General features: G+C 64.3%; 46 protein-coding genes and 1 pseudogene (1 of these 47 cut by a window edge). 34 read left to right on the plus strand and 13 right to left on the minus strand.

All coding sequences use genetic code 11. The features are described from left to right. From H7A19_18135 to H7A19_18190, 12 genes are all read left to right on the plus strand, one after another. Positions 1–88: the final stretch of a penicillin-binding protein 2 gene (locus H7A19_18135; GenBank protein ID MCP5476752.1), read on the plus strand. 1,661 nt of this gene lie to the left of the window's left edge; the window shows 88 of its 1,749 coding nt (coding positions 1,662–1,749); its start codon lies off the left edge, out of view; its stop codon occupies positions 86–88. After that, a complete protein-coding gene (locus H7A19_18140) occupies positions 85–1,572 on the plus strand; it encodes a UDP-N-acetylmuramoyl-L-alanyl-D-glutamate--2,6-diaminopimelate ligase (GenBank protein ID MCP5476753.1) in 1,488 nt (495 codons plus the stop codon). The genes H7A19_18135 and H7A19_18140 overlap by 4 nt, the downstream gene beginning before the upstream one ends. Next, entirely contained in the window at positions 1,569–2,915 is a 1,347-nt protein-coding gene (murF, locus tag H7A19_18145; protein MCP5476754.1) for a UDP-N-acetylmuramoyl-tripeptide--D-alanyl-D-alanine ligase, read from the plus strand. The genes H7A19_18140 and murF overlap by 4 nt, the downstream gene beginning before the upstream one ends. Continuing rightward, positions 2,915–3,997 (plus strand): phospho-N-acetylmuramoyl-pentapeptide-transferase, encoded by a 1,083-nt coding sequence (locus tag H7A19_18150; GenBank protein ID MCP5476755.1) that lies wholly within the window; start codon positions 2,915–2,917, stop codon positions 3,995–3,997. The genes murF and H7A19_18150 overlap by 1 nt, the downstream gene beginning before the upstream one ends. A 162-nt stretch (positions 3,998–4,159) precedes the next feature. Further along, positions 4,160–5,347, plus strand: coding sequence for a putative lipid II flippase FtsW (gene ftsW, locus H7A19_18155; protein MCP5476756.1), 1,188 nt, complete (start codon positions 4,160–4,162; stop codon positions 5,345–5,347). Further along, positions 5,344–6,414 carry an undecaprenyldiphospho-muramoylpentapeptide beta-N-acetylglucosaminyltransferase gene (murG, locus tag H7A19_18160; protein ID MCP5476757.1) on the plus strand — a complete coding sequence of 357 codons (1,071 nt, stop codon included), beginning with the start codon at positions 5,344–5,346 and terminating at the stop codon, positions 6,412–6,414. The genes ftsW and murG overlap by 4 nt, the downstream gene beginning before the upstream one ends. 35 nt (positions 6,415–6,449) lie before the next feature. After that, positions 6,450–7,853, plus strand: coding sequence for a UDP-N-acetylmuramate--L-alanine ligase (gene murC / locus H7A19_18165; GenBank protein MCP5476758.1), 1,404 nt, complete (start codon positions 6,450–6,452; stop codon positions 7,851–7,853). Beyond that, positions 7,850–8,785 (plus strand): D-alanine--D-alanine ligase, encoded by a 936-nt coding sequence (locus H7A19_18170; GenBank protein MCP5476759.1) that lies wholly within the window; start codon positions 7,850–7,852, stop codon positions 8,783–8,785. The genes murC and H7A19_18170 overlap by 4 nt, the downstream gene beginning before the upstream one ends. Continuing rightward, positions 8,782–9,516: an FtsQ-type POTRA domain-containing protein gene (locus H7A19_18175; protein MCP5476760.1), complete on the plus strand. Its 735-nt coding sequence runs from the start codon at positions 8,782–8,784 to the stop codon at positions 9,514–9,516. Before H7A19_18170 ends, H7A19_18175 begins: the two co-directional genes overlap by 4 nt. 22 nt (positions 9,517–9,538) lie before the next feature. Beyond that, positions 9,539–10,768, plus strand: coding sequence for a cell division protein FtsA (ftsA, locus tag H7A19_18180; GenBank protein ID MCP5476761.1), 1,230 nt, complete (start codon positions 9,539–9,541; stop codon positions 10,766–10,768). 149 nt (positions 10,769–10,917) lie between these two features. Beyond that, positions 10,918–12,132, plus strand: coding sequence for a cell division protein FtsZ (gene ftsZ / locus H7A19_18185; GenBank protein MCP5476762.1), 1,215 nt, complete (start codon positions 10,918–10,920; stop codon positions 12,130–12,132). A 296-nt stretch (positions 12,133–12,428) separates the two neighbouring features. Beyond that, a complete protein-coding gene (locus tag H7A19_18190) occupies positions 12,429–13,340 on the plus strand; it encodes a UDP-3-O-acyl-N-acetylglucosamine deacetylase (GenBank protein MCP5476763.1) in 912 nt (303 codons plus the stop codon). A 178-nt stretch (positions 13,341–13,518) separates the two neighbouring features. On the opposite strand, the gene H7A19_18195 is transcribed toward H7A19_18190, so the two are convergent. Next, complete coding sequence (locus H7A19_18195) at positions 13,519–13,836, minus strand: DUF721 domain-containing protein (GenBank protein ID MCP5476764.1); 318 nt, start codon at positions 13,834–13,836, stop codon at positions 13,519–13,521. A gap of 144 nt (positions 13,837–13,980) precedes the next feature. Between H7A19_18195 and H7A19_18200 the strand changes: the two genes are divergently transcribed. The 4 genes from H7A19_18200 to H7A19_18215 all read left to right on the plus strand — a co-directional run bounded on the left by H7A19_18200 (position 13,981) and on the right by H7A19_18215 (position 19,317). After that, positions 13,981–14,823 carry a peptidoglycan DD-metalloendopeptidase family protein gene (locus H7A19_18200; GenBank protein ID MCP5476765.1) on the plus strand — a complete coding sequence of 281 codons (843 nt, stop codon included), beginning with the start codon at positions 13,981–13,983 and terminating at the stop codon, positions 14,821–14,823. A 40-nt stretch (positions 14,824–14,863) separates the two neighbouring features. Beyond that, on the plus strand, positions 14,864–15,325 hold the full coding sequence (locus tag H7A19_18205; protein ID MCP5476766.1) for an isoprenylcysteine carboxylmethyltransferase family protein: 462 nt from the start codon (positions 14,864–14,866) through the stop codon (positions 15,323–15,325). 149 nt (positions 15,326–15,474) lie between these two features. Continuing rightward, positions 15,475–18,222 (plus strand): preprotein translocase subunit SecA, encoded by a 2,748-nt coding sequence (gene secA / locus H7A19_18210; protein MCP5476767.1) that lies wholly within the window; start codon positions 15,475–15,477, stop codon positions 18,220–18,222. A gap of 123 nt (positions 18,223–18,345) precedes the next feature. Next, positions 18,346–19,317, plus strand: a complete 972-nt coding sequence (locus H7A19_18215; protein MCP5476768.1) for a Nudix family hydrolase — start codon at positions 18,346–18,348, stop codon at positions 19,315–19,317. A gap of 21 nt (positions 19,318–19,338) precedes the next feature. On the opposite strand, the gene H7A19_18220 is transcribed toward H7A19_18215, so the two are convergent. Genes H7A19_18220 through pilB form a run of 4 tightly spaced genes read right to left on the minus strand, consistent with a single transcriptional unit; the run spans position 19,339 to position 23,807 of the window. Further along, on the minus strand, positions 19,339–19,947 hold the full coding sequence (locus H7A19_18220; protein ID MCP5476769.1) for a dephospho-CoA kinase: 609 nt from the start codon (positions 19,945–19,947) through the stop codon (positions 19,339–19,341). Beyond that, positions 19,944–20,810: a prepilin peptidase gene (locus H7A19_18225; GenBank protein MCP5476770.1), complete on the minus strand. Its 867-nt coding sequence runs from the start codon at positions 20,808–20,810 to the stop codon at positions 19,944–19,946. Before H7A19_18225 ends, H7A19_18220 begins: the two co-directional genes overlap by 4 nt. Positions 20,811–20,815: 5 nt before the next feature. Further along, positions 20,816–22,069, minus strand: a complete 1,254-nt coding sequence (locus H7A19_18230) for a type II secretion system F family protein (protein MCP5476771.1) — start codon at positions 22,067–22,069, stop codon at positions 20,816–20,818. 4 nt (positions 22,070–22,073) lie between these two features. Continuing rightward, a complete protein-coding gene (gene pilB / locus H7A19_18235) occupies positions 22,074–23,807 on the minus strand; it encodes a type IV-A pilus assembly ATPase PilB (GenBank protein ID MCP5476772.1) in 1,734 nt (577 codons plus the stop codon). Positions 23,808–24,553: 746 nt separating this feature from the next. On the opposite strand from pilB, the gene H7A19_18240 reads away from it, so the two are divergent. The 3 genes from H7A19_18240 to H7A19_18250 all read left to right on the plus strand — a co-directional run bounded on the left by H7A19_18240 (position 24,554) and on the right by H7A19_18250 (position 29,389). Beyond that, positions 24,554–26,239: a hypothetical protein gene (locus tag H7A19_18240; GenBank protein MCP5476773.1), complete on the plus strand. Its 1,686-nt coding sequence runs from the start codon at positions 24,554–24,556 to the stop codon at positions 26,237–26,239. A gap of 251 nt (positions 26,240–26,490) precedes the next feature. After that, positions 26,491–28,203, plus strand: coding sequence for an AMP-binding protein (locus tag H7A19_18245; GenBank protein MCP5476774.1), 1,713 nt, complete (start codon positions 26,491–26,493; stop codon positions 28,201–28,203). Between the two features lie 184 nt (positions 28,204–28,387). Continuing rightward, positions 28,388–29,389, plus strand: a complete 1,002-nt coding sequence (locus H7A19_18250; GenBank protein ID MCP5476775.1) for an NAD-dependent epimerase/dehydratase family protein — start codon at positions 28,388–28,390, stop codon at positions 29,387–29,389. Between the two features lie 342 nt (positions 29,390–29,731). Here H7A19_18250 and H7A19_18255 read toward each other — a convergent pair whose 3' ends face one another. Beyond that, the gene (locus tag H7A19_18255) at positions 29,732–30,301 is read right to left on the minus strand and encodes a sigma-70 family RNA polymerase sigma factor (protein MCP5476776.1); all 570 of its coding nucleotides are present in this window, start codon (positions 30,299–30,301) and stop codon (positions 29,732–29,734) included. A gap of 272 nt (positions 30,302–30,573) precedes the next feature. On the opposite strand from H7A19_18255, the gene H7A19_18260 reads away from it, so the two are divergent. The 5 genes from H7A19_18260 (at position 30,574) to H7A19_18280 (ending at position 36,549) form a co-directional block, all read left to right on the plus strand. Next, entirely contained in the window at positions 30,574–32,412 is a 1,839-nt protein-coding gene (locus tag H7A19_18260) for a serine/threonine protein kinase (protein MCP5476777.1), read from the plus strand. Further along, positions 32,409–33,125 (plus strand): tetratricopeptide repeat protein, encoded by a 717-nt coding sequence (locus H7A19_18265; GenBank protein ID MCP5476778.1) that lies wholly within the window; start codon positions 32,409–32,411, stop codon positions 33,123–33,125. Before H7A19_18260 ends, H7A19_18265 begins: the two co-directional genes overlap by 4 nt. A gap of 73 nt (positions 33,126–33,198) precedes the next feature. Further along, positions 33,199–34,446, plus strand: coding sequence for a serine/threonine protein kinase (locus tag H7A19_18270; protein MCP5476779.1), 1,248 nt, complete (start codon positions 33,199–33,201; stop codon positions 34,444–34,446). After that, positions 34,415–35,794, plus strand: a complete 1,380-nt coding sequence (locus H7A19_18275; protein ID MCP5476780.1) for a tetratricopeptide repeat protein — start codon at positions 34,415–34,417, stop codon at positions 35,792–35,794. The genes H7A19_18270 and H7A19_18275 overlap by 32 nt, the downstream gene beginning before the upstream one ends. Next, positions 35,791–36,549, plus strand: a complete 759-nt coding sequence (locus tag H7A19_18280) for a hypothetical protein (GenBank protein MCP5476781.1) — start codon at positions 35,791–35,793, stop codon at positions 36,547–36,549. Before H7A19_18275 ends, H7A19_18280 begins: the two co-directional genes overlap by 4 nt. Before the next feature lie 77 nt (positions 36,550–36,626). Here the strand turns inward: H7A19_18280 and H7A19_18285 are convergent, their stop codons facing one another. From H7A19_18285 to H7A19_18300, 4 genes and pseudogenes are all read right to left on the minus strand, one after another. Next, entirely contained in the window at positions 36,627–37,682 is a 1,056-nt protein-coding gene (locus H7A19_18285; GenBank protein MCP5476782.1) for a 2-oxoacid:ferredoxin oxidoreductase subunit beta, read from the minus strand. A 457-nt stretch (positions 37,683–38,139) separates the two neighbouring features. Continuing rightward, positions 38,140–39,976: pseudogene (locus H7A19_18290) on the minus strand (2-oxoacid:acceptor oxidoreductase subunit alpha). A gap of 247 nt (positions 39,977–40,223) precedes the next feature. Next, positions 40,224–42,044 (minus strand): FAD-dependent oxidoreductase, encoded by a 1,821-nt coding sequence (locus H7A19_18295; protein ID MCP5476783.1) that lies wholly within the window; start codon positions 42,042–42,044, stop codon positions 40,224–40,226. 104 nt (positions 42,045–42,148) lie between these two features. Beyond that, positions 42,149–42,565: a DUF350 domain-containing protein gene (locus H7A19_18300; GenBank protein MCP5476784.1), complete on the minus strand. Its 417-nt coding sequence runs from the start codon at positions 42,563–42,565 to the stop codon at positions 42,149–42,151. 352 nt (positions 42,566–42,917) lie between these two features. On the opposite strand from H7A19_18300, the gene H7A19_18305 reads away from it, so the two are divergent. The 7 genes from H7A19_18305 to H7A19_18335 all read left to right on the plus strand — a co-directional run bounded on the left by H7A19_18305 (position 42,918) and on the right by H7A19_18335 (position 48,884). Beyond that, positions 42,918–43,841: a hypothetical protein gene (locus H7A19_18305; GenBank protein ID MCP5476785.1), complete on the plus strand. Its 924-nt coding sequence runs from the start codon at positions 42,918–42,920 to the stop codon at positions 43,839–43,841. A gap of 262 nt (positions 43,842–44,103) precedes the next feature. Beyond that, positions 44,104–44,616 (plus strand): hypothetical protein, encoded by a 513-nt coding sequence (locus H7A19_18310; GenBank protein ID MCP5476786.1) that lies wholly within the window; start codon positions 44,104–44,106, stop codon positions 44,614–44,616. An 84-nt stretch (positions 44,617–44,700) separates the two neighbouring features. Further along, positions 44,701–45,981 carry a phosphoribosylamine--glycine ligase gene (purD, locus tag H7A19_18315; protein ID MCP5476787.1) on the plus strand — a complete coding sequence of 427 codons (1,281 nt, stop codon included), beginning with the start codon at positions 44,701–44,703 and terminating at the stop codon, positions 45,979–45,981. Further along, a complete protein-coding gene (locus H7A19_18320; protein ID MCP5476788.1) occupies positions 45,978–46,400 on the plus strand; it encodes an HIT domain-containing protein in 423 nt (140 codons plus the stop codon). The genes purD and H7A19_18320 overlap by 4 nt, the downstream gene beginning before the upstream one ends. Positions 46,401–46,693: 293 nt before the next feature. Then, on the plus strand, positions 46,694–47,791 hold the full coding sequence (gene ribB / locus H7A19_18325; protein ID MCP5476789.1) for a 3,4-dihydroxy-2-butanone-4-phosphate synthase: 1,098 nt from the start codon (positions 46,694–46,696) through the stop codon (positions 47,789–47,791). A gap of 323 nt (positions 47,792–48,114) precedes the next feature. Continuing rightward, entirely contained in the window at positions 48,115–48,531 is a 417-nt protein-coding gene (locus H7A19_18330) for a hypothetical protein (GenBank protein MCP5476790.1), read from the plus strand. Continuing rightward, on the plus strand, positions 48,531–48,884 hold the full coding sequence (locus tag H7A19_18335; GenBank protein MCP5476791.1) for an MmcQ/YjbR family DNA-binding protein: 354 nt from the start codon (positions 48,531–48,533) through the stop codon (positions 48,882–48,884). Before H7A19_18330 ends, H7A19_18335 begins: the two co-directional genes overlap by 1 nt. Positions 48,885–49,183: 299 nt before the next feature. Here the strand turns inward: H7A19_18335 and H7A19_18340 are convergent, their stop codons facing one another. Both H7A19_18340 and H7A19_18345 read right to left on the minus strand, forming a co-directional pair. Beyond that, a complete protein-coding gene (locus H7A19_18340) occupies positions 49,184–50,617 on the minus strand; it encodes a hypothetical protein (protein ID MCP5476792.1) in 1,434 nt (477 codons plus the stop codon). Further along, the gene (locus H7A19_18345) at positions 50,617–51,516 is read right to left on the minus strand and encodes an ABC transporter ATP-binding protein (GenBank protein ID MCP5476793.1); all 900 of its coding nucleotides are present in this window, start codon (positions 51,514–51,516) and stop codon (positions 50,617–50,619) included. Before H7A19_18345 ends, H7A19_18340 begins: the two co-directional genes overlap by 1 nt. Between H7A19_18345 and H7A19_18350 the strand changes: the two genes are divergently transcribed. The 3 genes from H7A19_18350 to H7A19_18360 all read left to right on the plus strand — a co-directional run bounded on the left by H7A19_18350 (position 51,503) and on the right by H7A19_18360 (position 53,834). Then, a complete protein-coding gene (locus H7A19_18350; GenBank protein MCP5476794.1) occupies positions 51,503–51,640 on the plus strand; it encodes a hypothetical protein in 138 nt (45 codons plus the stop codon). The two genes, H7A19_18345 and H7A19_18350, sit on opposite strands and share 14 nt — an antisense overlap. 40 nt (positions 51,641–51,680) lie before the next feature. Then, positions 51,681–52,079 carry a hypothetical protein gene (locus tag H7A19_18355; GenBank protein MCP5476795.1) on the plus strand — a complete coding sequence of 133 codons (399 nt, stop codon included), beginning with the start codon at positions 51,681–51,683 and terminating at the stop codon, positions 52,077–52,079. A gap of 84 nt (positions 52,080–52,163) precedes the next feature. Further along, entirely contained in the window at positions 52,164–53,834 is a 1,671-nt protein-coding gene (locus H7A19_18360; protein MCP5476796.1) for a urocanate hydratase, read from the plus strand. A gap of 281 nt (positions 53,835–54,115) precedes the next feature. Here the strand turns inward: H7A19_18360 and H7A19_18365 are convergent, their stop codons facing one another. Beyond that, positions 54,116–55,294, minus strand: a complete 1,179-nt coding sequence (locus H7A19_18365) for a phosphoglycerate kinase (GenBank protein MCP5476797.1) — start codon at positions 55,292–55,294, stop codon at positions 54,116–54,118. Positions 55,295–55,695 lie beyond the last annotated feature (401 nt).

The following is a 55,695-nucleotide window of genomic DNA, read 5'->3' on the forward strand; positions in this document are numbered from 1 at the left end:
CAATGAGCTGTTGCTGGCGGATGCCCGTTCCCGCGCGGAAGAAGAGGAAGCGGCTGCCGAGGCCGTCGGAGAGCCGACGCCGCCATGAGCACGCTGACACTCGATCGCTGGCTGGCGGATCAGGGACTGGTAACGGAGCAGACGCTGCCGCCGGTGCCGGTGACCGGCGTGGCGCTGGACACCCGGGAGCTGCGCGCCGGCGATATATTCCTGGCTCTGCGCGGCGGCAGCGATCATGGCTTGCGCCATGCTCAGGCCGCCATCGACAAGGGCGCCGTGGCGATCGTGGCCGAGACCCCGTTGCCCGAGCCGATGACGACGACCTTCAGCGTGCCGGTGGCGGCGGTTGCCTCACTGCGAGGCCGCGTCGGCGCCCTGGCGGCTGCGGTCTATGGCACCACGAGCGCCGAACTGAGAATCGCTGGCGTCACCGGCACCAACGGCAAGACCTCGACCGTGCAGTTCATCGCCCAGGCCGCCCAGGCGCTGGGCCACCGACCGGCGACCATGGGCACGCTCGGTGCCGGCCCGCTTGGCCGCTTGCGTCCGCAGGCGCGGACCACGCCGGATGTCTGCAGCACCCATCGTTTTCTGGCGGAGTGCCGCGACCTGGGCTGCGACTGGCTGGCGATGGAAGTGTCCTCGCACGCGCTCGATCAGGGCCGCGTCGATGGCGTCCACTTCGAGGTGGCGGTGTACACGCAGTTGAGTCGCGATCATCTCGACTATCACGGCAGCATGCAGGCCTATTTCGAGGCCAAGGCCAAGCTGTTCCAGTGGCCCGGTCTGCGCGCCGCGGTGATCAATCTGGACTGCCCCTGGGGCCTGAAACTGTTGCCGCAACTGGCCGCGGATGTGGCTGTTCATACCTACAGCGCAGCTGGCGCCGAATCCGCATCGATCACCGCCGAGGACCTGAGTCTCGATCATCAGGGCATGCATTTCAGCCTCCGTCTTGGTGGTCAGCAGTACCCGGTCCGTGTCGGCCTGATGGGGCGTTTCAACGTCGACAATGTGCTGGCTGCCAGCGGTGCCCTGCTGGCTGCAGGTGTCGAGCCGGCCCTGATCGCGGCTGCGCTGGCGCAATTGCAGCCGGTGCCTGGACGCATGAATCGTCTGGGCGGCGACGAGCAGCCGCTGGTTGTGGTCGATTACGCCCACACGCCCGATGCCATTGCCAAGGCCCTGTCGGCGCTGCGCGAGCATCAGCCGCGGCGGCTCGGTATCGTGTTTGGCTGTGGTGGCGAGCGCGACCGTGGCAAGCGCCCGCAGATGGCCGCCGCCGCCGAAGCCGGTGCCGATCGTGTCTACGTGACCGACGACAACCCGCGCGGCGAGGATGGCGACCGCATCCTCGACGATATCCGCGCCGGTTTCGCCCGCCCGCAGGCGGTGCTGGAACAGCGTAATCGCCGTCTGGCCATCGAAAGCGCCATCGCCGATGCCGGCGCCGGCGATATCGTGCTGATCGCCGGCAAGGGTCACGAGACCTACCAGGAAATCGGCGGACAAGTGCTGGCCTTCGATGACCGCGCGGTCGCCGCCGAATTGTTGCGGCGGAGGGCGGCATGAAGGCCCTCGCCAGCGTCATTGCCAGCTGGTGCGGCGGCCGCCTGATCGGACCCGATGTCATGGTCGAGGGCGTCAGCCAGGATTCGCGCACGCTGCCGCAGGCTGGCTTGTTCGTCGCGCTGCGCGGTGAACGCCAGGATGGCCATGACTATGTGGCAGCGGTGATCGGACTCGCCGCCGCGGCACTGGTCGAGCGCGAACAGGCCGTGGACCTGCCGCAGATCGTCGTCGACAACACCGAAACCGCGCTGCAGCGCATCGCCAGTGCCTGGTTGACCCGAATCGGGCCAACCGTCGTGGCCCTGACCGGCAGCAATGGCAAGACCACCACCAAGACCCTGACGGCAGCCATTCTCGCGCGCGCCGGCACTACCCATGCGACTCCCGGCAACTACAACAACGAAATCGGTGTGCCGCTGACGCTGCTCGGTCTGCGTGCTGAACATCGTTACGCCGTGGTCGAGATGGGCTGCGGCAAACCCGGCGACATCGATCTGCTGGCATCAATCGCGCCACCGCATGCGGCGGTGGTGACCAATGTCGGCGCCGCCCATCTGGAGCGGCTGGGATCGCTGAGCGGCGTCGCCGAGGCCAAGGCTGGCATCTACCGCGGCCTGCGTCCCGAGGGCATTGCCATCATCAATGCCGACGACGCTTATGCCGACTATTTCCGCGCGCAGGCTGGTGACCATCAGCGGGTCGAATTCGCCATCGATGCAGCAGCCGCCGTCCGTGCAGAGGATCTGATGATCGGCCAGGCGACGCGCTTCCGGCTGTGCACGCCAGCCGGCAGCTGCGCCATCGAGTTGCCGCTGCCGGGTCGTCACAATGTGATGAACGCGCTCGCCGCCGCGGCACTGGCGCAGGCGGTGGGTGCCAGCCTGAGCGATATTGCCGAGGCGCTGGCCACGGTCGAAGCCGTCTCCGGGCGTCTGCGCCGGCTGCAGCTGCAGGGTGGGATGCTCTACGACGACAGCTACAACGCCAATCCCGGCTCGCTGGCGGCGGCGATCGGCACACTGGCACTGGAGCCGCCCCCGCGCTGGCTGATTCTGGGTGACATGGCCGAACTTGGTCCGGAAGCGCCACGCTGGCACGCCGAATGCGGCTTGCTGGCCCGCGACCAGGGCATCGAGCGGCTGTACACCTGCGGTCCGCTGGCCCAGGCCGCGGCGCAGGCCTACGGCCCCCAGGCAAGCCACCACAGCAGCATCGAATCCCTGATCGACACCCTGCGCGCCGACTGGCGTCCAGGCACTACTGCCCTGGTCAAGGGCTCGCGATCGGCGCGCATGGAGCGCGTGGTCGCCGGCCTGTCCGGCAACAACGGAGGGCATCACTGATGCTGCTGGCCCTGGCCGAATGGCTGCAGAACTATTTCCGTGCCTTCAACGTGTTCAGCTACATCACGTTGCGCACCATCCTCTCGGCACTGACGGCGCTGACGCTGTCGCTGTGGCTGGGCCCACGCCTGATCCGTTCGCTGACCGCCAAGCAGATCGGCCAGACCATCCGCAAGGATGGACCGCAGTCGCATCTGTCCAAGGCCGGCACGCCGACCATGGGCGGGCTGTTGATCCTGATGGCGGTGGCGTCGTCGAGCCTGCTCTGGGCCGACTGGCACAACCGCTATGTGTGGGTGGTGCTGGGCGTGCTGCTGGCCTTCGGCTTCATTGGCTGGATCGACGATTACCGCAAGCTGGTGCTGAAGGACAGTCGCGGCCTGCCGGCGCGCTGGAAGTACCTGCTGCAATCGCTGTTCGGTACGGTTGCCGCGATCGTGCTCTATGTCACGGCCGATACTCCGGCGGCCACGGCGCTCTACGTGCCCTTCTTCAAGACCGTGGCCATCCCCATGGGCGCGGCCTTCATGATCGTGGCCTATTTCTGGATTGTCGGCTTCTCCAATGCCGTCAATCTGACGGACGGTCTGGACGGTCTGGCGATCATGCCGACGGTGCTGGTGGCCGGCGCCCTCGGCATCTTCGCCTATGCCTCCGGGCATGCCGAATTCGCCAAGTATCTCGGCATGCCGCGCATTCCCGGTGCCGGTGAGCTGGCAATCGTCTGTGCCGCCCTGGCCGGCGCCGGCCTCGGCTTCCTCTGGTTCAACACCTATCCGGCCCAGGTGTTCATGGGCGATATCGGCGCACTGGCCGTCGGCGCCGCGCTCGGCACCATTGCCGTGATCGTCCGCCAGGAACTGGTGCTGGTGATCATGGGCGGCATCTTCGTGCTGGAGACGCTGTCGGTGATCCTGCAGGTGGCTTCCTTCAAGCTCACCGGCAAGCGCATCTTCCGGATGGCGCCGCTGCACCATCATTTCGAGCTCAAGGGCTGGCCCGAGCCACGGGTGATCGTGCGCTTCTGGATCATCAGCGTGGTGCTGGTGCTGGTGGGTCTGGCGACCCTGAAGGTGCGATAGTGACCACCGGCATGACTTCGTCGAAGCGATTTCAGATGCGTTTCGTCACGAGACGAGGCGAGAGGAGGAGTCATGGCACCGCCATGGCGACGACGAACAACGACGTATTCGTGTCGAAAGGCGCGGAAATCGTTCGACGAAGCCTTGGTGGGGGTCACTGACATGGCTGCCGTCCTCCAGGCCCGCAAGCTGCCGCCCGCGCCGACCGTGGCCATCGACCCGTGGATCGCCATCAGCGCCATCGCGCTGGCATCGCTGGGTGTGGTCATGGTGGCCTCCAGCTCGATTGCCGTGGGCGAGGAGCTGCATGTCGGGCCGTTCTACTTCCTGACCCGCCACGCCCTGTTCCTGGCATTGGGCACGGCTCTGGGGGCACTGGTCTATCGCACCGATCTGGAGTGGCTGAAGCGCTACTCGCAGATCATGATTCTTGGCGCCTTCGTGTTGCTGGTGATGGTGTTCGTGCCCGGTCTCGGCGTCACGGTCAAGGGCGCGCGGCGCTGGATCTGGTTGGGGGTCTCGAATTTCCAGGCCGTGGAAGCGGTCAAGCTGTTCCTGATCATCTATCTGGCCGGCTATTTCGTGCGCCATCAGGAGACCCTGCAACACAGCCTGATGGGCGTGATCAAGCCGCTGGTGGTGGCAGGGGCCCTGATCGGCCTGCTGCTGGTGCAACCCGACTTCGGTGGCGCCTTGCTGTTGATGGCTCTGGCCGGGAGCATGGTCTGGCTGGCCGGCGGCTCGGCGCGGCATCTGCTCGGCATCGCCGCGGTCGCCGTGCCGGTGATGGTCTTCGCCGCCATGGCAGAACCCTATCGTTTGCGGCGGCTGTTCTCGTTCATGGATCCCTGGGCTGATCCCTTCGACGGCGGCTTCCAGCTGACCCAGGCCCTGATCGCCGTCGGCCGCGGTGAATGGTTTGGCGTGGGCCTGGGCGAAAGCGTGCAGAAGCTCTTCTATCTGCCCGAGGCCCACACCGATTTCATTCTGGCCGTCATCGCCGAGGAATTGGGATTCGTCGGCGTGCTCACCATCATCGGCCTGTTCGCGACCTTCACCGGGCGAGCCTTCCGCCTGGGTATTGAAGGCCTGCGTCAAGGTCGGGCCTTCGAGGCCTATCTGGCCTACGGCATCGCCCTGTGGTTCTCGATGCAGGCCGCCATCAGCATCGGCGTGAATATCGGCGCGCTGCCGACCAAGGGCCTGACCTTGCCGCTGATCAGCTCGGGTGGTTCCAGCGTGATCATGAGCTGCGTCGCCGTCGGCCTGCTGCTCAAGGTCAGCGCCTCCCTGCGCGAGCCGCGCAGCGTAGGGCCCTTCGAGGGCGTGGGCACTGGAGGCAAGCGATGAGCGCGCCGGTGATGGTGATGGCAGGGGGCACCGGTGGCCACGTCTTTCCGGGATTGGCCGTGGCTGCACAACTGCGCCAGCGTGATGTGCCGGTGGTCTGGCTGGGCGCCGAAGGTGGCATGGAAAGTCGATTGGTGCCCGGCCATGGCATCGAATTCCATGGCATCCGCGTGCAGGGCGTGCGCGGCAAGGGCTGGCGTCGCAAGTTGCGTCTGCCCATCGATCTGATGGCGGCTTTCCTGCAGGCGCGCAGTGCCCTGCGCCGGGAACGCCCGCGCAGCGTGCTCAGCATGGGTGGCTATGCCGCCGGCCCCGGTGGACTTGCTGCCGCCTGGCTGCGGGTTCCCTTGCTGGTGCACGAACAGAACCGGATCCCGGGCCTGACCAACAAGGTGCTGGCCAGGTTCGCGCAAGGTGTCTACACCGGCTTTCCGGATGCTTTTGCCGGTCGCGGCCATTTCGTCGGCAACCCGGTACGCGCCGAGATCGCCGCTATCGCCCCGCCCGAACAGCGCCTCGCCGGTCGCGAAGGACCGCTGCGCCTGTTGGTGCTCGGCGGCAGTCAGGGGGCGCGCGCGCTCAACCAGATCCTGCCGCAGGCCTTGGCACTGCTGCCGGTCGAGCAGCGCCCGCACATCTGGCACCAGTGTGGCGCCCGTCTCCTTGAAGAAGCCGAGCAGAGCTATCGCGCCGCCGGCGTGGACGCGCGTGTGAATGCCTTCATCGACGACATGGCCGCGGCCTACGCCTGGGCCGACCTGGTGGTGTGCCGCTCCGGTGCACTGACACTGGCCGAGGTCGCCGCCGCCGGTGTTGCTGCACTGCTGGTGCCGTATCCGCATGCCGTCGATGACCACCAGACCGCCAATGCGCGCTGGCTGGTTGATCCGGGGGCAGCCGAACTGTGGCCCGAATCCGAACTGGATGCCGCCCGCCTGGCCGCGCGCCTGCGGGAACTGGCGGCCGATCGCCCGCGTTTGCTGCAGATGTCCTGCAGCGCGCGCGGACTGGCACGAACCGATGCCGCGGCGGTGGTCGCCGATGCCTGCCTGGAGTGCGCCCGATGAGCATTGCCGCACGATTCCGGCCCGGACAGGATCTGATGCGCGCCTTCAAGCGCGTGCACTTCATCGGCATTGGTGGCTCCGGCATGAGCGGCATCGCCGAAGTGATGCACAACCTCGGCTACGCCGTCAGCGGCTCCGATCAATCCAGCACCGCGGTCACCCGTCGCCTGGCCGAACTCGGCATCCGGGTGCAGCGCGGTCATGACGCCGAGCATGTGGCCGAGGTCGACGTGGTTGTGGTCTCGAGCGCCATTGCTGCCAGCAACCCGGAACTGATCGCTGCCCGCCAACGGCGTCTGCCGGTGGTGCCCCGGGCCGAAATGCTCGGCGAGCTGATGCGCTTCCGCCGCGGCATTGCCGTCGCCGGTACCCACGGCAAGACCACCACCACCAGTCTGATTGCCAGCGTGCTGGCCGAAGGCGGGCTGGACCCGACCTTCGTCATCGGCGGCCGCCTGAACAGCGCCGGCACCCATGCACGGCTGGGTGCTGGCGAGTATCTGGTGGCCGAAGCCGACGAGAGTGATGGCTCCTTCCTGATGCTGCAGCCGGTCATGGCGGTGGTCACCAATATCGACGCCGATCATCTGGAGAACTTCGATCACAGCTTCGAGCGCCTGAAGCAGGCTTTCGACAGCTTTTTGCACCGCATGCCCTTCTATGGCCTGGCCGTGCTCTGTGCCGATGATGTCGAGACCCACGCACTCAGCCTGCGCAGCCCTCGCGCGGTGCGCACCTACGGCTTCGCCGAGGGTGCCGACGTGCGGGCCACCGACGTGCGCCAGAACGGCAGCGAAATGCACTTCCTGTTGCATCTGCCAGACGAGCCGCCGCTGCCGGCGCTGCTGCATCTGCCGGGTCGCCACAATGTCCAGAACGCCTGTGCAGCGGCCGCGATTGCGCTGGAGATCGGGATTGCCCCGGCCACCATCATCGACGGTCTGGCTCGGTTTGGCGGTGTCGGCCGACGTTTCCACATCCATGACGATCTGCCGCTGGACCAGGGCAGCGTGATGTTCGTCGACGACTACGGCCATCACCCACGCGAGTTGCGTGCCGTGATCGAGGCCGCGCGGGGCGGCTGGCCCGACAAGCGTCTGGTGCTGGCCTTCCAACCGCACCGCTACACCCGCACCCGCGATCTGATCGACGACTTTGCCGAGGTGCTGAGCCTGGCCGATGTGGTGGTGCTGAGCGAGGTCTATTCGGCCGGCGAGGCGCCGATTGCTGGCGCCGACGGCCGCGCCCTGGCGCGGGCCGTGCGCGCCCGTGGTCGGGTCGATCCGGTCTTTGTGTCGCATCCGCATGAACTGTCCTCGGTGCTGCCCGATCTGCTGGAGGACGGCGACCTGCTGCTGTTGCAGGGTGCCGGTGACATCGGCGCGGTGGCCCAGGAACTGGAGACACGCGGTCATCTGCGCAGCGGAGGTGAGCCATGATGCGCATCACCGATCCCGCCGCTTTCGGGCGTGTCGCCGTGGTCATGGGCGGCGACAGCTCCGAGCGTGAGGTCTCGCTCAACAGCGGCGCCAACGTGCTCGCCGCCTTGCTGGCGCGTGGCGTGGACGCACATGCCATCGATGGCATTCCGGCTCTGCTGCGGGATGTCCGCGAGGGACAGTGCGATCGCGTGTTCAACATCCTGCATGGACGCGGTGGCGAGGACGGTGTGCTGCAGGGCGCGCTGGAGGCGCTGGGCGTGCCCTACACCGGCTCGGGCGTGCTCGGTTCGGCGCTGACCATGGACAAGGTCCGTACCAAGCGCGTGTGGCAGGCACTGGACATTCCGACCCCCGCCTTTGCGGTGTTGCCGGCAGGTGCTGATGTCGCCAGCGCGATTGCTGACGTGGGTCTGCCGGCCATCGTCAAGCCCTCCCGTGAAGGCTCCAGCGTGGGCGTCACCCGGGTGTTCGCCGACAGCGATGTCGCAGCGGCTGTGGAGCTCGCGCGCCGCTACGACGGCGAGTTGCTGGTGGAGCGCATGATCCAGGGGCCCGAGCTCACCGTGGCAGTGCTCGACGGGCGCGCACTGCCCAGCATCCGCATCGTGCCGGCCGCCGAGTTCTACGACTACCACGCCAAGTACGTGGCCGACGACACCCAATACCTGTGCCCGGGCCTGGAGCAGCCTTCCGAGGATCAGCTGGCCCGGCTTTGCGAGCGGGCCTTCGCCGCCGTCGGGGCGAGTGGCTGGGGACGCATCGACGTCATGCTTGACACCGTGACCGGATTCCAGCTGCTGGAGGTCAATACCAGTCCCGGCATGACCAGTCACAGCCTGGTGCCCAAGGCTGCCGCCCAGGCCGGTATCGATTTCGAGAGCCTGTGCTGGCAGATCCTGGAAACCAGCTTTCGCGAGGTACTGCGATGAGCGCGCAGCGACGAAACTGGGTGACCAGTGCATCGGCCCTGCTGGCCGTGGCGGCTGTGCTGGTGCTGGTGGCCGGTGCCTACATGGCGCGCAACGGCGGCACCTTGCTGCCCTTCCGCTGGGTGGACGCCAGCGGTCCTTTCGAGCGCGTCAGCGCCGAGCAGATCCGGGCCGCAGTGGCGCCGGAGGCAGCGCGCGGATTCTTCTTCGTCGATCTGGCTGCCGTGCGGGCCAGTGCCCTGAGCCTGCCCTGGGTGGCGGAAGCGGAAGTCCGCAAGATCTGGCCGGATACGCTGGAAGTGCGGGTGCGCGAGCGCCGGGTGCTGGGGCGCCAGGGCGCAGACCGGCTGGTCGACGTCAGCGGCAATGTCTTCAACGCCCGCGGCGTGGGTGAAACCCGAGGCCTACCGCTGCTCGATGCGCCGATAGAGCAGATGCCACAGCTGGCCGAGTACTACCGCCTCGCGAGCAGCGACGTCGAGCGTATCGGCCGCCAGATCACGGTCGCCAGACTGAGTGCCCGCGGCGCGCTGGAACTTCAGCTCGACGATGGCTTGCGGGTGCATCTGGGCAGTCTCGACCAGGACGCCCGCTGGAAGCGTTTCATCAACAGCCTGCCGCGACTGGCCGCGCTGGATCCGCGCCCGATTGCCCAGGTCGATTTGCGCTACACCCACGGCTATGCCGTGCGCTACGCCGATGCGCAGCCCGCTGCGTCCCTGCCCAACTGACCCTTGCGATGACCCCGAACCCATGAGCCGCAAAAGCGACAAGACCCTGATCGTCGGACTCGACATTGGCACCTCCAAGGTGGTGGCCATGGTCGGCGAGTACGCGCCGGGCGAGCCGGTCGAGATCATCGGCATGGGCAGTCAACCCAGTCGCGGCATCAAGCGTGGCGTGGTGGTCGACATCGAGTCGACGGTGCAGTCGATCCAGCGCGCCATCGAGGAAGCCGAACAGATGAGCGGTTGCGAGATCCGCTCGGTGTACGCCGGCATTTCCGGCAGTCACGTCAAGAGCCTGAATTCGCACGGCATCGTCGCCATCCGCGACAAGGAAGTCACCGATTTCGATGTCGATCGGGTACTCGATGCCGCCCGGGCGATGCCGATTCCCGCCGATCAGAAGATCCTGCACGTGCTGCCGCAGGAATATGTCATCGACGAGCAGGAAGGCATTCGCTATCCGATCGGCATGAGCGGCGTGCGTCTGGAAGCGCGCGTGCACCTGGTGACCGCTGCCGGCAGCGCGGCCCAGAACATCACCAAGTGCATTGCCCGCTGCGGCCTGGAAGTGGACGATCTGATCCTGCAGCCACTGGCCGCCAGTCATGCCGTGCTCACCGATGATGAGCGCGAGCTGGGCGTGGCCCTGATCGACATCGGCGCGGGGACCACCGACATTGTGGTCTTTGCCCAGGGCGCCATCCGCCACACCGCGGTGCTGCCCATCGCCGGCGATCAGGTCACCAATGACATCGCCGTGGCCTTGCGCACGCCGACGCCCCATGCCGAGGAAATCAAGCTCAAGTACGCCTGTGCGCTGGCCCACCTCGCCACCGCCGACGAGAGCATCCAGGTGCCCAGTGTCGGCGACCGCGCACCGCGGCGGCTGGCGCGCCAGACCCTGGCCGAAGTGGTGCAGCCACGCTACGAGGAGTTGTTCTCGCTGGCGCAGGCCGAACTTCGGCGCAGTGGTTTCGAGGACCTGATCGCCGCTGGCGTGGTCCTCACCGGTGGCGCCTCACGCATGGACGGCGCGGTCGAACTGGCGGAAGAGATCTTCCACATGCCGGTGCGCCTCGGCCTGCCGCAGCACGTCAATGGATTGGCCGAGATCGTCGGCAATCCGATGCACTCCGCCGGCGTCGGCCTGCTGATCTACGGCTCGCAGGCGCGCCCGCGCAGCAGCAGCCGACCGGTCAGCGGCGCGCGCAGTCTGTGGGAAAGGATCAAGCAGTTTCTGGGTGGTGAATTTTGAGAATCACGCATCTCCGGGCGACCTCTGAGTGGGTGCGCGGACTGCAGTGTGGCGACGGGATGAGGGGATTCCGTCGGGGGAGACCGAGGCGCGCAGGGATTGCGCAGATCGGCAAGGACGACAACTGGCTGGCATAACGCGAGGGTCTGATAATGAATTTTGAATTGATGGAAAGCGCAACACCGAATGCCGTGATCAAGGTCATCGGCGTCGGCGGCGGTGGTGGCAACGCCATCGCCCACATGATCGGCGGCAACATCGAAGGCGTCGAATTCGTCGTCGCCAATACCGATGCCCAGGCCCTGCGCCGGGCGGACGGGATCACCCTGCTGCAGTTGGGCACCAATGTGACCAAGGGTCTGGGGGCGGGCGCCAATCCGGAGGTCGGCCGGCAGGCTGCCATCGAGGATCGCGAGCGCATCAGTGAAGCGCTGCGCGGCGCCGACATGGTGTTCATCACCGCTGGCATGGGAGGCGGCACCGGCACCGGCGCGGCACCTGTCATCGCCCAGATTGCCAAGGATCTGGACATCCTGACCGTGGCCGTCGTCACCAAGCCCTTCCCCTTCGAAGGGCGTCGGCGCATGCAGGTGGCCATGAAGGGCATCGAGGAACTGGCCCAGCATGTGGACAGCCTGATCACCATTCCGAACGAGAAGCTGCTGACCGTGCTCGGCCGCGAGGTCTCGCTGCTGAATGCCTTCCGCGAAGCCAATGATGTGCTGCTCGGCGCGGTTCAGGGCATTGCCGACCTGATCACCCGACCGGGCCTGATCAACGTCGATTTTGCCGACGTGCGCACGGTGATGAGCGAGATGGGTCTGGCCATGATGGGCACCGGCAAGGCCAAGGGCGACGATCGCGCCGTGGCCGCCACCGAGGCCGCCATCGGCAATCCGCTGCTGGAAGACATCAACCTCAAGGGTGCCTGCGGCATTCTCGTGAACATCACCTCGGGCCCGAACCTGACCATGCGCGAATACAACGAAGTCGGCCAGACCGTGGCCGAGTTCGCCGCTGATGACGCCAACATCAAGATCGGCACCGTGCTCGACATGGATCTGGAAGACGAGATCCGGGTGACGGTGGTGGCCACGGGTCTCAACCGGCAGGCCCAGCGGGTACCGGCAGATGTTTTCGCCGGGCCGCCGATGCGCAACAACTTCCGCGTGGTGCGTGCGCCGGAGGTTGAGGTTGCACCGATGAGTGTCGAGCCGCAGCCCACCCTGCGTCCGCAGCAGCAGGCGCGCCGCTTCGGGACTGGTGGCTCCGCATCGGCAGCTGCCGCCGCACCGCAGGCAGCGGCGGACACCGAATACGACTATCTGGACATTCCCGCCTTCCTGCGCCGTCAGGCCGACTGAGGCGCCGGACATCGCGACACCCGACCGCTCAGGCGGCGGGCGTCGGCGCGCGTGACAGCCAGCGCCGCCGGGGGCAGGGATGGCCCCCGGCGGCGGCATTTCGCGTTATTCCAATCAGCCCCGGCATTGATGGTCGGGGCGCCATCACGGGTTGTTGTATCTGTGCACAACCCCGCCATCTGTGGTTGCGACGCAACAGTTTGTTGCGCCGGGCGCTACTGGCGTCTTTGCTCGGTCAATCTCGTGTGCTACGATCCGTCGGCCGTATTGCCCGATCGCAGCCGAGACCACACACGATGATTCGTCAGCGCACGTTGAAGAACGTCATCCGAGCAACGGGCGTAGGCATTCATTCCGGTCAGAAGGTGTACATGACGTTGCGGCCTGCGGCCGTCAACACCGGCATCGTTTTCCGCCGCACCGATCTTGCTGAACCGGTTTGTCTGCATGCGCGCGCCGAGAATGTGGGCGACACCAGCCTGTCTACCGCCCTGGTGCGCGATGGCGTTCGCGTCGCCACCATCGAGCATCTGCTGTCCGCATTCGCCGGACTGGGCATCGACAATGCCTATGTCGATCTGTCCGCGTCGGAAGTGCCGATCATGGATGGCAGCGCCGGTCCCTTCGTGTTCCTGCTGCAGTCGGCGGGCATCGAAGAGCAGAACGCCCACAAGCGCTTCATCCGCATCCGCAAGGAAATCGTCGTCAGCGATGGCGACAAGTGGGCGCGATTCGAGCCCTTCGATGGCTTCAAGGTGGGGTTCTCGATCGAATTCGATCACCCGGCCTTCAGCCAGAAGACCTGCAAGGCCGAGATTGATTTCTCGACCACGTCCTTCGTCAAGGAAGTGAGCCGCGCTCGTACCTTCGGTTTCATGCGCGACCTCGAGATGTTGCGCGAGCGCAATCTGGTGCTCGGCGGTTCGATGGACAATGCCATCGTGCTCGACGACTACCGCGTGCTCAACGAAGACGGTTTGCGCTACGAGGACGAGTTCGTCAAGCACAAGATTCTGGACGCGATTGGAGATCTGTATCTGCTGGGACACAGCCTGATCGGTGCGTTCTACGGACACAAGTCCGGTCACTTCCTCAACAACAGACTCTTGCGTGCCCTGGTGGCCGACGAGAGCGCCTGGGAAGAAGTCGTATTCGACCGCCCGGAAGAGGTACCGATTTCCTACGCCCATCCCGCTCAGGCGGTGTAGATGTGGGCGCCGACCACTGCCCGGTCGGCGGCAACACCACCAAGAAGAACAAAGCAGTCAGGGAAGATCTTCAGCAGGATGCTGAACGGCCCTAGGGCCACGACAACAGCCGGCGTTTGTCGGTTGGTTCGGAAGCGACGGCTAGTCGGGCGTCGCAACTGAACGAGGTCGTTCGAACTTATGCGAACGGGGAATTCGCATCAGGACGCGCGACCTTCACGGTGAGTCGCAAGTCCTCTACAGCGAGTGCCAATTTGGCCTCGTCGAGGAGTTGTCGGCTCGAAAGGCGCAGCTTGGACGCCCATTCGGGTGTACGCGCCAGGAACACCAGCTGACCGTCGCGGCAATTGGCGAGGCGGCACTGGGCAGCCAATCGAGGTGGCAGGACGGCGCGCAGGCGTTGGTCCAGATCCCCGATGCGGCGCGCTTCGGCAACGAGCGCCGCCAGGCTGGGCATGTCCTGGAGGGTTTCACCAAGCGCGGGATAGCGGGCCATTGCGAATCTCGTGTTTTGCGCACCGGCGAAGGTGACGAAGGTCTGGAGAGCATGAACATCATACTGGTAGGTGGTCCCAATTCCGGTTCGCGTCAGTTCAATCTGGCGTGTACCCGCACTCGCTGGCTCTGTGCGAGTGCTGCCCTGATCGTGCTGGGCACAATCGTCAGTCTCGGCTTCATGGCCGGTCGCGGCTTCGGCAACGTCGAGGGCCTGAGCGCCGGGGATGTCGAAAGCCTGCGAGCGCAGCTGATCGCGCAGAAGGAACAACTGGATCAGACCGAGGCGCAATCCCGGCGCGATCTCGACGCTCTGGCCATCCAGCTGGGCGAACTGCAGGCCCAGGCCACGCGCCTGAATGCCCTCGGTCAGCGGCTGACCCGCATGGGCAAGCTCGACGATGGCGAATTTGATTTCGACAAGGCCCCGAGCATCGGTGGCCCGGAAAGCCACGCTCCGATCGACGACGACTATTTCGCGCCGCAGTTCTCGGACACATTGGTGCGGCTGCGCGCCCAGTTTGATACCCAGGCCGAACAGCTGGGTGTGCTGGAAACGCTGCTGCTGGATCGTGATCTCGATGCTGAATTCATGCCCTCCGGCATGCCCGTGCGCTCGGGCTTCATGGCCTCTCAATTCGGCATGCGCATCGACCCCTTCAACGGCACCCGAGCCTTTCACTCCGGCATCGATTTCGATGGCGTCAAGGGCGCTGACGTGCTCACCGTGGCCAGTGGCGTGGTGGTCTTCGCCGGACGCCATCCCTCCTACGGCAACATGATCGACATCGATCATGGCAATGGCTACACCACCCGCTATGCCCACAACGACAAGAATCTGGTCAAGGTCGGTGATGTGGTCACCGGTGGCCAGCTGATCGCCAAGATGGGCGCCACGGGTCGCGCCACCGGGTCCCATGTGCATTTCGAGGTCTGGCAGGACGGCAAGCCGATCAACCCGAAGAAGTTCGTCAGCGCGATCCGCTGAGCGATCTTGCTCTCGCCCGGGCGAGCGAGGAAGCAAGCCGGTGCCTGATTTGAAGCTGCGAGTCCCGCCCCTCGTGGTCTTTGCCATTGTGGCGCTCGCCATTGCCGGCTCAGGCAAATGGCTGCACGTCTGGTCGATTCCGCCGTGGCCGCGCTACCTGCTGGCGATCCTTCTGGCCACCTCGGGTGTGCTCATTGCCATGGCCGGCGTGCTCGAGTTCCGGCGCGCGCGGACGACCGTGCACCCGATGCATCCAGATCGCGTGTCGGCGCTGGTCACCATCGGAATCTTCCGCTTCAGCCGAAATCCGATGTATCTGGGCATGCTGCTGGTACTGGCTGCACTCGCAGCATGGATGGGGCAACCCATCGGCATGGCGCTGCTGCCGCTGTTCGTGCTGTACCTCAACCGCTATCAGATCTCAGCCGAAGAGGAGGCCATCGCCGCTCATTTTGGCCAGTCCTATCGGGATTACTGTCGTCGCGTCCGGCGCTGGTGTTGATCGGTCTGCCTTGATTCTGCGGAGAACGTCCCCAACTCCCTGGATTCGCTGCGGGCTCGGAAGCCGCGGCCACCTTCCGTAGGCCTCCCCGAACTGAATCGGGTAGACTCGCGGCCCTGCTTTCCTCATCCAGCCTTCACACCTCCCCTATGTTCAACGCCCTTTTGACCCGGATCTTCGGTAGCCGCAACGATCGCGTCGTTCGCGGCATGCGCAAGACCGTCGCTCGCATCAACGAGCTCGAAGCCAGTTTTCAGGCGTTGAGCGACGCTGAACTGCGCGCCAAGACAGATGAATTCCGCAAGCGCCTGGCCGATGGCCAGAGCGAAGACCAGCTTCTGCCCGAGGCTTTTGCCGCGGTACGCGAGGCTGCCCGGCGCACGCTGGGGCTGCGCCACTACGACGTGCAGCTGATCGGCGGCATGGTGCTGCATCAGGGCAAGATTGCCGAGATGCGCACCGGTGAGGGCAAGACCCTGGTGGCGACGCTGCCGGTGTATCTGAATGCGCTGCCCGGCAAGGGTGTGCACGTGGTCACGGTCAATGATTACCTGGCCAAGCGTGACGCGGCCTGGATGACACCGGTCTATGCGGCGCTGGGCATGACCGTGGGCGTCATCGTGCCCGGACAGAGCATGGAGTCCAAACGCCAGTCCTACGCTTGCGACATCACCTACGGCACCAACAACGAATACGGTTTCGACTATCTGCGCTCGAACATGGCTTTCCAGCCGGCCGACCGGCTGCAGCGCGGATTGCACTACGCCATCGTCGACGAAGTGGATTCCATCCTGATCGACGAAGCGCGCACGCCGCTGATCATCTCCGGCCCGGCCGATGAATCGCCTGAGCTCTATGTCAAGATCAACCGCATTGCACCGCAGCTGAAGAAGCAGAAGACCGAGGAAGAAGAGGGCGATTTCTGGGTCGACGAAAAGCAGAAGCAGGTGCATCTGTCCGAGCAGGGCATGCATCGGGTCGAACAGATTCTGGCCGAGAACGGCATCATCAAGCCGGACGAAAGCCTCTATGACGTGCAGAATCTGGCCGTTGTCCATCATCTGAACGCGGCGCTGCGTGCCACCCACCTGTACCAGCGCGATGTCGATTACATCGTGCGCGACGGCGAGGTCATCATCGTCGACGAATTCACCGGGCGTACATTGGCCGGACGGCGCTGGTCGGACGGTCTGCACCAGGCCATCGAGGCCAAGGAAAACGTGCCGATCCAGCGCGAGAACCAGACGCTGGCCTCGATCACCTTCCAGAACTTCTTCCGCATGTACAAGAAGCTGGCGGGCATGACCGGTACGGCCGATACCGAAGCCTATGAGTTCCAGAGCATCTACGGCCTGGAAGTCATCGTCATTCCCACCCATCGGCCGATGATCCGCAAGGACGCCACCGATCTGGTGTTCCTGACGCGCAAGGACAAGTTCGCTGCGATCGTCGAAGACATCCGCGAGCGTCGAGCCAAGCGCCAGCCGGTACTGGTGGGCACTACCTCCATCGAAACCAGCGAGCTGCTCGCCGGGCTGTTGAAGAAGGAAGGCATTCCCCACGAAGTGCTGAACGCCAAGCAGCACGAGCGTGAGGCCCATATCGTGGCTCAGGCCGGGCGTCCGGGTGCAGTCACCATCGCCACCAACATGGCCGGCCGCGGCACTGACATCGTGCTCGGCGGCAGTCTGGAAGCCGAATTGCACGGTCTCGGCGAAGAAGCTACCGACGCCGAGCGCGAAGCGGTGCGCAGCGAGTGGAAACGTCGCCACGAAGAAGTGCTGCAATCGGGCGGGTTGCATATCGTCGGCACAGAACGCCACGAGTCGCGCCGCATCGACAACCAGCTGCGTGGTCGTTCCGGTCGTCAGGGTGACCCGGGTTCCTCGCGCTTCTATCTGGCTTTCGAAGATTCGCTGATGCGCATCTTCGCCTCCGACCGACTGGCTGGCCTGATGCAGCGGCTGGGCATGAAGGAGGGCGAGTCGATCGAGCATCCGCTGGTCAATCGTGCCATCGAGAATGCCCAGCGCAAGGTCGAGGCTCACAATTTCGACATCCGCAAGCATCTGCTGGATTTCGATGATGTTGCCAATGATCAGCGCAAGGTGATCTACGAGCAGCGCAATGAAATCATGGATGCCGAGGATGTCCAGGAGACCCTGGTCTCGGTACGTCAGGATGTGGTGCGCAGCATGGCCAGGGTCCACATCCCGGCCGACTCGATCGACGAGCAGTGGGATCTGGATGGACTCAAGCGCAGCTTTGCCGACGAACTGGGCGTCGAGATCGAGCCGCAGCATTGGGTCAAGGACAATCCCGACATCAATGCCGAAGGCCTCGTTGACAAGGTCATCGAGTCGGTCGATCGGCACTTCCGCGAGCGCGAAGCGGTGATGGGTTCGGAAATCACCAGGATGGCCGAAAAGGCCATTCTGCTCAACGTGCTCGACAGTCAGTGGAAGGATCATCTGGCGCGCATGGACTATCTGCGCCAGGGCATTCATCTGCGTGGATATGCCCAGAAGCAGCCGAAGCAGGAATTCAAGCGCGAGGCCTTCGAGCTCTTCCAGCAGCTGCTGGAGCGGGTCAAGTCCGAGACCATCCGCATGCTGGCGCGGGTGCGCGTGCGCAGTGAGAACGATCTGGAGGAAGCCGAGGCTCAGCGTCGGCAGGCACCACCGATGCAGTTCCAGCACGCCGACGCCGGTTCGCTGGGCGTGGATGATGAAGCTGCCCAGGCTCAAGGCTTGGCACCCTCGGGTTGGGATGCCGCGGCTCAGGGCGGTGTACGCGGTGAGCCGATTGTCCGCGGTAGCGCCAAGGTCGGACGCAACGATCCTTGCCCCTGTGGATCCGGCAAGAAATACAAGGCTTGCCACGGCAAGCTCGATTGAGGTGCATGCACCCGGGCGCGTGCGTCCGGGTGCCAATCAGTGTTGTGGAGACTGCATGCTCTTGATCGTCCGTCTGCGGGTGTCCACGGAGCAATCCGCGGACTGCTCGCGCCAAGCTGACTGATGGCGCCGGTCCCGGGTCCGCGTGCGCTGGCGGTTGTCGCCGGCGTGTTGATGGACGGCGAGGGACGGGTGCTCATTGCCCAGCGAGCGGTACAGGGTCAGGACGGAGGCTTGTGGGAGTTTCCCGGAGGCAAGATTGCCGTCGGCGAGCGCCCCGCCGACGCCCTGATCCGGGAACTGAATGAAGAGCTCGGCATTGTCATCGACGCCCCCGAGCCATTGACCGTCGTGCGCTGGCGCGGCCCGCCACGCAATCTCAATCTGCACGCCTTTGTTTGCCGGCGCTGGAACGGTGAGCCCCACGCCCACGAGCACCAGGCCCTCCGCTGGCTGGCCCCGGTGGCTTTGCGACAGTTCTCCATGCCGGCGCCGGATCGGCCGATCAGAGCGCGCCTGGCCTTGCCTCGGCAGTATCTGATCACACCAGAACCCGACGTGGGTCACCAACAAGCGTTCATGTCGGATCTGGCGCGCACGCTCGAGAACCCCGACATCGGCATCGTCAGCCTGCGCGCCAAGTCCTGCGAGCTCGCACAATTGGAGGGCCTGGCTGAAGCCATGTTGGGACAGGTCCGCAGTTGGCGACCGGAGCTTCTGGTGCTGCTGCATGGCCTGCCGGATCTGGCCTTGCAATTGGGCTTTGATGGCGTGCACCTGTCCAGTCGCCAGTTGCGGGAGCTGAACCGGCGTCCGCTACCCGAGTCCTTCTGGCTATTCGCCTCCTGCCACGATCGCGCCGAACTCAAGGCTGCCGAAGCACTCGGCGCAGACGCTGTCTCGCTGTCGCCGGTGCAGCAGACCGCCAGTCATCCCCTGGCTTCTGCGCTGGGATGGGCTGACTTCAGCGCGGCTGCGCGCTCGACCTGTCTGCCGTGTTTTGCGCTCGGTGGCGTAGGACCGGCGGAGCTGGAGTCCGCTATCGCCCATGGCGCCCATGGCGTGGCCGGCATACGCGCCTACTGGCGATCCTGAGCGCACCCGGATTCGCTGGGCTCAGCCGGGAGCGCAGAGCGCCCTGTAGCGCCGGTCCAGGGTTCGAGCCTGAGTGGCCAACTCGGCAAGTCCAGCACTGTTGCGCAGCACATCATCGGCTTGCCTCAGACGCTGTTCGCGGCTGGCTTGCGCCGCAATCATGCGCTCGGCCAGGTCAGCGCTGATGCCGTCGCGTCGGGTCAGCAGCCGCGACTGCAATTCAACCGATGCATCCACGACCAGCACTCGATTCACCCAGCCATAGTTGCCTGACTCGACCAGCAAGGGCACCACCAGCAAGACATAGGCAGCGCTTGTCTGCCGCACCTGCTGCCGAGCCTCGATTCCTATGCGCGGGTGCAGGATGGCCTCCAGCCGCTTGCGAGCAGCCGGGTCCGCAAACACCAGGGCCCGCAATCGCGCCCGATCCAGCTCACCGCTGGCCAGCAAGATCGAAGGCCCGAACTCCTCTACCACCGCCGCGAGACCGGGACTGCCGATGCTGACCACTTCCCTGGCAATGACATCGGTGTCGACGATGCCTGCTCCCAGTTCGGCCAGCATTGTCGCGGCTGCAGACTTGCCCGAGGCCACCCCGCCGGTCAGGCCCACAATCAAAGGGTGGTTCATTCCGGGATGAGCAGCGGCAGCCAGGTGCGCAACTGCGGTGCCAGGATCATGTAGCTGAATCCGGCGACGGCGATGAAGGGGCCGAAGGGCATCGGCAGCTGGGAATCGCGGCCGCGCAGCAGGATCATCAGTCCGCCGATCAGCGCGCCGGCCGCCGACGACAGCAGCACGATCGGCAGGATGGCGACAACTCCGAACCACGCCCCCAAAGCCGCGAGCAGCTTGAAATCACCGTAACCCATGCCTTCCTTGCCAGTCAGCAACTTGAAGCCCCAGTACACTGACCACAGGCTGAGATAGCCGACGACCGCGCCGAGGATGGCTTGTTCCGGTTCCGCGAACAGGGGAATCAGCGACAGCAGCAAACCACCCCAGAGCAGAGGCAAGGTCAACGCATCCGGCAGCAGTTGGGTGCGCAGGTCTATGCCCGCCAGCGCAATCAGCGTCCAGGTCAGAACGATCGCGCCAAGGGCTTCGGCACTGATGCCAAAGCGCCAAACGCAGAGCGCCGTAGCCACTCCGGTGGCCGCCTCTATCAAGGGGTATTGCGGGGAAATTCGCAGGCCACAGGCCCGGCAACGCCCGCGCAGCAGCAGATAGCTCAGTACCGGGATGTTGTCATAAGCCTTGATCTGCGCCAGACACTGCGGGCAATGCGAGCGCTCCATGACCAAACCGGGAGGGGTCGATTCGGGCTCAGCGGGCTCAAGTCCGAGCATGTCCAGCGCATCGCTGCGCCACTGATGCTCGAGCCTGGGCGGCAGGCGCAGGATGACCACATTCAGAAAGCTGCCGACAATCAGGCCCAGCGCCCCGGCCAGAAGCAGTCCGACCGTGGGCGCCGCCGACAGAAGTTCAAGCACTCCGCTCAGACCACCGCTGCCAGCTTGAAGATCGGCAGGTACATGCCGATGACCATGCCGCCCACCAGCACGCCGATGATCACCATGATGAAGGGTTCGAGCAGGCTGGACAGCGCATCGACCGCGTTCTCGACTTCCTGCTCATAAAACTCCGCTGCCTTGATCAGCATGGTATCCAGAGCACCGGATTCCTCGCCAATGGCGGTCATCTGCACCACCATCAGCGGAAAGATATTCTGCTGACGCATGGCCAGATTGAGCTGATGGCCGACCGAAACGTCTTCCTTCACGCGTTGGGTGGCCTCATCGTAGATGATGTTGCCGGTTGCGCCGGCCACGGTTTCCAGCGCCTCCACCAAGGGCACGCCGGCTCGGAAGGTGATTGCCAGGGTGCGTGCAAAGCGCGCCACCGCGGAATTGTGCAGGATCTGCCCCAGCACTGGCATCTTCAACATCATTCGGTCGATCAGTCGCGCGAAATTGCGAGAGCGTCGCAGCGCCGTGGTGAATCCGAACAGCGAACCGCCGATGATCACCACAACCAACCACCAATAGTCCACCATGAAGTTGGACGCGCCCACGATCATCTTGGTGAAGGCTGGCAAATCGGCGCCGAAGCTCTTGAACACAGCCTCGAATTGCGGCACGACGTAGATCAGGATGATTGACGACACGATGATGGCGACCGCGATGACCGCCAGTGGATAGAACAAGGCTTTCTTGATCTTGCCCTTGAGGGATTCGATGTTTTCCTTGTAGGTGGCGACGGTGTCCAGTACCACGTCGAGCACACCGGCCGATTCGCCGGCACGGACCAGATTGACATAGAGCTCGTCAAAATACGCCGGAAACTTGTTGATGGCTTCCGACAGTGCGGAACCACCCTCGATGTCGGTCTTGACCGCGGTCAGCATGTCCTTGAGGCGTGGATTGTTCTGTCCGCCCGCGATCATCTCGAAGCTCTGAACCAGCGGTACGCCGGCTTTCATCATCGTCGCCAACTGCCGGCTGACCACGGCGATATCGCGCGGCTTGATGGTTGCTCCGGAGGAGCCGAAGATGGAGTTCTTCTTTTGCGCGATCTTGGTGGCATTGATGCCCTGCTTGCGCAGGTGTGCCTTGACCAGATTGGCGTTCTTGCCGAGCTCCTCGCCGCGCAGCTTGTGCCCGCGCTTGTCGGTGCCTTCCCATTTGAAGGTCTGCAACTCGCCCAAGCCTCGGTTGGTCGGAGCCTTTGCGCGTGCTGTCGCCGTTGCCATGGTTCTAGTCCTTGGTGACGCGGTTCATTTCGGCCAGCGAGATCATACCAGCCTTGGCCTTCATCAAAGCCGATCGGCGCAGGTCCGGTATGCCTGATGCGTGCGCCGCTTCACCAATCTGGATGGCATTGCCACCGCCCAGGATGATGCGTGCGATATCTTCCGACAGCGGCATGACCTGATAGATGCCGGTGCGGCCCTTGTAGCCTTCATTGCAGCTGCCGCAGCCCACGGGCTCGTACAGCTGCATGTTGGCGATGTCTTCCTCGGTGAAGCCCTCCGCCAGAAGCGCATGCGTGGGGAGCGAAACCTGACGCTTGCAGTCATGCAGGCGACGGGCCAGGCGCTGGGCGATCACCAGCGTGACTGCCGAGGTGATGTTGAAGGGCGCAATGCCCATGTTCATCAGGCGCGCAATGGTCTGTGGTGCGTCGTTGGTATGCAGCGTGGACAGCACCATATGACCGGTCTGCGCGGCCTTGATCGCGATCTCGGCGGTCTCCAGGTCGCGGATCTCGCCGACCATGATCACGTCGGGATCCTGGCGCAGGAAGGAGCGCAGGGCGGCCGCGAAGGTCATGCCGGCCTTGATGTTCATCTGCACCTGGTTGATCCCGGTCACGCGGATTTCAACCGGATCTTCAGCCGTCGAGATATTGCGCTCGTCGGTATTGAGGATATTCAGTGCCGTATACAGGGAAACCGTCTTGCCACTGCCGGTAGGGCCGGTGACGAGGACCATGCCATAGGGTTTGGCGATGGCGCCGAGAAACAGCGCTTTCTGGTCTTCTTCATAACCCAGCTTGTCGATGCCCAGTTTGGCGGCGGAACCGTCGAGAATACGCAGCACGACCTTTTCGCCAAACAGCGTGGGACAGGTGCTGACCCGGAAATCGACGGCCTTGGTCTTGGACAGGTTGAGCTTGATTCGACCGTCCTGCGGTACGCGCTTTTCGGCAATGTCCAGCGCCGACATCACCTTCAGGCGCGCGGCCATGCGTGCACTCAACTTGACCGGCGCAGACGCCACCTGGCGCAGGATGCCGTCCATGCGGAAGCGCACCCGATAGGCGTGTTCGTAGGGCTCGAAATGGATATCCGAAGCGCCGCGCTTGATGGCGTCGACCAGCACCTTGTTGATGAAGCGAACCACCGGTGTGTCGTCATTGCCCTGGACATCGACGCCCGACGACGAGCCGCCCTCCATGTCATCGTCGCCACCCTGAACGTCCAGGTTCTCCAGGCCTTCGTCATCGTCCATGCCTTCGGCAATGGTGTCGCCCTGTGACATGGCCTGCTCGATCAGGCGGGTCAGCGTGTTGTCGTCGACGATGATGGGTTCGACCAGGGTCTTGGACTGGAACTTGATCTCCTCCAGTGCCCGGTCATTGGTTGGATCGGCAATGCCGATGAACATGCGATTGCCGCGCCGGAACAGCGGCACCGCGCGATGCTTCTCGATCAACGCCTGCTCGATCGACCGGATCGGTGCGATCTTCAGATCTACCGCCAGAGCGTCGAACAAGGGCACGCCGAATTCCTGACTGGCCGCTGCTGCGGTGGCCTTGGGGTCAGCCAGGCCGTTCTCGATCAGATAGGCGATCAGTGAAACCCGTTGCTTGGATGAGGCTTCAGAGGCCTTGCGCGCGTCAGCTTCGGACAGCGCGCCTTCCGCGACCAGTCGGCGAGCGACACCCGATAATCCGGACAGCGTGGTGGATTGTGGATTGCTTGCCATGGGTCGGACACAACCTCAGAAGACTTCTGCGGAATGTATCGCAAGCCTCGGAAGTTCGAAAGTGGTGGTGTGTTGCGGTAACGGGAATCCGGCGTCGGAAAACGCCGCTTCCCGAGCCGACGAGCGGGCCTGGACGACAGCACTGATCCCTGGGTTGATCGCCGGGATCGTCCGATCTCGAGCCTTGAACGCTGTCTGAATCTGTCTCGAACCACTGGTTGACGGCAATGGCGCAGTCTGCGAAAAGCAGAAGGCGGCAGCCGGATCAGGCCCGTTGGCGATCGGCTTATTGATTGTTTACCTCGCTATCGATGGCAGTTGGTTTGCGTTCAGCAACATTTGCCCGCATTCCGCCACACGCATTATGGTGGCTGCCGCGGTCGGAGTCTGAATATTTCCTTTGCCTTCAACAAGCTGGACGCAAAAAACCTGCCTTGCTGATGGCTGAATCAGAAGTTCGCAACGAGTGCCGTTAGTTCTGTCTAAATGTGACCGATGACCTTCGGCATTGTCAGGGGAACTTCGTTTGCGGCAACCTATCTATGGGTTCGGGCTGACACAGCTCGGCCCGGTTCACTCCTCCCCCAATAGTGAACCTTCAAAGTGGAGACTGGACATCCCCATCCGTCTCTACGGCCCCCAGGCCCCGGGCGCTCCCCAACGTCCGGGGCCTTCTATTTTTGGTCCATCGAACTTGCGGAGTGGGTTCGACGGCATCAATAGTGTGGCCTGACACGGGGGAGCCGATGCCCAAGCCTGTGACACTGCTGACGCTGTCCCTGATCTGGTCTTCCCTCGTGGTATGGCCGGGCGGATCAGAGGCGCTCAAGGTGACTGGAATCGCGCTGGCGAGCGCATGGTTGATTCCCTGGATCCAGATTTCCACCCGGCGCAGGGCGCTTTGGCCATTGCTCGGAGTGATGATGGCTGCACTGGCTGCTGCACTGCTGGCATTGGAGCCTTCCGCGGCACTGATCGGATCGCACGCGCGCGCACAAGGGCTGTTGATCGCCATGGCTGTGGTCATCCTGGCCCTGGCTGCCAGTACCTGCACCGAGGCCGAGCGCTGCCTGCTCTATCGCCGTGCGGCGCTGCTGGGCGCTGCCGTCTCGACCTATGCCCTGCTGCAGCGCGTCGGACTGGATCCGATTCATTGGGATACACCCACGGATCATCGCCCGGCGGCGACGCTGGGCAATGCCACGACCCTCGCCGGATGGCTCATTCTGCTGTTGCCGTCTTCGCTGCTGAATCTGCGCTCGGGCGCGAGCCGGCTGTGGTGGATTCCGGTTGGCCTGCAACTGACCGCGCTGTTGCTCACCCAGTCTCGAAGCGCTGTGCTGGCGTTGACGCTGGCCGGACTGGCGCTGTGGCTGTTGTGGAATCCACGCCGGCTCAGGCTGGGCGTGCCGCTGCTGCTGATGCTGCTGTTGGCCGCCGTCGTGCTGGCGGCTTGGCGGCCGGCTTCGCTTCATGATCGGGCTTATCTGTGGCGCATCGCGGCACAGGCGCTGACCGACCCCCAACCGGTGTTGGATGCCCAGGGCCAATCTGATCGCCGTCCGGCACTGCGCCCGTGGTTCGGGTACGGGCCAGACCAACAGCAGTCTGCGCTCGACAATGTCGGCAGGGCCGGCACGGGCGCGCGTTCCGAGGCGCTGTCATGGGCGGCTGACCGTGCGCATCAGGGCCTGCTCGATGGCTTGCTGGAGACCGGATTGTTCGGCCTGGTGTCCAGTCTGATCTTGATCTGGGCCGTGGCCTGCGCGCTGCGGCGTGGTCTCGACGTCGGGGGCAGCAGACGCCAGGAAGCCGCGGCACTGGGACTGGCGCTGGCCGCATGGTTGCTGCATCTGCAGGCGAGTTTCGCGCTCAGCGGCGACCGCAGCCTGGCCTGGGTGTGGATCGGCTGCGCCTTGGGGCTGGTCGGCAACCCGGGCAGAACGAGTGACGCTTCCGTCCCTGGGCTGGTCCCACGGTTCGGTGGAATGCGGATGCCGGTGATGGGCCTGTTGCTGCTGGGCGCGCTGGCGGCGGCGCAGTGGCTGCCGGCACGGCTGCAGCAGCAGTTGGCGCCGGCCCTGGCCTCGCAGAACGAGTTTGTCGCCGGGCAGCAGCACTATCTGCAGGCGCTGGCAGCGGCGCCCGGCGAAAGTGCGGCCCTGTTGCGAGCTTCTGCGCAGGCGTTCGAGCGTGCCGCCGAGCTGCGTCCGCATGACCGCGACGCCGCCTTTGCGGCGGCCAGTGCCTGGGTGGAAACGGCGGCGGCCGCAGCCGACCCGGTAGCCATGGAACGAGCTCACCTGCGCACGGCGCAACTTCAACAGAGTGCGCGTGGCGACCCTCGGCTGGCGCCGTTGACACAGCGCGTCAGCGCCGTGGAAGCTCAGCTGCGCAGTGGCGACCCGTCGCTCCCACCAAGCATACGGTAAGCCATTGATTTGAGGGCACGAGGGCGAGAGGGCACGAGAGCACGCAAGATCAAGAAGTCGCGGTGAGGCCGCCTTTGCGCGCCCTCGCGCCCTCCCATGTTTGATGCGCGAATAGGCGCGCCGCCAGGGGCGACCGGGACTCTCATGGTGATGACGGGGGGAGGGCGGCAACAACCGCTTTGGCTGCGCCGGAAGTTGACCGCTCGGCGCCGACACGGCACGCTTGCGCCCCCTTCTGCCTGCCACGACTCATGGATAGCGCCAATATCGCGTCCGCCCTGACGCGCATGGCGCGGGAACGGCCTCATCAGATCGCGATCTTTGTCCCCTGTGGCAGCGATATCGCCGGCCGACCCGCGCATACCCATCTGACCTATGCCCAGCTCGATGAGGAGTCGGATGCGATTGCCTGCGGCCTGGACAAGGTCGGCATCGGCAAGGGCGTGCGCACGGTGCTGATGGTGCGGCCGAGCGTCGAGCTGTTCGTGCTCATGTACGCCTTGTTCAAGGCTGGCGCGGTGCCGGTATTGATCGACCCCGGTATCGCGCGCACGGCGCTCAAGCAATGTCTGGCCGAAGCCGAGCCGCAGGCCTTCATCGGTATCCCGCTGGCGCATGCTGCGCGCGTGGCCCTGGGTTGGGGTCGCAAGACCATCCGCACCCTGGTCACCGTGGGTCCGCGCTTCATGTGGGGCGGCCACAGCTACGCTGAGTTGCTGAAGACCGGTCGCGAAGGCACCGACGCCCGTCATCGTTGCCCGGCGGTGCTGGCCGATACCCGCGAGGACGACCCGGCCGCCATCCTGTTCACGTCCGGATCGACCGGCGTGCCCAAGGGCGTGGTCTACCAGCATCGGCATTTCATGGCCCAGGTCGAGTTGCTGCGCGAGGCCTTCGACATCCAGCCGGGTGAGATCGATCTGCCCACCTTTCCCCCATTTGCCTTGTTTGATCCGGCGCTCGGCATGACCACGGTCATTCCGGAAATGGATCCGACCCGGCCGGCCATGGCTGATCCCGGCAAGCTGATCCAGACCATCCACGATTTCGGCGTGACCAATCTGTTTGCCTCGCCGGCGTTGGTCAATGCCCTGTCGCGCTGGGGCGCGCCGCGCGGGGTCAAGTTACCGACACTCAAACGGGTGATCTCGGCGGGCGCGCCGGTGCCGGTGGCCGTGGTCGAGCGCATGCGCAAACTGCTGCCCGAGGGTGCCAGCCTGTGGACACCGTACGGCGCCACCGAATGCCTGCCAGTGGCGGTGGTCGAGGGCCGGGAATTGACCGAAGTGGCGCGAGCGCGCACCGAACAGGGTGCCGGTACACTGGTCGGACGTGTGGTGGCGCCCAATCAGGTGCGGATCATCCGCATCACCGATGACGCCGTTCCGGAGTGGAGCGATGATCTGCTGGTGCCGCCAGGCGTGGTGGGCGAGATCACCGTGGTCGGACCCACTGCCACCGAGCGCTATTTCAATCGACCCGACGCAGATCGAGTCGGCAAGATCCGCGACGGCGAGCGCACCGTGCATCGCATGGGTGATCTTGGTTACTTCGACGAAGGCGGGTTGCTGTGGATGTGCGGACGACGCTCGCAGCGAGTCGAGGCCGAGGGTGGCCCGATCTGCACCGAACAGGTGGAACCGATCTTCAACACCCATCCGCAGGTTTTCCGCACGGCGCTGGTGGGGCTGGGTGAGCAGGGGGCCGAAGAGCCGATCCTGATCGTGGAGCTGGAGCCTGGCGTCGGCCGCGAGCAGCAGGCGCGCATCACCGAGGAGCTGCTGCAGATCGCTACCCGCCACGCCCACACCCGAGGCATCCAGCGCGTGCTCTACTACCCGCGCTTTCCGGTCGACATTCGCCACAATGCCAAGATCGGTCGCGAGTACCTCAAGCGCTGGGCCGGCGAGCGGCTGGGCCTGCAGGTGCCCAAAGTGGCCATTGGAACGGAGCGGCAAGCGTGAGTGACGGGGCACGGGGAAGGGGGTACGGGGCAGGGGAAAGGCAGGGTTCGTCGGACACCTGTGGGAGCGGCTTCAGCCGCGACTCCTTGTCGCGGGCAGAGCCCGCTCCCACAGCAGGCGAATCGGGCCGCGCTTCCGCTCTTGCTTTCCCCTGCCTCGTGCCCCGCGCCCCGTTCCCCGTCCCATGAAGGCCCTCGTCACCGGCGGCGGCGGATTCCTGGGCGGAGCTATCTGCCGGGCGCTCATCGAGCAGGGCGATGAGGTGGTTGCCTTGCAGCGCTCTGACGCGCCCGAGCTCAGTGCCATGGGCGTGCGCGTCCATCAGGGTGACATCGGCGATGCCCAAACCGTCGCGGCCGCGTCGCGTCGCTGCGATCTGATCTTCCATGTGGCGGCCAAGGCCGGTCACTGGGGCAGCCATGCCGACTACCATCGGATCAATGTCCTCGGCACCCGCAATGTGCTCGCCGCCTGCCAGAAGCACGGCATCGGCAGACTGGTCTACACCTCCACCCCCAGCGTGGTCCACGAAGGTGGCGATCTGGAAGGGGTCGACGAGCGCGTGCCCTACGCCCGCCGCTTCCTCGCCCACTATCCGCTAACCAAGTCCATCGCCGAGCGCGAAGTCATCGCCGCCAACGGCCCGGCGCTGGCCACCTGCGCGCTGCGGCCACATCTGATCTGGGGGCCCGGCGACAATCATCTGCTGCCGCGCATCATCGAGCGCGCCCGCGCCGGGCGGCTGCGCTTCGTCGGCAAACCCGGCAAGCGCATCGATGCCACCTACATCGATAATGCCGCCCAAGCCCACTTGCAGGCCGCTGCTGCGCTGGCGCCCAAATCGGCCACGGCAGGCAATGCCTATTTCATCTCCAATGGCGAGCCGATCGCCACCGAGGACATGATCAATCGCATGCTGGAATGCGCCGGTCTGGCGCCGGTGCATCGCCGCATCCCCTTCGGCCTGGCCTATGGGCTCGGTTTTACCCTGGAATCCGTCTACCGGTTGCTGCGTTTGTCCGGCGAGCCGATCATGACCCGCTTCCTGGCGGATCAGCTGGCGACGGCACACTGGTACGACATCAGCGCCGCCGAGCGTGATTTCGGCTATCGGCCCAAAGTCAGCATGGCGGAGGGCTTCGCCGCGCTGCGCCAGTCGCTGGAACAGCCGAGGCTGGACCCGTAGCTGTCGTAGGTCACTTTGGCCCGCAGGGCCTAGCCCGCATTTCTCACACCTGTTGCGGAAGATCGCGCAGGGCTTTGCGACTAGCGCAAGGCGCGACGACGAGGAATGGTGATTCCATTGCGAGGAGGAGCAACGCAGCGATAGTCGCAAAGAACCAGCGAGGTCCGCAAAGCGGGCAGATGCAGCCAAGCACTCTGTGACTGCTGCATGCCTCGGAATCGCCTTGTACCTCTAGCGAATTGGGGGCGCCTGCTCGCGCAGGTGTGAGAAATGCGGGCTAGGTGACGGCATCGCCCGTCAAACTCAGACAACGCCCGCGGCGCGGCCTGACCAACCCTGGATTCAAGGCGGCGCCGGCAAAGCCAGACTGGTGGCGATCCAGGCGCGGGCAAAGCGCCACTGGCGCCCCACGGTGGCGGTCGACGAGCCGCAGACCGAGGCAATCTCCTCGACCGACATGCCTCCGAACAAGCGCAGTTCCACCACCCGGGCCGTTTCGGGTTCAACCCGGGCAAACTCGGTGAGTGCCTGGTCCAGCATCAGCCAATCCAGGTGATCGCCGCTCGACGGGTGTTGGCTGTCCAGCAAGTCATGCAAGGGTACTGCGGCCACACCACCGCCGCGCTTCTGCCGCGAACGCTCGCGCAGATAATCGACCAGTACCCGTCGGATCACCGTCGCGGCAATGGCCATGAAATGCTGGCGGTCCTGCCACTCGACCGAATGCACCGACATCAGCCGTTCGTAGGCCTCGTTGGCCAGTTCCGTCGCCTGCATGGTGGCGCCGCCGTTGCGCCGCAACTGCACGCGGGCGATTTCCCGCAGAGCCGGGTAGACCGCTTCGATCAGTTCGGCTTCGGCTGCCTTGTCGCCGCCGCGCCAACGCATCAGCAGATCGGTGATCGGCTTCATGGACTTGCACACGCCTGAATCACGAGTCACCGATTCTAGCGGACTCGGCGCAGTGGATACGGATTAGTGCCGGTACTCGCTCATTATGCAGTTACATTTGTTTTGAAGGGTGTCTAGAATACCGCGCCCTCACAACTGCGAAGCCCTGATCGATAGCCCTTCGCTTTGTCGACTAGCTCATCAAGACCGGAACGGTCGCGGTTACCACCGCTGCTCATCGCCTGAGCAGTTCGCCCATCAACCACCCAAGCTACCGTGCCCATCTGACTCGAATGCTGAAGCTGGATCCTGCCCTGTGGCGTCGTGCGCAAACGGTGTTTGACCGTATCGTCGATCTGCCTGCTGCCGAACGCGACGCCGCGTTGTTGCGCGACTGTGGTGAGGATGGTGATTTGCGCGCCATGGTTGCCGATTTGCTTCGGGCCGACGATCAGGGCGTGCCCGAACCACAGCCAGCCGCGGTCGCCCTGGGGAAGCTGGTCGAACCTGACATTCTTCCCGGCAGCCGCATCGGCAGTTTTGCCGTGGAAAGACTGATCGGCGCAGGCGGTATGGGTCGTGTCTACCTGGCCCATCGCAAGGACGGACGCGTCGAGCAAAGCGTGGCCATCAAGACCATCCGCGGCGCCTATGGTGGTCGCGATCTGTTGGAGCGTTTTGCCCGGGAACGCAGGATCCTTGCAAGGCTCAACCATCCCAACATCGCCCGGTTCATCGACGCTGGCGAATGCCCGGATGGCTCGCCCTATGTCGCCATGGAATTTGTCCCTGGCACGCCGATACTCGACTACGCGCGAGCGCGCCGGCTGTCGCTGCGGCAACGACTGGAGCTGTTCGTCAAGATTGCATCGGCGGTGGATCACGCCCATCGGCAGTTGGTGGTGCATCGGGATCTCAAACCCGGCAACGTCATGGTGGACGCCCAGGGCGAGCCCAAGCTGCTGGATTTCGGCATCGCCAAGCCCTTGCAGCAGGATCTTGAGCTTGGCCACCTGGATGGCCAAACCGCGCCCGAGGCCCGTTACTTCTCGCTCAAACACGCGGCCCCCGAGCAGATCGATGGCGATGCCGACAGCGTCTCGGTGGACATCTATGCGCTCGGTGGCCTGCTGTACGAACTGTTGACCGGCCATCTGCCGCTGGATCTGAGCGGCCTGAGTTTCAATGAGGCTCGGGCGCGCATCCAGACACAGATGCCGGTGCCGCCAAGCTCGGTCCTCGGTGCCGATGTGCCCTATGCCCGACGCGAACTGCAGGGCGATCTCGACCGCATCGTCTTGCACGCGCTGCGCAAGGAGCCGCAACTGCGCTACGCCTCGGCCGGCGCGCTGATCGACGACATCCAGAGTCTGCTCGACCACCGCCCGATCAGCCTGCGCGCCTCGCATCGCTGGTACCTGCTGGCGCGCTTCCTCAGACGCCATCGGCTGGCCAGTGCCATGTTGCTGACACTAGCTACCGTCATCATCAGCGCCGCCGTGGTCTTCCGCTATCAACGTGATGAGGCAATACGCGAAAGCACCCGCGCGGAGATGGTCAGCAGCATGATGATTGACGCTTTCCGCGCGGCCGATCCGAGTCGCAATCGTGGCGAGAAGCTGACTGCCAGGGAAGTGATGCGTCAGGCAAGCTTGGCCCTGAGTCGTCGGGATGATCTGGATCCGGCGACGCGATCAAAGTTGCTGTTGACCTTGTCGCAGGTGCACGCCTCTCTGGGTTCCAATCAGGAAGCATTGGAATTGGCTCAGCAGGCGCTTGCGGCGGCATCTGATCCCGAGCAGCGGCTTGAGGCGGAACTGAGTGTTGCCGACGCGAAATTCAATCTGGGCGAGGCCCTTACGGCCAAGGACCACGTGGCCGAGTTGCTAGAAAGACCAGAAGCCAGTGGGGCGCGCTGGCAGCTACGCTTGCGGCAGTTTTCATTGAAGGTTGAAAGCCGGCTGAATCTGGTGAACACATCGCCGATTTCAAAATCGATCTATGAAGACGCGCTAGCAATGCTTGGCCCGGACGATCCAATCACTACCAGTGCCGCCCTAGCCTACGGCACCAATCTCATCAATAACAAAGAAAAATTGCAGGAAGGAGCGGTTTTGTCCGGGATTTGGTGAGGCGTGACCATTCGGAGGCACTAAGTCCTGACCGATATAACATAATTCGACTGGCACTTATTACAGAAAGGGATTTAGGTAATACAGACCAGGCGCTCGCTTATTCTTATCAATTAATCAGTATGGCTGAGAGGCTCTACGGTTCGAAGCATACAACCTATCTGACGGCCGAAAGCGCATTGGCATCCACGCTTCTGAAGTCTGGTCAAATCGCAGAGGCGCGGTCTGTCTTCTTGAGCGCGGTGGAAAGAGCCAATCGCGTCGTTGGTCCCGACAGCAGCCTTCTGGCTGCTCTTTTGCCCACAATGCATGTAACGCTGCCATCCAAGAGCCCTACGACGTTCCTCAAGCACTCGCAATGTCCGAACTGGCGGTTAACGTTGCCAAACGTGCACTTCCACCGGAAAGTCGCCAAGTGGGTTTCTTCTGGCTGGGCAGGTCCTCCTCACTCTTGCTCGACCATCAGTACGAAGAAGCCTCTCTGGCGGCCGCTATGGAGGCCAACAAGGTTTTCCTTCGAACGGCCGATGTGTCTGAGGCCTTCATTGCTGAGGCACAACTTCTTGCTGCGGTGGCCGAGGGCGCGCTTGGGCCGCAAAGAGGAAGTCGAACGACGAATAGCGGCTCTAGGTGCGGATCGCGCCCGAGTCGGATCGCAGGAACTTGCTCAAAAGCTTGCAAATGCCGAACCGCTGATAGGAGAAATGAAGTGAACCTACATCTTGTTGCCGGCGCTCGTACAGCACCCAAATCCTGATCGATAGGCCCCTCGCTTTTGCTCATCGATTGAGCAGTTCGCCCATCAACCACCCAAGCTACCGTGCCCATCTGACTCGAATGCTGAAGCTGGATCCTGCCCTGTGGCGTCGCGCGCAAACGGTGTTTGACCGTATCGTCGATCTGCCAGCTGCCGAACGCGACGCCGCGTTGTTGCGCGACTGTGGTGAGGATGGTGATTTGCGCGCCATGGTTGCCGATTTGCTTCGGGCCGACGATCAGGGCGTGCCCGAACCACAGCCAGCCGCGGTCGCCCTGGGGAAGCTGGTCGAACCTGACATTCTTCCCGGCAGCCGCATCGGCAGTTTTGCCGTGGAAAGACTGATCGGCGCAGGCGGCATGGGTCGTGTGTATCTGGCCCATCGCAAGGACGGACGCGTCGAGCAAAGCGTGGCCATCAAGACCATCCGCGGCGCCTATGGTGGTCGCGATCTGTTGGAGCGTTTTGCCCGGGAACGCAGGATCCTTGCAAGGCTCAACCATCCCAACATTGCCCGGTTCATCGACGCTGGCGAATGCCCGGATGGCTCGCCCTATGTCGCCATGGAATTTGTCCCTGGCACGCCGATACTCGACTACGCGCGAGCGCGCCGGCTGTCGCTGCGGCAACGACTGGAGCTGTTCGTCAAGATTGCATCGGCGGTGGATCACGCCCATCGGCAGTTGGTGGTGCATCGGGATCTCAAATCCGGCAACGTCATGGTGGACGCCCAGGGCGAGCCCAAGCTGCTGGACTTTGGCATCGCCAAGCCCTTGCAGCAGGATCTTGAGCTTGGCCACCTGGATGGTCAAACCGCGCCCGAGGCCCGTTACTTCTCCCTCAAACACGCGGCCCCCGAGCAGATCGATGGCGATGCCGACAGCGTCTCGGTGGACATCTATGCGCTCGGTGGCCTGCTGTACGAACTGTTGACCGGCCATTTGCCGCTGGATCTGAGCGGCCTGAGTTTCAATGAGGCTCGGGCGCGCATCCAGACACAGATGCCGGTGCCGCCAAGCTCGGTTCTTGGTGCCGATGTGCCCTATGCCCGACGCGAACTGCAGGGCGATCTCGACCGCATCGTCTTGCACGCGCTGCGCAAGGAGCCGCAACTGCGCTACGCCTCGGCCGGCGCGCTGATCGACGACATCCAGAGTCTGCTCGACCACCGCCCGATCAGCCTGCGCGCCTCGCATCGCTGGTACCTTGGCGCGCTTCCTCAGACGCCATCGGCTGGCCAGTGCCATGTTGCTGACACTAGCTACCGTCATCATTAGCGCCGCCGTGGTCTTCCGCTATCAACGTGATGAGGCCATCCGCGAAAGCACCCGCGCGGAGATGGTCAGCAGCATGATGATCGACGCCTTCCGCGCGGCCGATCCGAGCCGCAACCGGGGAGAGAAGCTGAGCGCCATGGACGTGATGCGCCAGGCGCGTCTGGCGCTGAGCCGCCGGGAGGATCTGGATCCGGCGACACGCACCAAGCTGCTGCTGGCCTTGTCGGGTGTCTACGGTACCTTGGGTGCCTATCAGGATGAGCTGGAATTGGCGAAACAGGCGGCAGAGACAGCCGCCGATCCGGTACAAAAGCTGGAGGCAGATTTTAGCGTCGCCTTCGCCGAATCCGACATGGGCAGGGCTCAGGCTGTCCGGGGCAAACTCGCGGAGATGCTGACTCGCCCGGAAGCCAGCAGTCCGCGCTGGCAGCTGAAGATTCGGAAGTTCGCGCTCGACGTCGAGAGGCAGCTGAATCTGGTTGACACCCGACCGATCGCCGAGGCGGTCTATCGCGATTCATTGGCTGCGCTGGGACCGGACGATGCCATTACCAGAGCCGCAGCACAGGCCCATGCCAGCAACTTGATCATGTATGACAACACCCGGGCACAGGGCGCGATCCTGGTCCGCGACCTGCTCGATCGGGATCGGTCCGAGGCGATCAGCGAGTCGCGACTCGCCTTGATCAACTTGGCTCGAAAGTCCGAATACCTATTGGGTAATTATGACGCGGCGATTGCATACGGGCGCCAAGGTCTTGTCCTCGCAGAGCAGCTCTATGGCACCGAACACCAACGGTACCTGGTTACCAAGACCGGGCTTGCCATGTGCCTGCACGACGCTGGTCAAAGTGCAGAGGCGCGAGTGATGTACGAAGAGCTTGTCGTCGCCGTCGAGCGCGTTGAAGGCAAGAGCAGCCCCCTACTGGCGACGGTTTCCCACAACGCGGCGCTAGGGGTGATGGAGGAGCCCGTCGATGTGCCCAAGGCGCTAGCGCTTACCGAAAAGGTGATCGAGGTGGCTGGGAGGATCTTGCCTGCCGAGAGCCGGCAGATGGGGTTCTTCTGGCTGGGACGGTCCAGTGCCTTGCTACTGGGGCAGCAGCCTGAGGAAGCACTGTCGGCAGCCCTCAAGGCCGACGCGGTGTTTGCCCTTTCGGCTGATGAATCCCACTCCATGATCGCCGAGGGCGAACTTCTCGCAGCAGTGGCAGAAGCCCGCTTGGGCCATGTCTCCGCGGTGCGACAACGCATGCAAGCCCTGGGCGCTCGCCGCGCCCTGGTTGATGCGAAGGAAGTGGCCCAAAGACTTGCAAACACCGAACCATTGATAGGAGAAATGAAGTGAAATTGCACCTCGTTGTTGGCGTTCTTGCGCTTGCGGGAATCCACGGCGCCGGATGGGCAGGTTCCTGTGGCCCGGACAGCGTCTATCCAGAGGCACCCGGCTCCCTCACGTTCACCGCCTGGGGATTTGCCCTGCCTCCAAACGTTGCCGCTCCCGGTGGATTCAATTCGGGTGGGGGACGCGATGGCGGTTGTTTAGGCTCACTCGGCAACGAGCCCCGACCGAACAACTCCGGGGCATCCTGGCTCGAATGGAATCTGGCCTATCCAGCAGGCTCTGAAACGCGCGGCGTCCGGATCCTCCGGTCGGAGCCGATCGGAAGTCCGCCGCCATCGCCACAGAGGCCTGAGTCGGACGGGGTGACCTTCTGGAGGGTCGATCTTGCCGATCTACCCGAAAATTCAGCTTCTGCTTACCTGAGTGTGGCATTGCTGCCCTTCTCGAACCAGATTCGTGTCGCAAGATGGGTCGATGGGACCAAGACAACCAGTTTGTTGAACTACACCTACATTTCTCCAGGCGTGCCATGCGCGGAGCTGAGAATGGTCGGCGAGATGCGCAACGGTAATGCCGAATGGACCGTAGAGCTGACATGCCCGCCGACCAGTTTGCCCAATCCACCGAGCCCGCAGCGAGTCAAGTTCACCTTTGGGAACCTACAGCATCACACGATCAGGTTCGGAACGCTGAACCTCCGGGCGCCTAACGGCGAGTACGATTTCGAAGTCTTCGATCCCGCGGCGACTCAGAATTGAGGAAAGCACCCTCGGTGAGCCGGGGACTTCGAGCAGCAGGTAGCCCGGGTAAGCCGAAGGCGCACCCGGGGCTTTTCCTAGCGCAGGCGCTCGTTGAGCTTGGCCAGGGCTTCGCTGCCTGGACACAGCTCGGCGGTGCCCAGGCGGTTGAGCGGGGTGCTCACCGTCTGCAGGTGTTGGTGGAAATCTCGGGCCTCGGGGTCGACGTAGAGCAAGCCAGTCACGACTTCGCCCTCGGCCTGGTGGCGAGCAATGAAGTTCATCGCGCCGATGCGGTCGCGTGGATCGTAGTCGGGGGCGGTCTTGCGCAGGCGCAGGATGCTGCCGTCGTGCTGGGCCACTTCCAGCAACTCGCCTTCATTCTGCTCGATCTCGATCGGGGCGCGGCCTTCGATGACATCGAGGCGATTCACCGAGTCATTGTGCTCGCGCACATAGTCGTAGCTCTTGGTGCTGCCGGCGTGGTTGTTGAAGGCCACGCAGGGGCTGATGACATCGATGAAAGCCGCGCCGCGATGACGGATGGCCGCCTTGATCAGCGGCACCAGCTGGGCCTTGTCCCCGGAGAAGCTGCGGCCCACGAAGCTGGCGCCCAGGCCAATGGCCAGGCTGACCAGATCGATCGGGCTGTCGGTGTTGACCACGCCCTTCTTGCTCTGGCTGCCCTGATCGGCAGTCGCGGAGAACTGGCCCTTGGTCAATCCGTAGACGCCGTTGTTCTCGACGATGTAGACCATGTCGATGCCTCGGCGCATGGCGTGCACGAACTGGCCGATGCCGATCGAGGCTGAATCGCCATCGCCGGATACACCGAGGTACAGCAATTCGCGATTGGCGAGGTAGGCCCCGGTCAGCGCCGAGGGCATGCGCCCGTGCACGGTGTTGAAGCCGTGCGACTGGCCCAGGAAATAATCGGGTGTCTTCGAACTGCAGCCGATGCCGGAGAGCTTGGCCACGCGGTGCGGCTCGATGTCCAGTTCCCAGCAGGCCTGGATGATCGAGGCCGAAATCGAGTCATGTCCGCAACCGGCGCAGAGCGTCGAAATCCGCCCCTCGTAATCGCGACGGGTGAAGCCGACCTTGTTCTGCTTCAGGCTGGGGTGGTGCAGGCTGGGCTTGGCGATGTAGGTCATGGCGAGAGGCAGAGAAGGGGCAGGGGAAACGGGGCAGGGGGCACGGGAACAGCGGGTGTGAGGGCGGGTGTTTGAGCGAGTTGGTTGTTGAAGGCGACTGCGGACCGTGGTAGCTGCATTGATCTGCGGCGATGGCCCTCGGACGATGTTGCAAGTTCCTGATGTGTCATTGCGAGGAGCGCAGCGACGCGGCAATCCAGCGATTTGTGACTGTGGTACTGGATTGCTTCGCTGCGCTTTCCATGAACCCATATCGCAAATTGTTGATTTCTTCGTCGCTGCGCGCCTTGCAGCGCGACTGCTGCAAATGACGCCGGTTCTGGTCGCGTGGTAGGTCCAGACTTGTCTGGACGCTCAGGCCGATAACGTGGAAAAGCGTCCAGACAGGTCTCGGACCCATGCTAACAGCCCGTGCCCCGTGCCCCCCTCCCGTGCCCCGCGCCCCGTGCCCGTGAACTCATGCCGCTTGCGCCGCCAGGCGCTGCAGGCGCTCGTGGATGGCGCGGACGATGAAGCGGGCGGTGATCGGGGTGCCGTCGTAGTGCAGGATCGGCTGCACCCGGGCCGGATCGATCTCGAATTCGTTGATGACCAGGCTGCGCAGTTGGGCGTCGCGGTTCTGCTCGACCCAGAAAGACCTGATCGTGTGAGAGGATGAATTCGCGCACCGATTCCGGGAAGGAAAGGCGCGGATGCGCATCAGGTCCAGGGGCCACGCCGTGCAGTGGCGAGGCGTTCGGCGGCTTCGCGCATGGCCGGGCTGGTGGAGCCGTAGTACAGCACGCCGATACAGGTGGGTCGGCCGCGCGGCTGGTGTCAATACCGGCTGCGGCACCAACGACTTGGCGGTCTCTCCCATTTCCGCACCAGCCGGTGCACGTTCTCCAGATAGTCCTCGCCGCGCTCGGGTAGCGGGCGTCGGAGTTCTTGGTGGTGCCGCGGGTGAAGAAGGCGCCGCGGCTCGGATGGGTGCCTGGGTAGGTGCGGAAAGGGATGCCGTCACCATCGACATCACGGTAACGGCCAAAGAAGGTGCCGGCTTCGAGGCTGTCGTAGTCCATGACCTTGCCGCGATCGAGTTGTCGATCCGGCGCCCACTGGAAAGGCGCGCACAGGCGCTGGTTCATGCCGATATCGAGATCGAGCATGACGAAGATCGGCCCCTGCAGGCGATCGGCCAGATCCAGCGCGGTGGCCGAGTGCTCGAAGCTCTCGGCCGGGTCCTCCGGGAACAGCAGTACATGCCGGGTATCGCCATGCGAGGCATAGGCACAGGCCAGCACGTCGGCCTGCTGGGTGCGGGTGGGCATGCCAGTGGACGGGCCGCCGCGCTGCACGTTGATGATGGTCGACGGAATCTCGGCGAAGTGCGACAGGCCGATGAACTCGGTCATCAGCGACACGCCCAGGCCGCTGGTGCAGGTGAAGGCGCGGGCGCCATTCCAGCCGGCGCCGATGACCATGCCGATGGACGCGATCTCGTCCTCGGCCTGGACGATGGCGTAGCGGCGCTTGCCATCGGCGTCGGTGCGGAACTGGCGGCAGTATTTCTCGAAGGCCTCGGCCACCGAGGTCGAGGGCGTGATCGGGTACCAGGCGCAGACCGTGGCGCCGCCGTACACGCAGCCCAGACCGGCAGCCGAATTGCCGTCGATGAAGATGCGATCGCCGACCTGATCGGCGCGCTTCACGGTCAAGCCGATGGGATGGCTGAGATTGTCGCTGGCCCATTGCCGGCCTAGCCTGAAGGCGTCGACATTGGGCTGCGCCAGTTGCGGCTTGCCGCGATATTGCTCGGCCAGCAGGGTTTCGATGACTTCGGGTTCGATGCTCAGCAACACCGACAGGCCGCCGAGATAAAGCACATTCTTCAGCAGCTGTCGCTGGCGCGGATCGTCGTAGTGTTTCACGCACAAACCGGTGAGCGGCATGCCGATGACCGTGATGTCCTCACGAAAAGCCGCAGCCGGCAGCGCTTTGGTCGAATCGTAGAACAGATATCCGCCCGACTCGATCTCGGCGATGTCGCCGGCCCAGGTCTGCGGATTCATCGCCACCATCAGGTCGACACCGCCACGTCGGCCCAGATGACCGGCCTCACTCACCCGGACCTCATACCAGGTCGGCAAGCCCTGGATGTTCGACGGAAAGATGTTGCGCGGACTCACCGGCACACCCATGCGCAGGATGGCCTTGGCAAACAGCTCATTGGCCGACGCCGAGCCCGAGCCATTGACGTTGGCGAACTTGATGACGAAGTCGTTTGTGGCCATTAGGGGCATGCGTTGCTCCACGTGAGTGGCTGTTGGCTGGGCGCTGAAAGAGCGTTCTTGTCCGCAAAGGACGCAAAGGACGCAAAGTAGAGCAAGCGCAATTTCTCAGAGCTGTTCAATCGTGCAAGTGCCAACGAGTCGGTGCGGCAGCGCTGCACGGGTTTGCAGACCCGTCGGATCGATTCCGGCGCATCTGTCGAAAACAGATCAAGCATTTGCTTCTCTTCGCGTCCTTTGCGTCCTTCGCGGACAAACTCTTTTGCTCCGGTCACGCCGCCGCCCTCAGCCCCGAGCGACACCCCGGCCCGGCGTGCGTCATCTCCAGCAGGAACTTCTGCATGTCCCAGGCGCCGGTGGGGCAGCGTTCGGCGCAGAGGCCGCAGTGCAGGCACAGGTCCTCGTCCTTGACCATGGCGCGGCCGGTCTTGAGGCCGTCGGCGACGTACAGATCCTGGGTCAGGTTCAGCGCCGGCGCGGTCAGGCGCTGGCGCAGTTCGGATTCCTCGGCGTTGGCGACAAAGCTGATGCAGTCCATCGGGCAGATGTCGACGCAGGCATCGCACTCGATGCACTTGTTGAGCGTGAACACGGTCTGCACGTCGCAGTTCAGGCAACGCTCGGCTTCCTTGAAAGCCAGCACCGGATCAAAGCCAAGCTCGACCTCGGTGCTGATGCTGTTCAGGGTGATTTCCGCCGGCGCCCACGGCACCTTGTTGCGGGCGGCGTTGGTGATGTCGTTGTCGTAGCTCCACTCGTGGATGCCCATCTTCTGCGAGATCATCACCGTGGCCGGCAAGGGGCGCTGGGCAATGTCCTCACCGCTGAGCATTTTGTCGATGCTGACCGCAGCCTCGTGGCCATGGGCGACGGCCCAGATGATGTTCTTGGGGCCGAAGGCGGCATCGCCACCGAAGAACACGTTTGGCAATGTCGACTGATGGGTGCGCTCGTCCAGCTTGGGCAGGCCCCAGCGGTCGAATTCGATGCCCAGATCCTGCTCGATCCAGGGAAAGGCATTCTCCTGCCCGACGGCGATCAGCACTTCGTCGCAGCCGATCTCGACATCGGGCTCGCCGCTGGGCAGCAGCTGGCGCCGGCCATTGGCATCGATCTCGGGCCTGACCTGCTGGAAGCGCATGCCGGTCAGGCGCCCGTCCTGATGCAGAAAAGCCAGCGGCACCAGATAGTTGCGGATCGGAATGCCCTCGTGCTGGGCATCCTCCTTTTCCCAGGGCGAGGCTTTCATCTCCTCGAAACCCGAGCGCACCACCACGGTCACTTCCTTGCCGCCCAGACGCCGGGCGGAACGGCAACAATCCATCGCCGTGTTGCCGCCACCGAGCACGATCACGCGCTCGCCCACGGCGCTGACATGCCCGAAGGACACCGAGGCCAGCCAGTCGATGCCGATATGGATATGGGCTGCGGCTTCGCTGCGGCCCGGCAATTGCAGATCGCGCCCGCGCGGCGCGCCGCAGCCGACGAACACCGCGTCGTAGCCTTCAGCCAGCAGTGCACGCATGGACTCGATGCGCTGTCCGCTGCGGAATTCGGCACCGAGATCGAGGCAATAACCGACCTCTTCATCGATCACCGATTCGGGCAGTCGGAAGCGCGGGATCTGGCTGCGAATGAAGCCGCCAGCCTTGGCCTCGCCATCGAAGACGATCACCTCGTAGCCCAGCGGCGACAGATCGCGGGCCACGGTCAGCGAGGCCGGGCCGGCGCCCACGCAGGCCACGCGCTTGCCGTTCTTGCGGGCTGCCGGTTTGGGCATGCGCTCGGCGACATCGCCCTTGTTGTCGGCAGCGACGCGCTTCAAGCGACAGATGGCCACCGGCTCCGGCGTGTGTCCGGAGCTTTCCTCGACCCGACCGCGTCTGCAGGCCGGTTCGCAGGGACGATCGCAGGTGCGTCCGAGCACGCCCGGGAACACATTCGATTTCCAGTTGACCATGTAGGCGTCGGCATGACGCCCGGCAGCAATCAGGCGGATGTACTCGGGTACCGGCGTGTGCGCCGGACAAGCCCATTGGCAATCGACCACCTTGTGAAAGTAGTCCGGTTGACGGATATCCGTCGACTGCATCGCGACCTCCCTCCAGGTCCGGGCTTGCGCCCTGCAATGGGCCGCGAGTCTACTCCGATCGCCAGCAAATTTTGGTGATCAGCACCTGAGCATGGCCATGGACATCAGTAGTAGGTCATCGCTGCCGAGTTGAGCAGACCCACGGTGATCGAACTGGCGGCCACAAAGGTGCCGGCGGCCTGCTCGCCGCGGGCGATGCGATCAGGCAGCCCACTCAGCACCAGACGCAACAGCAGAAAAGTGCAGATCTGCACGATCAGCGCCACCAGACCCCACAGTGCGCAATCGACCAGACCGATGGCATTGGTGATGGCGCCATGCAGCGGCAGGGCAAATCCCAGCAGCGATCCACCCAAGGCCGTCGCCGCGGCATTGTTGTTCAGCCGGATCAGGGTGAATTCGCGTTGAGGCGTCAGCTGCGTGTAGATCAGCAGATAGAGCAGCGTCAGCCCGACAGCCAGACCGAAGTAGGCCAGAAACATGGGCAAGCCCTGCATCGAGGTTTCGGCTGAATGCCACATCTGCCACTCCGCGCTGCTGCGATGGCTGGGGAGGATAGCGGCGGGGCAGGGGAAACGGGGCACGGGGCACGGGCTTCTGCAACAAGTGAGGTAGCGCGGCTCCGGCGCGCGGCGAATCGGGTTGTACGTCAGGGTTGTTCGCGCCGGCGGCCGCGGCTTGGCCTTGGTGGGTCCAGACTTGTCTGGACGCTTCTCCATCACCCTGCCAACAGCGTCCAGACAAGTCTGAACCCACAAGAGCCCGAAACCCTTAGCCTTTCCCCGTGCCCCGTGCCCCGTGCCCCGTGCCCCGTGCCCCGTGCCCCGTGCCCCGTGCCCCGTGCCCTCATGCCCTCGCGCTAGTATCCACGGCATGCCTCGACATGCCTTGATCAGCCTGGATGCCGTCATCGTGGCCGTCACCGACGGCGCGCCGCGCGTGCTGGTGGTGACCGATGCTGGCGTCGATGTCTTGCCTTCGGGCCCGCTGGATCTGGATGCCCATCCCACGCTGGAGCGCGGCATGCGTGCCTGGGTGGCGCAGCAGACCGGCCTGGCGCTGGGCTATGTCGAGCAGCTTTACACCTTCGGCGATCGGTTCCGCGATCCGCGCGAGGCCTCCGGCGGACCGCGGGTCATCTCGGCAGCCTATCTGGCGCTGGTGCGCGAAGGCCGGCTGGCGCCGGGTTTCGAAGCGGCCTGGGCGGATTGGTATGGTTTTCTGCCGTGGGAAGACTGGCGCCAGGGGCGTCCGGCCCTGATCGATCAGCGCCTGCTGCCCTTGTTGGCCGCATGGACCGAAGCCCATCCCGAGCATCAGGAGCGGGCGCGCCAGTGCTTCGGGCTGGATGGCCGTCCCTGGGATCCCGAGCGGTCGCTGGAGCGCTACGAGCTGCTGTGGGAGGCTGGTGCGGTACCTGAAGCGCAGCGCTCGGCACGCAAGAACACGCCGCTGGCGCCGGGCCGGGCGATGGGCCGCGATCATCGGCGCATCCTGGCCACGGCGCTGGGGCGGCTGCGTGGCAAGCTCAAGTATCGACCACTGGTGTTCGAATTGCTGCCGCAACGCTTCTCGCTGGGTCAGCTGCAACGGGTGGTCGAGGCGCTCGCCGGCCAGCCGCTGCACACCCAGAACTTCCGACGCCTGGTGGCCAACGCCGGCCTGGTCGAGCCCACCGGTCAATTGACCCATGCCACCGGCGGGCGCCCGGCAGAACTGTTCCGCTTCCGCCGCGAAGTGCTGCAGGAGCGCCCGGCGCCGGGCGTTGGCTTGCCCAAGACCGTTCGCGAAGCATGAATGGACAGACCCGAGTTGCCCCCGAATGAACCCCGTGGTTGTGAGACTTGAGCCTCCGGGCGGGCTAGCAGCCTGTCGGACTTGAAAGGGATCGGCTGCAAATCCGCCTGTGCGGTCCATATTTCGCCGCTTTCTTGGGCAATAGAGGAGCTATTGCCCTGCGAAATCGTCAAAATCTGGCCTCGCACATTCGAATTTTCGCTTCGATCTTTCAAGTCCGACAGGCTGCTAGACTCCACGGCTTTGATTGCGGGACTCTCCCATGCGACGTGTGCTGTTTGCCCTGATGTTGTGCTGCATCGCCTCGCTGGCGCTGGCCCAGAGCCAGAGCTTCTCCTCGCTGGAGGAGCGCATGACAGCCAAGGATTTTCGTGAAGCCGGTCTCGACAAGCTGAGCGACGCGGAACTCGCGGCGCTGAATGCCTGGATCGAGCGCAATGTGCGTCTGGCTGATCCCGCGGTGGCCGCGGCGGTGGCCAGTGGCCAGCTGCCGGCAGCGGGAACGGCTGCGCCGGCTGCTGCTCAGGATCGGGTCGGGTTCGAGAACGAGCGCCGTGAGGAATTCACCAGCAGCATCGCCGGCACCTTCAAGGGCTGGTACGGCAAGACAGTTTTCGAACTCGAGAACGGTCAGGTCTGGCAGCAGGTGGAAGACGATCGCTATCCGATGACGGTCGAGAATCCCACGGTCCGGATCACCCCGGGCGCCTTCGGCTCCTGGCGCCTGAAGGTCGACGGCTTCAACCGGACCACACTGATCAAGCGCATTCGTTGAACGAAGCCCGAACCGGGGCGTGGCGTCTCGCGCCGCGCCGCTGGCTGTGGATCGAGAACTGGCTGAGATGACCAATACAAGCCGATGAAAATTCTGGTAGTGGGTAGCGGCGGCCGTGAACATGCGCTGGCCTGGCGCATTCGACAGTCGCCTCGGGTGCGCGAGATCCTGGTGGCGCCGGGCAACGCCGGTACGGCGCTGGAACCAGGCATGCGCAACATGCCGGTGGCCGCGAACGATATCGAAGGCCTGGTGGCGCTGGCTCGGCGTGAAGCCGTGGACCTGACGGTCATCGGACCCGAAGGTCCGCTGTCGCTGGGTGTGGTCGATGCCTTTCAGGCGGCGGGACTACGCTGCTTCGGCCCCACCCGCGCGGCCGCTCAACTGGAATCGTCCAAGGCCTTTACCAAGCATTTTCTGGCGCGCCATGCCATTCCAACCGCCGCCTATGCGGTATTCACTGAACTGGATTCGGCCCTGGCCTATGTGCGCGAGCGCGGCGCGCCGATCGTGATCAAGGCCGATGGCCTGGCGGCCGGCAAGGGCGTGGTCGTGGCGATGACCCTGGAGCAGGCCGAAGTCGCCCTCAGCGACATGCTCGACGGCGGCTCGCTCGGCGCCGCCGGCAGTCGCGTGGTCATCGAGGAATTTCTCGAGGGTGAGGAAGCCAGCTACATCGTTATCGCAGCCGGCGACCAGTATCTGGCGATGGCCACCTCGCAGGATCACAAGCGCCGCGACGATGGCGATCAGGGGCCGAATACCGGCGGCATGGGCGCCTATTCGCCAGCGCCGGTCGTGACCCGTGACGTCGATGCTCAGATCCGGCGCACCATCATCGAGCCGACGCTGGCAGCGATGCGCAAGGAAGGTCATCCCTTCACTGGATTCCTGTACGCGGGGCTGATGATCGATGCCCAGGGCGGCGTCAAGGTCATCGAGTACAACGTCCGTTTTGGCGATCCGGAAACGCAGCCGATCATGCTCAGGCTCAAGAGCGATCTGGTGGACCTGATCGAAGCCGCGCTCGACCAGCGCCTGGACAAGGTCGATTGCCAGTGGGATCCACGCCCGGCCATCGGCGTGGTGCTGGCGGCCGAAGGCTATCCGGCCAATCCGCGCAAGGGCGATCCCATCGAGGGTCTGTCGGTGACTCAGGTGCAAGGCGTCAAGGTGTTCCATGCCGGTACCCGACTGGTGGATGGCGAGCCGACCACCGACGGTGGTCGAGTGCTCACCGTCTGCGCGCTCGGCGACGATCTGGCAGCGGCTCGACGCTACGCCTATCAGCGCGCCGACAGCATCAGCTGGCCGGGCATGTTCTACCGCACCGACATCGGCGCGCGGGGGCTGCAACCGCGGTGAGCGCAGAAGGCTGCGTATTCTGTGACATTGCCGCTGGCCGCGCGCCAGCAAGCATCGTTTTTGCCGATGAACTGACGCTCGCCTTTGTCGATCTGCGGCAGTTCCACCCGGGCCACATGCTCGTAATCCCCAGGGCGCATCTCAACGATGTTCGGGAATTGGACGAGCGCGTCGGATCAGCGGTGATGGCCAGTGTGGCCCGTATCACTCGGGCGGTCGCGCAGGTATTTCCGAATGATGGACTGAGCCTCTGGCATTCCATTGGCCCGTCCGCCTTCCAGGAAGTGCCACATCTGCACATCCACATTCATCCTCGGCTGCCCGACGATGGTTTTCTGCGTGTCTACCCGCAGGAACCGGTGAGCGCCCACGCCGATCTCCGCGAGGACTATGCGCGGCGCCTACGCGCTGCACTGTAGGCGCCAGCGCGACTTTGCGCGGCGCATGCACCCTTCGTTGTAGGCTGTGTTTGAGGGCGTCTGATTCGAATCGACCGTCTGGAGCCACCCGCGTCAGCCGGTGGTTGCGCAAGGGCGACGAACTGGCGTCATTGCGACCCCGGGCTTGATCCGGGGGAAGCAATCCAGCTGCCTTCGCGCGTCCCTGGATTGCTTCGTCGCTGCGCTTCTCGCAATGACGCCGTTCCCACAACACGCCGGCTTTCGGCTTTTCCTTTTTCCCTTTTCCTTCTTCCATTTTCCCCAAGAGCCCAATGTCCTTCCACAGCATTCCCGAAATCCTGAGCGACATCGCCGCCGGCCGCATGGTGGTGATCCTCGATGACGAAGACCGCGAGAACGAGGGCGATCTGATCATGGCCGCCAGCAAGGTGCGGCCCGAGGACATCAATTTCATGGCCCGTCAGGCGCGCGGGCTGATCTGCCTGGGGCTCACCCGTGAGCGCTGCAAGCGCCTGGGCATCGGTCCGATGGTGGTCCGCAACACGGCGCGCATGGGCACCAACTTCACGGTGTCGATCGAAGCGGCCGAAGGCGTGACCACCGGCATTTCCGCCTACGACCGCGCCCACACCATCCGCACCGCAGTGGCGCCCGACGCCGTGGCTGATGACATCGTCCAGCCCGGGCATATCTTTCCATTGATGGCGCAGCCCGGTGGCGTGCTGGCACGCGCGGGGCACACCGAGGCGGCGGTTGATCTGGCCTGCCTGGCGGGCCTGGAGCCGGCCGGGGTGCTGGTCGAGATCATGGGCGAAGACGGGCATATGGCACGGCGTCCGCAGCTGGAGGTCTATGCCGCCGAACACGGCCTGAAGATCGGCACCATCGCCGATCTGATCCGCTACCGGCTGGCCACGGAACAGACCATCGAGCGCCTGGTCGAGCAGGCCGTCGAGACCGATGCCGGCCCGTTCAAGCTGCTGGTCTATCGGGATGTATTGGCCAAGGAGCTGCATCACGCCCTGGTTTTTGGCGAGCCCAACGCCGAGCAGCCGACGCTGGTCCGCGTCCACACCAAGAACTTCTGGAGCGATGTCCTCGGTATCCATCGCGGTGATTTCGGACTGCCCTTGCGGCACGCCATGGCCCAGATTGCAGCAGCTGGCAGCGGCGTCATCGTGGTCATCGGCGATCGTCCAGACAACGATGCCCAACTGGCGCGCCTGCACAGTAACGATGACGGCGACGACCATGCTGCGCCCTGGCGCATGACCGGCATCGGCGCCCAGATCCTGGCTGATCTGGGCCTGCGGCGCCTGCGCGTGCTGGGCACGCCGCGGCGCTATCTGGGGCTGGCCGGATTCGGCCTGGAAGTGGTGGAATACGTGGGTGTGGCGGCGGGGCATTGATCGCGGCAGAAGCCGCTCCCACCAAACATGCCGCAAGCCCTTGAATCAAAAAATTTTCCGCAAAGGACGCAAAGGACGCAAAGGACGCAAAGGACGCAAAGTAGAGCGATTCCGAAATTTCGGTTGGTGTTGTCGCCAGAGACCGTGGTCAACCGGACAACCATTGAAATCTTCGCGTCCTTTGCGTCCTTTGCGGACAAAATGGAACCCCGGAGATCGCCGACAGTTTGATGCGCGAACAAGCGCACCGCCAGGGGCGACCGGGACTCCCACAGCGGCCGGTCCACCTACAACCAACAACCAACAACGCCAGAGGCCCCAGCATGATGCTTGTCCGCGGTTTCCTCGCCGGTTTCGTCTCCACCCTGGTCTTCCATCAGGGTGCGCTGTACCTGCTCAATCTGCTGACCGGCGCCGGTCGGACGGTGTGGAACATGGCCGCCGTGCCGCCGCTCGGCATTCCCTCGGTGATCTCGCTGGCCTTCTGGGGAGGCCTCTGGGGCATCCTGCTGGCCTGGCTGCTGAAGTCCCAGCGTGGCATCGGCTATTGGGCGATGGGCATCGTGCTCGGTGCGCTGTTGCCCAGTCTGGTCGCGCTGCTGATCGTGTTTCCGCTCAAGGGGCTGCCCTTCGCCGCCGGTGGCGATGTGAAGATGTGGATCGCTGCCTTCATCCTCAACGGTGCCTGGGGCTTGGGCGTGGCGTTGTTCCTGAAGGTCCGGGTTGGCCTGTCGGGCTGATGGCCGTGGAGGAATACCCGCTCGACGCCTGGTTGCTGCCGCTGCCCGGCGTCAGCCGCGAGTTCAAATGGGGCAATGATCTGGTCTATTCGGTTGCCGCGAAGATGTTCGCGGTGACCTGCATCGAAGGCGCCGACTTTGGGCGCTTGTCCTTCAAGGTCGAGGACGAGCGCTTTCTGGAGTTCACCGATCGTGAGGGCATCGTCCCCGCGCCGTATCTGGCCCGCGCTCGCTGGGTGATGCTGCCGAATCCGGGTGAATTCGAAGCCGACTGGATTCGCGAACGTCTGTTGATCTCCTACCAACTGGTGCGGGCAAACTTGCCCAAGCGGGTGCAGGCTACGTTGGGCTGAGCCGCCATCCGGCTTGATGGCGCTCCATGAGCTCATTTCGTCAGTGGGGCAGGGGGCAGGGGGCAGGGGTCCAACCTCGACGCATGTTCTGACCGTGCCGCGACGTGGGTTTCGTGCCCCTATTGGATGCGCGAATCTGAACGCTCTTCTTCGCGTTCTCTCTGCTTTTCCTTTGCGTTCTCTGTGTCCCGCTTCTGGTCACGACCTGCGTCAGGACAGGATCGTCGCGATGCCGATGTCGGAATCCGCCTGACCGGCGGTGGCGCAGGGATGGTGGCTTGCGGTAGGCGGGTTCCGACCTACGTGGCGCCGTCGAAACGGATGGGCCAACGGATGGCCTGGGCGCGGGCGTAGGTGTAGAAACCGCCCGCGCCGGCAAGCACCAGGGCGGCGACCAGGAGCGGGGCCTTGGAATAGAGCGCTGCGGAGACACACAATGAGGTCGGGATGGCGCCGAGCATGCTGAGCACGACCATGCCGAGGATCAATCGCGGGCGCTCCGAATCCAGCAGCATCAGCACCACGCCGAGACCGGCCAGGCTACTGCCGAAGGCACCCGCCGTGCCGCCCAGAATCAGCGGCCAGCGTTGCTCCTGCGGATAGAGCACGCTGAGCACCGCCAGCAGCGTCACCGCGAACAGCGTGGATGGGAGCAGCGATCGAGTCAGTGCCGAGGCCACGGACTCGCTGAATTCCAGTTGCGAACGCGGTGCTGACGCCAGATAGACATCGACCAGGCTCGGACGCAGCATCAGCGTCGCCCGATGCAACTGCTGGAAGCGCAGGGCAGTCAGCAAGCCCACATAGCTGGCGACCAGGTTGATCGGTGGCGGGCCCGACGCACGCTGCGCGAAGATCCAGGCAATGAAGCCGACAAAGGCGGCAGTGACGAATGTCTCCAGCGCCATGCCGCGCCAATGCGTGTTCGGCAGCAGCACCATGCCGATGGCGCGCTCTGCCGATCCGCGACGACCCAAGGCCAGTGCCCGCAAGGCACTGTCGAAAGCGGTGGCCGAGAATCGATGCTGCAGTTTCTGCATCCAGATGGCGATGCCGCCGGCCTGACTGATCCGGGCCTGATCGGCGGCGCTGCTGAGGTCGGCGACATTGAGATCGGCGGGTGACAGCGTCGGCGCACCATCACTGACCCGCATCAATCGCCGCCAGACGATCCGCATCAGAACGGCGGCGATGGCAAGCAGCAACAGCGGCGACAGCGCCGATTCTGTCAGCGCCAGCCAGATCTCGCGGGCCACATTCGGCCAGATGCCCAGAGGCAGAGGCAGCAGCCAGACCAGTGCCGCCCAGCGCAGGCCGCTGCCACTGGCGATGGAGGTGGCCAGCAGTAGACACAGGCCACTGGCCACCAGCAAGCCATCGACGCCGCAGGCATGGGCGATGGCGCCGGGCAGCACGGCAAAGACCAGCAGATACCAGCCCCAGACGGTGGCCAGCCCAGTGCGAAAACGCGGCAGCGTCTGCGATTCCGGGCGGCAGACCGAGGTCCAGACCATGGCGCTGAGCATGCCGATGAACATCAGCGCGTAGGCGTGCAGCGCCAGCGAGCCATACACCCATTTGGGCTTGCCCGACCAGACCAGCACGCCCCAGCCGGCAGCCATCATCAGACTCATGAACAGCGCTGCCAGCGGATAACGCTGCAGCGGCAGCTTCAGCAGGGCGCTGACCGCGGTCGCGAACTGCCGGCGTTGCTGGATCGAGGGCCTGGCCATCAGCCGAGCTCGATGAAGATGTCTTCCAGCGACATCGGCGAGGTCACGGCACTGGCGCCGAAACGCGCCGCGAAGCCCTCCACCGTCGCGGCATCGAGGCCATCGACGATCCAGTGCGCCCCGCCGTCCTCGATGGTCTGACGGACGATGCCCGGATGGCGCCAGTCGGCGGGCGGCTGCGCGCCCAGCAGATCGACCCGGCGCACCCGCGACTTCAGTGTGGGCAGATCGCAGGAGAACTGGATGCGCCCGGACTTGAGCAGCGCAATCTCGGCGTCCGCGCGTTCCAGGTCGGTGGTGATGTGGGTCGAGAACACCACCGTCTTGCCCGGGCGTCGGGTGATCCGCAGCAACTCATCGAGGAACAGCCGTCGCGTCTGCGGATCCAGGCTGGCCACCGGTTCGTCCAGCAGCAACAGATCCGGATCGGGCGCAATGGCGCGGATGATCGCCAGTTTCTGGCGCTGGCCCTGTGACAGCTCACCGATCTTCTTGGCCGCATCGACTTCCCAGCGGCCGAGCAGGCCATCGACCATCTCGCGGTTCCAGCCTTCGTAGAACGCCGCGTGGAAGGCCAGATACTGGCGCACCTTCATCCATGGAAACAGGTCGAAGCTCTGCGGCACGTAACCGATTCGGTGCAGCGTTTCCGGACGCAGCTCGGTCACCGGCTCGCCGAAGATCTCGATCCGGCCATCGTCCACCGGCGACAGGCCCAGCGCGCAGCGGATCAGCGTCGACTTGCCAGCGCCATTGCGTCCGAGTAACCCGACCACGCGGCCAGCAGGCAGCGACCAGTCCAGATAATCGAGCACCGTCTGTTTGCCGAAGCACTTGCGCAGGCCTTCGATGCGCAGGGCGCTGGCGGTTTCAACTGCCGAATCCATGAGCCTGACCATTCAATTCGAGGACGCCGAGAATACGGAAAGCGTCAACAACTTTGACATGCCAAAGGGCAGGCAAGAAGGATTCTGCGCCGATCTGCCCGAAGTTGTGGCCTCCGCGCACGCGTTGACGCGTTGAGAGAGAAATTTGGTCTTTTGCCACAGGGGCATTGAGCTTGATGAACCATCGCATGCTCGTGGTATTCGCAATCGGACTCTTGCTGGGGCTATTGCTGGGCGTGGGCGCAGTCACCAGCGGACGGTTCACATTGCCTGTGGCTCAACCATCTCCGGGCGCGAGTGGGATTCGTGCGCCCGCGTTTCCCACCATCAAGCGCCCAGACATCAACGTCGACACGATGATTCAATTACAGCAAGTACGGGACGCTTTGCATGCCGCAGAGGCCATGATTCGCGTGGACAATTTGAAGGGTGCTGCAGGTCTTTATGAGCGGGTATTGACTCAGTTCGACTGCAGCAACCAGGAGGCCCGCACAGGTCTGAAGGCGGTGAATCCGGGACGCTATGCCATTGTAGCCAAAGCCTGTCCGGGAGCGAATCCGCTGGTGCAGCGCTAGTGGCAGCTGTGTTCCAAACCTGATCGCAGCCACCGGCGCACGTGCTGGCCGCTATCATGGCCAGCCTGTCCCGTTGCCAGTGACCTGCCGATGAGCACCCGTATCGATCACACCCGTCTGGTCCGCGCCGCGCGCGGCAGTGCGATCAGCTGCAAGAGCTGGCTCAGCGAGGCGCCCTTGCGCATGCTGATGAACAACCTTGATCCCGAAGTCGCGGAAAATCCGGCGGAACTGGTGGTCTACGGTGGCATCGGCCGCGCCGCCCGCGACTGGGAGTGCTTCGACGCCATCGTCCGTGCGCTCACCGAGCTGGAGGCCGACGAAACCCTGCTTATCCAGTCCGGCAAGCCGGTCGGCATCCTGCGCACCCATGCCGACGCGCCGCGGGTGCTGCTGGCCAATTCCAATCTGGTGCCGCACTGGGCGACCTGGGAGCATTTCAACGAGCTCGATCGCAAGGGCCTGATGATGTACGGGCAGATGACCGCCGGCTCGTGGATCTACATTGGCTCGCAAGGCATCGTCCAGGGCACCTACGAGACCTTCGTCGAGATGGGGCGGCAGCATTTCGGTGGCAATCTTACCGGCAAGTGGATTCTGACCGCCGGTCTCGGTGGCATGGGTGGCGCCCAGCCGCTGGCGGCGGCGATGGCCGGTGCCTGTTCGCTCAATATCGAATGCCAGCAGAGCCGCATCGACATGCGTTTGCGTACCCGCTACCTGGACGAGCAGGCCAGCGATCTGGACGACGCGCTGGCGCGCATCACCGCCCACACCGCTGCCGGCAAGGCGATCAGCGTCGGTCTGCTCGGTAACGCCGCCGAGATCTTGCCGGAACTGGTGCGTCGCGGGGTCAAGCCCGACGCCGTGACCGATCAGACCAGCGCCCATGATCCGGTCAACGGCTATCTGCCGAGTGGCTGGACGGTCGAGCAGTGGTTCCAGCGCCGCAAGGCCGACACCGAAGGCACCGCGCGCGCCGCCAAGGCCTCGATGCGCGACCACGTCGAAGCCATGCTGGCCTTCCATGCGCAGGGCATTCCCACCTTCGACTACGGCAACAATATCCGCCAGATGGCCAAGGATGAGGGGCTGGTTCATGCCTTCGACTTCCCCGGTTTCGTGCCGGCCTATGTGCGCCCGCTGTTCTGTCGCGGCATCGGCCCCTTCCGCTGGGTGGCGCTGTCGGGTGATCCCGAGGACATCCGCAAGACCGATGCCAAGGTCAAGGAGCTGATCCCCGACGATCCGCATCTGCATCACTGGCTGGACATGGCCGAAGCCCGCATCGCCTTCCAGGGCCTGCCGGCGCGCATCTGCTGGGTGGGCCTGGGTCAGCGCCACCGGTTGGGACTGGCCTTCAACGAGATGGTGCGCAATGGTGAGCTGAAGGCGCCGATCGTGATCGGCCGCGATCATCTGGATTCAGGCTCGGTGGCCTCGCCCAATCGCGAAACCGAAGCCATGAAAGATGGTTCCGATGCCGTATCCGACTGGCCGCTGCTGAACGCCATGGGCGCCGTTGCCGGTGGCGCCACCTGGGTGTCGTTGCATCACGGCGGCGGCGTCGGCATGGGCTACTCGCAGCATTCAGGCATCGTCATCGTCTGCGACGGCTCGGCCCACGCCGACCGCCGCATCGCCCGCGTGCTCTGGAACGACCCGGCCATGGGGGTGTATCGCCATCACGATGCCGGCTACCAGATCGCCACCGACTGCGCCCATGAGCAGGGCTTGAAGCTGCCGATGGGGTGAGGGCTGGTTGTTGGTTGTCGGTTGTCGGTTGTTGGGACTCGGCTTTTGTGGGTCCAGACAAGTCTGGACCTACAACAGCCGGCCAATTTCACGCGGCTTCATGGCAAGGCGCACCGATAACGGCACCAATCTCCAACTCCCGCTCCATCGCCGAAACCAGCAACCGACAACCGCTCGACTCCGCGCCTCCGCGTGAGCCCGCTTCTACCGACAACCGACAACCGACAACCGACAACCGGCAACCGGCAACCGGCAACCGGCAACCGGCAACCGACAACCGCTCACCCCGCCGCGCGCTGCTCCAGCATCGCCACGGCCGGCAGGGTCTTGCCTTCGAGGAACTCCAGGAAGGCGCCGCCGCCGGTGCTGATGTAGCCGATGTCCTTTTCGATGCCGTACTTCTCGATGGCCGCAAGGGTGTCGCCGCCGCCTGCGATCGAAAAGGCCGAGGACCTGGCAATGGCTTGTGCGATGGCCTTGGTGCCCTCGCCAAAGGCGTCGAATTCGAACACGCCGACCGGGCCGTTCCAGACCACGGTGCCGGCTTTGGCAATCAGTTCGGCATAGAGGGCAGCGGTCTTCGGGCCGATGTCGAGGATCATCTCCTCTGCCGACACGGTTTCAATGCCCTCGATCGTGCTCTTGGCATCGGCAGCAAAGGCAGGGGCTGTGACCACATCCAGCGGTAGCGGGATGCTGGCACCGCGAGCTTGCGCCTTGGCGACGATGGCGCGGGCGGCGTCGAGCAGATCGGGCTCGTGCAGGGATCGGCCGACACCAAAGCCGGCGGCGGCAATGAAGGTGTTGGCGATGCCGCCACCCACGATCAGCTGGTCGACCTTGTCGACCAAGCTGCCCAGCAGTTCCAGCTTGGTCGAGACCTTGGAGCCGGCGACGATGGCCAGCAACGGCCGCGCCGGTTGTTTCAGTGCCTTGGCCAGGGCATCCAGTTCAGCCGCCAGCAGCGGGCCTGCGCAGGCAATGGGTGCGTACTTGGCGACACCATGGGTCGAGGCCTGGGCCCGGTGAGCGGTGCCGAAGGCATCCATGACGAACACATCGCAGAGCGCAGCCATGCGCCGTGACAGGGTTTCATCGTCCTTGCCCTCGCCGGCGTTGAAACGGACGTTTTCGCACAGCGCGATAGTGCCAGGCGCAAGCTCGACACCCTCCAGCCAGTCGCGCACCAGCGGCACCGCTTGTCCCAGGTGTGCACTCAACCATTCCGCCACCGGCGCCAGGGAGGACTCGGCATCGTAGACGCCCTCCTTGGGTCGGCCCAGATGCGACATGACCATGACCCTGGCGCCAGCGGCCAGCGCCTCGCGGAGGGTCGGCAGCGCAGCCGTCAAACGTTGCTCGCTGCTGATCTGGCCATCCTTGATCGGTACGTTCAGGTCTTCACGGATCAGGACACGTTTGTCGTGCAGATCAAGATCGGTCATGCGCAGGAAGCTCATCGGCAGGTCTCTAGGGTGGTTCAGGGTTGAGGGATAGGATAGCCGGCGGGCAGAGGGCGCGGGACGTCGGGACTCGGGGCTCGGGATTCGGGACTCGGGATTCGGGATTCGGGATTCGGGACTCGGCGCGAGCGCCCCGAAACGGCGTCATTGCGAGCGCAGCGAAGCAATCCAGATACAGGTTTCGCTCGGGCGCCCGAGCTTGAATTGATGCGCTGCGCTGCATGATTCCATGTCGTAAGCCATTGATTTTCCATCCGCGCGCGCGCAAGGTCGGCGTCGTTCAACGGTAGGAGCGCCCTTGCGGCGCGATCGGTAGCTGCGGTCGTGTGGCTGCCCGGTCGCGACGCGAGGTCGCTCCTACCAGCAAGCTTGCGGTTCATGGCCGGTGAGCAGTGCCG

It is taken from the genome of Rhodanobacteraceae bacterium (assembly GCA_024234055.1).
Classification (GTDB): Bacteria; Pseudomonadota; Gammaproteobacteria; order Xanthomonadales; family SZUA-5; genus JADKFD01.

Excerpts from the sequence above, each read along its gene's own strand:
- H7A19_18140 (MCP5476753.1), top strand. The coding sequence starts at position 85 with ATGAGCACGCTGACACTCGATCGCTGGCTGGCGGATCAGGGACTGGTA.
- murF (MCP5476754.1), top strand. The coding sequence starts at position 1,569 with ATGAAGGCCCTCGCCAGCGTCATTGCCAGCTGGTGCGGCGGCCGCCTG.
- H7A19_18150 (MCP5476755.1), top strand. The coding sequence starts at position 2,915 with ATGCTGCTGGCCCTGGCCGAATGGCTGCAGAACTATTTCCGTGCCTTC.
- ftsW (MCP5476756.1), top strand. The coding sequence starts at position 4,160 with ATGGCTGCCGTCCTCCAGGCCCGCAAGCTGCCGCCCGCGCCGACCGTG.
- murG (MCP5476757.1), top strand. The coding sequence starts at position 5,344 with ATGAGCGCGCCGGTGATGGTGATGGCAGGGGGCACCGGTGGCCACGTC.
- murC (MCP5476758.1), top strand. The coding sequence starts at position 6,450 with ATGCGCGCCTTCAAGCGCGTGCACTTCATCGGCATTGGTGGCTCCGGC.
- H7A19_18170 (MCP5476759.1), top strand. The coding sequence starts at position 7,850 with ATGATGCGCATCACCGATCCCGCCGCTTTCGGGCGTGTCGCCGTGGTC.
- H7A19_18175 (MCP5476760.1), top strand. The coding sequence starts at position 8,782 with ATGAGCGCGCAGCGACGAAACTGGGTGACCAGTGCATCGGCCCTGCTG.
- ftsA (MCP5476761.1), top strand. The coding sequence starts at position 9,539 with ATGAGCCGCAAAAGCGACAAGACCCTGATCGTCGGACTCGACATTGGC.
- H7A19_18190 (MCP5476763.1), top strand. The coding sequence starts at position 12,429 with ATGATTCGTCAGCGCACGTTGAAGAACGTCATCCGAGCAACGGGCGTA.
- H7A19_18195 (MCP5476764.1), bottom strand. The coding sequence starts at position 13,836 with ATGGCCCGCTATCCCGCGCTTGGTGAAACCCTCCAGGACATGCCCAGC.
- secA (MCP5476767.1), top strand. The coding sequence starts at position 15,475 with ATGTTCAACGCCCTTTTGACCCGGATCTTCGGTAGCCGCAACGATCGC.
- H7A19_18215 (MCP5476768.1), top strand. The coding sequence starts at position 18,346 with ATGGCGCCGGTCCCGGGTCCGCGTGCGCTGGCGGTTGTCGCCGGCGTG.
- H7A19_18220 (MCP5476769.1), bottom strand. The coding sequence starts at position 19,947 with ATGAACCACCCTTTGATTGTGGGCCTGACCGGCGGGGTGGCCTCGGGC.
- H7A19_18230 (MCP5476771.1), bottom strand. The coding sequence starts at position 22,069 with ATGGCAACGGCGACAGCACGCGCAAAGGCTCCGACCAACCGAGGCTTG.
- pilB (MCP5476772.1), bottom strand. The coding sequence starts at position 23,807 with ATGGCAAGCAATCCACAATCCACCACGCTGTCCGGATTATCGGGTGTC.
- H7A19_18240 (MCP5476773.1), top strand. The coding sequence starts at position 24,554 with ATGCCCAAGCCTGTGACACTGCTGACGCTGTCCCTGATCTGGTCTTCC.
- H7A19_18245 (MCP5476774.1), top strand. The coding sequence starts at position 26,491 with ATGGATAGCGCCAATATCGCGTCCGCCCTGACGCGCATGGCGCGGGAA.
- H7A19_18250 (MCP5476775.1), top strand. The coding sequence starts at position 28,388 with ATGAAGGCCCTCGTCACCGGCGGCGGCGGATTCCTGGGCGGAGCTATC.
- H7A19_18255 (MCP5476776.1), bottom strand. The coding sequence starts at position 30,301 with ATGAAGCCGATCACCGATCTGCTGATGCGTTGGCGCGGCGGCGACAAG.
- H7A19_18260 (MCP5476777.1), top strand. The coding sequence starts at position 30,574 with ATGCTGAAGCTGGATCCTGCCCTGTGGCGTCGTGCGCAAACGGTGTTT.
- H7A19_18275 (MCP5476780.1), top strand. The coding sequence starts at position 34,415 with ATGTTGCTGACACTAGCTACCGTCATCATTAGCGCCGCCGTGGTCTTC.
- H7A19_18285 (MCP5476782.1), bottom strand. The coding sequence starts at position 37,682 with ATGACCTACATCGCCAAGCCCAGCCTGCACCACCCCAGCCTGAAGCAG.
- H7A19_18295 (MCP5476783.1), bottom strand. The coding sequence starts at position 42,044 with ATGCAGTCGACGGATATCCGTCAACCGGACTACTTTCACAAGGTGGTC.
- H7A19_18300 (MCP5476784.1), bottom strand. The coding sequence starts at position 42,565 with ATGTGGCATTCAGCCGAAACCTCGATGCAGGGCTTGCCCATGTTTCTG.
- H7A19_18305 (MCP5476785.1), top strand. The coding sequence starts at position 42,918 with ATGCCTCGACATGCCTTGATCAGCCTGGATGCCGTCATCGTGGCCGTC.
- H7A19_18310 (MCP5476786.1), top strand. The coding sequence starts at position 44,104 with ATGCGACGTGTGCTGTTTGCCCTGATGTTGTGCTGCATCGCCTCGCTG.
- purD (MCP5476787.1), top strand. The coding sequence starts at position 44,701 with ATGAAAATTCTGGTAGTGGGTAGCGGCGGCCGTGAACATGCGCTGGCC.
- ribB (MCP5476789.1), top strand. The coding sequence starts at position 46,694 with ATGTCCTTCCACAGCATTCCCGAAATCCTGAGCGACATCGCCGCCGGC.
- H7A19_18330 (MCP5476790.1), top strand. The coding sequence starts at position 48,115 with ATGATGCTTGTCCGCGGTTTCCTCGCCGGTTTCGTCTCCACCCTGGTC.
- H7A19_18335 (MCP5476791.1), top strand. The coding sequence starts at position 48,531 with ATGGCCGTGGAGGAATACCCGCTCGACGCCTGGTTGCTGCCGCTGCCC.
- H7A19_18340 (MCP5476792.1), bottom strand. The coding sequence starts at position 50,617 with ATGGCCAGGCCCTCGATCCAGCAACGCCGGCAGTTCGCGACCGCGGTC.
- H7A19_18350 (MCP5476794.1), top strand. The coding sequence starts at position 51,503 with ATGAGCCTGACCATTCAATTCGAGGACGCCGAGAATACGGAAAGCGTC.
- H7A19_18345 (MCP5476793.1), bottom strand. The coding sequence starts at position 51,516 with ATGGTCAGGCTCATGGATTCGGCAGTTGAAACCGCCAGCGCCCTGCGC.
- H7A19_18355 (MCP5476795.1), top strand. The coding sequence starts at position 51,681 with ATGAACCATCGCATGCTCGTGGTATTCGCAATCGGACTCTTGCTGGGG.
- H7A19_18365 (MCP5476797.1), bottom strand. The coding sequence starts at position 55,294 with ATGAGCTTCCTGCGCATGACCGATCTTGATCTGCACGACAAACGTGTC.